The following is a 55352-nucleotide window of genomic DNA, read 5'->3' on the forward strand; positions in this document are numbered from 1 at the left end:
CACCGACAGCACGGGAGACAGCCTGGCCGGACGCTTCTGCATCGCGGGAAGACTGGCGGGCAATCTTTTCGGTCTGGGCAGCGTTATCGGCGTTCTGCTTGATGTTGGCGGCCATCTCTTCCATGGAGGCGGAGGCCTGTTCGGCAGCCGATGCCTGTTCGGTCGCGCCCTGCGACAGCTGTTCGGAGCTTGCCGAAAGTTCCTGGCTGCCGGAGGACACATTGTCCGAGGCAGACAGCGCATCGGAGACCACGCCGCGAAGGCGTTCGATCATCGTGTTGACGTAACCGAGCAGGTCGCCGATCTCATCCTTCGTGGTCACGGTTGCCATCCGCGTCAGATCGCCTTCGGCAACGGACTGGACCGCCGTGACAGCATTGCGCAGTCCGCGATTGATCGAGATGGCAATCCATACTGCAGCAGCGACCGCAATGATCAGGGCGGCAACTGCGACCGAGATCAGGATGAGTCGGGTCTGCTCATAGCTTGCAGCCGCCGCCAGCTTTGCCTCGTTCAGGCGGCTGGTTTCCAGCGAGATCACTTCCTCCAGCAGGCCGTCGATTTCCGTAACGGTTGCACGGTTTTCGGTCGAGGAAATCCTGTTGGCGGTGGCCATATCGCCTGCCAGGATGGCAGCACGTATCTGGTCATCCTGACGAAGATAATCGACCTTCATCGCCTTCAGCTTGTTCCAGTAAACCATGCCCTTCTCGGTGGCCTTGGAAACAACCTCGTCATAGGTGTTGGCGAATTCCTTGCGCAGGGCATCGATCCTGCTGGCATAGCCTTGAATGGCGGCTGCATCCGTGGCGAGCAACATGTTCTTTTGCTGACGCAACTGCTGCAGCTGCAGGAGGTTCAGTTGCTGCGCGAGCTTCAAGCGGGCAGCAGGGCCTTCTATCGTCTCCTCAAGTGTCGAATTAAGCCCGGCAAGACTGTAAATTGCGAGACCTGCCGTGGCGAGAAGCATGACGATTACCAGCGAGAAGGCGACGGTAAGTTTGGCTTTGATGGTAGCGCGCATGGTCGTGTTATCCTGATCCGGCTCAGTTTTGTTGCTGCGATGAGGCGTTGCCGCGATCTGGCTTGGCCGAGAAGATGGTGTAGAGGTTGGGGATGATGATGAATTCGCCGCCCCGTTTGACGAGGCAGTCGATAAAGTCCGGGCGCCAGCGCATGCCGACGCTTGGTGGCGGCTCACCGGCGGATTTGACCAGCGTGGTGACCTCGTGAACCTTGTCGGTGCGGATGCCGACCAGTGTGGGTTCCTCGTCCACGTCCAGCTTGATCACGATGATCCGGCTATCGATGGTCGGCTTGGTCGCCTCCATTCCAAACGCAAGCCGGATATCGGCCAGCGGAATGACCTTGCCGCGAAAATTGATGACGCTGGCAACGAAAGCCTTTGCCCCCGGAACGCTGGTTTCCGGCAGGAGATCTAGTATTTCCTGGACCTTCACGGCCTCGAGTGCAAACATTTCGCCGGCAATGTCGAAGGTGAGAACCTCAAGTTCCTCACTGTTGCCCCAAAGTTCTTCGGGAAGTTTTCGTGCTATCTGGTTCATCCTGCGGCACGCAATTGCGCCTCCTGTTGCTGACCGGCTGCAATCAGATGTCCGACGTCGAGGATCAGCGCGACGCCGCCATCGCCGAGGATGGTTGCGCCCGAGAAGGTCGCAACATCATGATGCAGCTTGGACATGCTTTTGATGACGGTCTGATGGTCCCCGATGATCTGGTCGACCACGAGACCCACACGCTCAGAGCCGGTGGAGATGACAACGACCTTCTGGAAAGGATCCGGCTTTGTCTGTGTTGAAAACAGATCCCTCAGCCGGATGAACGGCACCAGGCTGTCGCGAAGCGAGATGAAGCTGCGCCCGCGTGAACGCATATCGTCTTCCACCGAAAGTTCGAGGCACTCTTCCACCGCCGAGAGCGGAATGACGTAACGGCCGGATCCGACGCGGACCAGAAGCCCGTCGATGATGGCGAGGGTCAGCGGGATCGAGAGGGTGATCTCCGAGCCTTCTCCGGGGCGGCTGACCACGTTGATCGTGCCGCGAAGCGCGTCGATGGTCTTCTTCACCACATCCATGCCCACGCCGCGACCGGACAGGTTGGTCACCTGCTGCGCGGTCGAGAAGCCGGGCTGGAAGATGAGCTGCAGCAGGTCCTGATCGTTCAGCTGGGCATTGGGAGAAATGATGCCGGAGGCTTCAGCCTTGGCGCGCACGCGCTCCCGGTTGATGCCGCGACCGTCGTCGCGGATCGTGATGATGACCTCGCCGGCGGCCTGCCGCGCGGAAAGCATGATGCGGCCCACGGCGTTCTTGCCAGCGGCACGGCGTTCTTCCGGCGGTTCAAGGCCATGATCGCAGGAATTGCGGACCAGGTGCACCAGCGGGTCGACAAGCCTCTCAACCACGCTCTTGTCCACCTCGGTGGATTCGCCTTCGGTGATCAACTCGATGGATTTGCCGGTCTCGATCGCCAGGTCATGCACCAGTCGGCGGAAACGGCCGAACAGCTGCGTGACGGGAACCATGCGCAGAACCATCATCGTGTCGCGCAGCTCTCCGGAAAGTCGCTCGACATCTTCGGAGACGGCACGAAGCTGAAGGTCACCGCTGACGCCAGCCAGCTGGCTGAGGCGGGATTGCGCAATGACCAGTTCGCCGACACGGTCCATCAGTTCGTCCAGGCGCTCTGCCGGAACGCGAACATTTTCAGCAGCCTTTGCCTGCTTGCCATCCCCTGCCGCCTGGGGGCTGCGGGGGGAGGGCACTTCGGAAGCAGGTACTGGCGCAACCGCCTCTGCCGCAGGCTCCTCGGTCACAGGTGCAGCCAGAGGCGCTGCCTGTGCCGCGGTTTCGGCAGTGGTGTCACCGTCAATAATCTGAACATCAAGCTGCATCTCATCCATGACGAAGATGAACACGTCATCGATGGCGGAGCGGGGCTCGGTTGTCTTCAGATCGACCGTCCAGGCCAGATAAAGATCGTTCGGCACCAGGGCGTCGAGCGAGGGGATCTCGCTGCGGTCCGCGCTGATCGTGCATTCGCCCAGTTCGCGCAACTCGTCCAGAAGCGGAAGCGGGTTGGTGCCGTTTGCCATGGCATTGCGCGGCAGGCTGAAGGTCATGCGGTAATGCGTTGGCTTGGGCGCGCTCTTGGCCGCAGCCGGCGCCGGGGCGGATGCGCCGCCGGATCCCGCCAGTTCCACCGCCTTGCGCAGCGCCGTCAAAAGCCGCTCGCTGACGGCATCGTGGTTGCCGCCCGGCACTTCGATAAGCGCCCGCATGTGATCGAGTGCGTTCAGGACGGAACTCACCAGATCGTGCGTGGCTGGAACCACGCCTTTTCTCACCTGATCGAAGGCGGATTCGCAGTGATGGGTAAAGGCCGCCAGAGCCTCGAACCCGAACATCGCGCCGGACCCCTTGAGGGTGTGCAAGCCGCGGAAAACGGCATCGACCTGGTCCTTGTTGGCCAGGTCGTGATTCAGGTCCAGCAGGCCGGTTTCGATCTGCTCGAGAATCTCCGCAGCTTCTGTCCGGAAAACCGCAATCGGATCAGGAAAACTCATCTACCCAAGACCTTTTTGACAATCTTTACGAGGCTTTCCGGGTCGAAGGGCTTGGTCAGCCAACCGGTGGCGCCAGCAGCCTTCGCCTGACTTTTCAGTTCGTTGTCGGATTCCGTGGTCAGGAAGATGACCGGAACACCCATGAAAGCGGGCAGCTTGCGCAGCTCGCGGATCATGGTCAGGCCGTCCATGTTCGGCATGTTCAGGTCGGTCACAACCAGATCGAATTGACCTGAACGCATCTTGCCCAAACCGTCCATGCCATCCACCGCTTCGGTCACGGCATATCCCGCATTGGTCAATGCAACCCGCGTCGTCAGGCGCACGCTGGCGGAATCATCGACGGTGAGGATCTTGGCGCTCATGGTTATTCTCCGTTATGCATCCAGAAGTTGCTGTCTTCCGGTGTAGTGTTCGTCAGAAACCCGCCCCGTTCCAAAACACTCAGCAGTGAGCCGGACGCTGGTTTGGCGAGTTTCAGCTTCTTGCCGCAAGTAGATGCAAATATACGAGCCGACTCAATTAGTTGGACGGTACTTACATCTGCCTGATGATTGTCTGGAAATTCTATAATAATTGATGAATGGCTCTGCAGTGCATCAATTAGTTTTTCATGATGTTCAGAGGCTTTTCGAAGTCCCAAATCCTCGCCCAGCGACAGGCGCAAGGTCTCTTGCCCATTCAAATCCATCGAAACCCCGTGAGAAAGCGTCATTCAGCTGGCGTGACTGTGAGTTTCGATACTTAACAAGATGCTAAAATCTGATTGGTACTTCTTATCGGGAAAGATTTGTGGTTGTGTTTTTTTGTACAAGAATGGCGAAAATTTTAACCAAGAGTGGTATTTATCTAATATGTTGGCAACTCTTTAACGTCCCTTCGCAATTATGACAGTCCAAGAATGGGCAGGGTCAATACACGCTGCAAGTAAGGTGGCGCCTTGGCCCAATCCGAGTCAGTGATGGATGGAGAATAACTTGGCTTCTGCGAGTGCATTGAGGGTTCAGGCGCCCCATCCGCATGTATCGATCCATGCCGAGAAACTGGAAGAAGCGAGAAAGCGGATCGAGCAACGATTCCTGGATGGCGGCTCTGTTCTTCTGTCCGTGCTGGATATTCTCAACCGGATGGTGAATTCTCTGGATGCGCTGACAGGCTCTCTGGATGAGGGCGTCGCGACAGAAACCACCAATGAGCTGAGAGCAACGATTGCTGCGCTTTCCGGCCTGACGGATGCAGAAGCCACGCGCCAGGCAGGCTTTCAGGATATTTTCGAATCGGAGCGTATGCTGCGCCCGCATCTGGCCCAGATGCAGGAAACGCTGCGTTATCTGCGCACCTTTGCCGTAACGGCAAAAATTACCGGCGCCGGGATTCCCGACTTTGCCGGCTTTGCCGAGGAAATTCTCGAGCGCATCCAGCAGGGCAGCGAACAGGTCAATGGACTGGCCGATAAGCTGACCGAGCTTGGCAGGAATCTTGGTCCTCTGATGACCAAAGGAAGTGTCACCATCGAACGTTACGGGCAGATGATCCCGCAGATCGTTTCCAGCCTCGATGGCGGCGTGGAACAGATCCGCCATCACCGTCAGCGGCTGAACGAGCGCGCCGAGCAGGTGAAGACCATTGCGCGCGGGATTCAGCTGAAGCTCGGCTCCACCCTTTCGGCAATGCAGATCGGCGACATCACCCGCCAGCGCGTGGAACATTGTCAGTCATCCTTCACCGTCCTGGAAGAGTTCCTGACCTCTCCGGAGGCGGATTTTCTCGGCGCTGAAGAACGCCAGCGCCTGCGGGCTGTCGTAAAGCATCTCGTGTTCAGGCAGATGGAGGAGATCCGGCGCGATTTCCACCGCGAGACCTCGAAGATCATCGACACCATTTCCAGTTTCCGTGTGGAGCTTGGCGAGATCACTGCAATCCAGCAGGAAATGACCGGCGGGAATGACGAAGGTGGCGCAGGATCGCTTCACCATCTGGAAGAGGGCATCGAGCAGGCCCGCAAAGCCGTTCTCGAAATCGAGGCGGTGGCAGCGCAGGCATCGTCGATGACCCAGCATATGCTGACCACGATTGAAACACTGCTTGCCGATATCGGCGTCGTGCGTGTCATTCGTGGCGATATCCATTACATGGCTCTCAATACCAACCTGCGATGCGGCAAGCTGGGCGAAGAGGGCAAGGCCATCAATGTTGTGACCGCCGAGCTGCGATCATTCGCCGGTCATCTGGATGAGTCGGCGGAGCATATTCTGGCCCAGCTGAAGGTTCTGGAAACGGCTGCCAAGCGCTTGATTACGGATGCGCCGGCTGTGCTCGATGAACATACTCTGGATGAAAGGCTGGCGCGTGCTCTTCATCGCATCCAGGCGGCGGCTTCCTCCATGGATACGGATCTCGAGCAATTGGCGCAGGAGGGGCGCACCGGCGTGGCCGATATGAATGCCGCCATGCAGCGCCTCGACTTCCAAGCCGATCTCGGCGACATTCTGGAGCGTTGCGCCCAGGATCTTGCCTCTCACGACACGGTTGATCAAAGCGGCCTGGCGGCGGCTCTCGAGATTATCAGCCCGCGGATCAACAAGCTTTACACGATGGCCTCGGAGCGCGAACTGCATGCAGCAGTGCTGGGCACGGCGCCTCCGGAAGAAGCGCCACTGACCGTGCTTTCCGACGATGATCTGGATGCAGCCCTGTTCTGATGTCCGGCAAAAGCGCAGTCGCACGTTTGCCGAACGTGTCTGGGATCAATACTCAATCATCCACATGGTCGTGGCCGCCATTGCGGCCGGGACGCCAATAACCTTCAGAGGCTACCTGTTCACGCGATAGGCCCCGTTCGATCAGATGGTGCCGTTGCGCCCGAACATTGCTCGTTTCGCCAATGATCAGGGCCTGACCGCGTCCATCCGGCAAGGCAAAGGCCGAAAGCCTGTCCAGCATCACCGAACTCGGTCGGGCGGGTCCGCGATGCAGCCATTCGATGGCAACATTTTCCTTCGTCTCGAAAGACTGCTCCCAGCTGGCATCTTCCACCTCAATGAACGCGAAGGCGCGCGCCTGTGCGGGGAGGTTTTCAAGAATATGCAGGATTCCGGGAATGCAGGTTTCGTCGCCCGTCAGAAGATGCCAGTCGGCGTCCGGGTTGAACACGACGCGCCCGCGCGGTCCCTTCACCTCGACGGTATCGCCCGCCTTTGCGTGGCGCGCGAAGCTCGGGCCGAGCGAAACTCCGTGCAGCACGAAATCCACCGCAATCGTTCGCGCATTCGGATCAATGCTGCGGATCGTGTAATGGCGGCGACCGGGTTCGCCATCTGCCTGTGGCAGAAAGAAGACGATGTCCTGTCCCGGCTTGTAGGCAAACTGCTCGAAATTTTCCGTCGAGAAGAGAACGCGCCGCATCTTCGGATGGATGTCGAAGGCATCGACAACGGTCAGGTTCCAGGAGGGGAGATTGGGTTTGCGGCGTGGAGCCTCAACTGAAGCGGGGACGGGCTGATCCATCAAACGAACCTCTTTCGCGACTGAACTTGCTGTGGCGAAAGAGATAGCGGTTAAATCATGTCTATGAAAGTCATGTTTTGTTACGGATTGGTAAGCTCTGCCGTGAGCACCACTTCGTCATTCTCCCCGCAGGCAGATGCTGCGGGGAGAAAATAGTGTGTCACGCGTGACCGCTGTTCAGAACGCCGCTTGCTTCGCGCTCTTTTTCCTTGCGGTTATGCCGGATCGAGGACCAGAGGGACAGGCCGATGAGGCCTGCACCGCCAAGACCGGTAATGACTTCCGGAATATGGTAGAGCGTCTGCACATACATGATCACGGACAGGATCAGGATGGCGTAGAACGCGCCGTGTTCCAGGTAGCGGTATTCGGCAAGCGTGCCCTTTTCCACCAGCATGATCGTCATGGAGCGGACATACATGGCGCCGATACCAAGGCCGATGGCGATGATGAAGAGGTTCTGCGTCAAGGCAAAGGCGCCGATAACGCCATCGAAGGAGAAGCTCGCATCGAGCACTTCAAGATAGATGAAGGCTCCCAGACCGCCCTTTGCCGCCTCGCTCATGGTTTTCTGCGAGGCATCCAGTGCTCCGCCCAGAACCTCGACCAGAAGAAATGTCAGCAGGCCGTAGATTGCGGCATGAACGAAGGTCGATGCCTCTTCTTCCGGCAGGAACTGTGAGAAGACCATGATCAAAAGCAGCACGAAGGCAATTTCAACGCCTTTGATGGTTGCAAAGCGCGCAATGCGGCTCTCGATCACTTCTACCCAGTGCACATCCTTCTCATGGTTGAAGAAGAAAGTAAGGCCAACCATCATCAGGAAGGTGCCACCGAACGCCGCGATGGGCAGGTGAGCCTCATTCATGATGCGCGCATATTCCTCAGGCCTGGATGCGGCCAGAACGATCGCATCGATCGGACCGATTCCGGCCGCGATCACCACGATCAGCAGCGGAAAGACGATTCTCATCCCGAAGACGGCAATCAGGATGCCCCAGGTCAGGAAGCGCTGTTGCCAGACAGGGGTCATGTCCTTCAGCTTGTTGGCATTCACGATGGCATTGTCGAAGGAAAGGGAAATTTCCAGGACCGCCAGCACCGCGCAGATGAAGAATACGGTGAGCATGCCGCCGAGCGTGCCGGTGGACTGCCAGCCGAGAACGCCACCCAGCACAAGGCCGATTGCCGTCACGATGAAGGCCCAGCGGAAGTAACCGAGCGTAGAGCTTTGCGATGGGGTCTGGCTCATGCGTGAACCTCATCGGCTGTAACGGTCAGGAATACGGAAGAGATAAGGTGCACACGTGAGGATGCACCCGGAATTCGGATGATAAAGGGATACATGGCATGTAATCCGCCGGCTAAGATTGCAGGCGGTACCGACATCGCGAGAGCGCCGTAAAAACTCTCGCCAGAGGGGCCCGGCACCAAAGTTCAATCCCCGCCATCGGTTCGGTTCGGGGAGACTTCACTGAAAATGGAGAATTCTGCGCAAAGGTCAAGATCTCGTGAGCTGTATGTGATGTCTGGCCACCGGAATGCGCGCCAAACCTTGACCTTTGGCACAAGTCGATGCATGGAGCGGGCCTGCCGCGCCATTTGTCTCGGTCTGTGTTATGAAAAGACCATTGAGACCGGCCGAAGGAAAGAAAAACAACAATGAGCAAAGCTACATCTTCTGCGCCTTCGCAGCGCATGCTGCGCGTTGGTGAACAGGTTCGCGCCGCCATTACCCAGGTCTTGCAGCGGGGCGAAGTGCGTGACGATCTGATCGAGCGCACGGTAATCTCCGTGTCCGAAGTGCGCATGTCGCCAGACCTGAAGATTGCGACGGCCTATGTGACGCCTCTGGGTGTTACCGATCATGAGAAGGTCATCGAAGCGCTGAACCGTCACGCCCGGTTTATCCGTGGCCGTCTTGGCGGCGCGCTTCGCCAGATGAAATACATGCCGGAAGTGCGCTTCCGCGACGATACGAGCTTCGACAATTACAAGAAGATCGACGAATTGCTTCGGTCTCCGGAAGTCAGCCGCGATCTTTCTGAATCAACAGCTGACGACGACGACAAAGAATAGAGTATCCATGTCCAAACCCCGCAAACCGAAGGGCCGTCCGATTTCCGGCTGGCTCATTCTCGATAAGCCCGTCGATTTTGGCTCCACAGAAGCTGTTGGCAAGATCAAGTGGCTGTTCAACGCACAGAAGGCCGGACATGCTGGCACGCTCGACCCCCTGGCATCCGGCATGCTGCCGATTGCCTTGGGCGATGCGACGAAAACCGTTCCCTATGTGATGGATGGCCGCAAGATCTACGAATTCACGGTCACCTGGGGTGAAGAACGCGCCAGCGACGATCTGGAGGGCGAGGTCACCAATTCCTCGGAAAAGCGTCCGACGGAAGAGGAAATCCGCGCTCTTCTACCGAATTATACCGGTGTGATTTCGCAGGTTCCGCCGCAGTTCTCCGCCATCAAGATCGCCGGAGAGCGCGCCTACGATCTGGCGCGTGACGGCGAGACCGTGGGCATCCCCTCCCGTGAAGTGGAAATCCATCGGCTCACCCTCCTGAAAGTCGAGAGGGATCGTGCCTTTTTCGAAGTCGAATGCGGCAAGGGCACCTATGTGCGCTCGCTGGCGCGTGATTTCGGCCGCGATCTCGGCTGTTTTGGCCACATCTCCGGCCTTCGCCGCAGCTTTGTGGCGCCCTTTGCCGAAGATATGATGGTGCCTCTTGCCGAACTGACGGCTCTCGAAGCCATCGAGGATCGCGACGAGCGGCTGGCGGCACTGGATGCCTTTCTGGTCGATACCAGCGAGGCGCTCTCCGCTCTGCCGCAGATCCGCATCAGCGACGATCAGGCCCATCGCCTGCGCATGGGCAATCCGATCATTCTGCGTGGTCGGGATGCACCTGTGGCGGAACCGGAAGCGGTGGCGCTTGCCGGCGGCAAGCTGATTGCGATTGGCGAGATCGGCGAGGGCGAGTTTCGCCCGAAGCGCGTCTTTGCCTGATATGCCCATGATTTCCCCTGCCGCCGCCGGTTCGGCGGCAGGCGGTCAAAGTATCGCCTCTTCCCTTCCAGGCGCGAATGGAGTATAGGCGGCACCAACCGATACTGTTGTATCCGGTTTCATGGCCAAAGCTGGACGACATCCCGGCTTGTGGCGTCCCTTCATTCCTCACATCAGAAAGGATTGTCCGATGTCGATCACTGCAGAGCGCAAGGCTGCCCTCATCAAGGAATACGCAACCGTCGAAGGCGATACCGGTTCTCCGGAAGTCCAGGTTGCTGTCCTGACCGAGCGGATCAACAACCTGACCGAACACTTCAAGGGCCACAAGAAGGACAACCACTCCCGTCGTGGCCTTCTCAAGATGGTTTCGAGCCGCCGTTCGCTTCTCGACTACCTGAAGAAGAAGGACGAAGCTCGCTACACGAAGCTCATTTCGAGCCTCGGTATCCGTCGCTAAGACGTCATTCCGGCGGACAGCAGATGCGGTCCGCCGGTTTTACTTTCTGGCCTGATGGCCGGAAATTCCGAAGCCCGAACAGGGCGTTGAGGCAGACCCGGATCCGCCGGATCTGCCGATTGTAACCGATGACCTGTCATGGGGCAGGATTGCCGGATGCTTCGCCGGATTGCCGGTGCAAGGTGGGTGGGTAACCGCTCTCCTTCTGCGGGCGTCATATCCCGCATCACAGAAGCCTCCCGTTGTCTTGCCCGTGATCATGTCACACCAGGCGCTGGCTTAAACGCATCGTGGCATCCGTGAAGCGGAATGCCGAAGCTGCCGCGCAAGAAGGACACATCATGTTCAATACACATACCGTCGAAATCGAATGGGCAGGCCGCCCGCTGAAGCTGGAAACGGGCAAGGTTGCCCGCCAGGCAGACGGCGCTGTCATCGCCACCTATGGCGAGACCGTCGTTCTGGCGACTGTCGTTTCGGCCAAGGAGCCGAAGCCGGGTCAGGATTTCTTCCCGCTGACCGTCAACTATCAGGAAAAGACCTATGCCGCCGGCAAGATCCCGGGTGGCTATTTCAAGCGCGAAGGCCGTCCTTCCGAAAACGAAACGTTGGTTTCGCGCCTGATCGACCGTCCGATCCGCCCGCTCTTCCCGGAAGGCTACAAGAACGACACGCAGGTTGTCGTCACCGTCATCCAGCACGACCTTGAGAACAACCCGGACGTCCTGTCCATGGTTGCCACCTCGGCTGCCCTGACGCTCTCCGGCGTTCCCTTCATGGGCCCGGTCGGCGGCGCACGCGTTGGCTACATCAACGGCGAATATGTTCTGAACCCGCACCTCGACGAGATGGACGAATCCAGCCTCGATCTGGTTGTTGCCGGTACGCAGGACGCCGTTCTGATGGTCGAGTCCGAAGCCAAGGAACTGCCGGAAGATGTCATGCTCGGCGCCGTCATGTTCGGCCACAAGGGCTTCCAGCCGGTGATCGATGCCATCATCAAGCTGGCTGAAGTTGCCGCCAAGGAGCCGCGCGAATTCGAGCCGGAAGATCATTCCGCTCTCGAGGCAGAAATGCTTTCGATCGCCGAAACCGAACTGCGCGCTGCCTACAAGATCACGCAGAAGGCTGAGCGTTACGCTGCCGTCGATGCCGTGAAGGCCAAGGTGAAGGCGCACTTCCTGCCGGAAGACGGCGAAGCCAAGTATTCCCCGGAAGTGATTGGCGCTGTCTTCAAGCATTTGCAGGCCAAGATCGTTCGCTGGAACATTCTCGACACTAAGAGCCGCATCGATGGCCGCGATCTGGAAACCGTTCGTCCGATCATCTCGGAAGTCGGCATCCTGCCGCGCACGCACGGTTCTGCCCTCTTCACCCGTGGTGAAACCCAGGCGCTGGTCGTTGCCACGCTCGGCACTGGCGAAGACGAACAGTATGTCGACAGCCTGACGGGCATGTACAAGGAGCAGTTCATGCTCCACTACAACTTCCCGCCCTACTCGGTCGGCGAAACGGGCCGCATGGGCTCCCCGGGCCGCCGTGAAATCGGCCACGGCAAGCTGGCATGGCGCGCCATCCACCCGATGCTGCCGACGCCGGAACAGTTCCCCTACACGCTGCGCGTTGTCTCCGAAATCACCGAGTCCAACGGTTCGTCCTCCATGGCAACCGTGTGCGGCACTTCGCTGGCGCTGATGGATGCAGGCGTTCCGCTGGCAAAGCCGGTCGCCGGTATTGCCATGGGCCTGATCCTGGAAGGCGAGCGCTTTGCGGTTCTCTCCGACATCCTGGGTGACGAAGATCACCTCGGTGACATGGACTTCAAGGTCGCCGGTACGGAAGCGGGCATCACCTCGCTGCAGATGGACATCAAGATCGCCGGTATCACCGAAGAGATCATGAAGGTCGCTCTGAACCAGGCAAAGGGTGGCCGTAACCACATCCTCGGCGAAATGGCGAAGGCCATCACCGAAAGCCGCGGCCAGCTGGGCGAATTCGCACCGCGCATCGAAGTCATGAACATCCCGGTCGACAAGATCCGCGAAGTCATTGGCTCGGGCGGTAAGGTTATTCGCGAAATCGTCGAAAAGACGGGCGCGAAGATCAACATCGAAGATGACGGCACGGTCAAGATTGCCTCTGCATCCGGCAAGGAAATCGAAGCGGCCCGCAAGTGGATCCACTCCATCGTGGCAGAGCCGGAAGTCGGCGCGATCTACGAAGGTACGGTTGTGAAGACCGCCGATTTCGGCGCCTTCGTCAACTTCTTCGGCGCACGCGATGGCCTCGTTCACATCTCGCAGCTCGCTTCCGAACGCGTTGCCAAGACCTCGGATGTGGTCAAGGAAGGCGACAAGGTTTGGGTCAAGCTGATGGGCTTCGATGAGCGTGGCAAGGTTCGCCTGTCCATGAAGGTTGTCGATCAGGCCACCGGCCAGGAAATCAAGAAGGCTGAAGGCGGCGAAGCCGCAGAATAAGCCTCTCGCATTTCCATTCAGTACCGGGGCGCGGGAACTTTCCGCGCCCCTTTGCTATCCCAAAGCAGGTCCGAGCCAAAAGTGCGTAGCGGTTTTGCGTCCGGACCGCGTAAAAAACAAAGATAGAGAGCATATCCGGTGTTAACCTGAAATGCTCTAAGACCCGGAACCCAAACATGATCCGCGACGCCATCAAGACGCTTTTCCATCCCTTCGCCATCGGCACCCTACCGCTGCCTGCTGCTGGCAGCCGCGTTCTGTTTCTGGCCGCAGAGACCGGCCCACGCCTGCCGGAAGGGTTCGAGGCAGAGATACTGAACGTACAGCCGCTGCGCCCTCTCTTTCGCCCGCTCAGCCTCTCGGGAGCCAATGTCGTCCCTGAGGTCGAGGGTGAGGACTATGACAGCGCGCTGATCCTGCTGGGTAAGCACAAGGGCGATAACGAGAACAATCTTGCGGAAGCGCTGACGCGCGTGCGCGAAGGCGGAACGATTGTTCTGGCCGGCTCCAAGGAAGATGGCATTCAGCCTTTGCGCAAGCAGCTGGCCAATCTCGGCTTTGCCGTGGAGCATATGCCGAAATATCACGGCGTCGTTGCCTGGTTCTCCCGGCCTACGGATGTCTCGGCCGCGCTTGCCAAATTCGCCAAGCAGCCGCAGCTGATTGATGGGCAGTTCGAAACTGTTCCCGGCACCTTTTCGCATGACAGGATCGATGCGGGATCGGAACTGCTGGCCGGACGCCTGCCGCAGGATTTCGACGGCAATGCCGCCGATCTGGGGGCGGGCTGGGGTTATCTTTCGGTCATGCTCAAGCAGGCTTCCCCCCGCACCAACCGCATCGATCTCTTCGAAGCGGACCATCGTGCGCTGGAATTTGCCCGGAAGAACCTGGGCCGCAACTGCCCGGATCTGCAGGCTCGCTATTTCTGGCAGGATCTCGCCGCAGAGCCGATCAAGGAAAAATACGATCTCGTCATCATGAATCCCCCCTTCCACGAGGGACATGCGGCAGATCCGGCGCTTGGTCAGGCTTTCATCAAGGCTGCCTCCTCCGCGCTTCGCATCGGCGGCCAGCTGTTGATGGTGGCCAATCGTGGCCTGCCCTACGAGCAGACCTTGGCTACGGAATTCAAGGAAAGTGGCGAAGTGTGCCGCAATGCGCGCTTCAAGGTGCTCCACGCGCGCAAATAGGCCGCTGGAAAAGCCGTGAAATGGAAAAGCCCCGGATCGATGATCCGGGGCTTTTGTTATGGGAGAGCGCGTCCGGCAGGAACTGCGTCAGGACAGCACCAGAAGGGCTGAAGAAATCGAAGCCGCTTACTCGGCGTCTGCGTTGCGCAGGCGGTCGAGGTTCGGCAGCGAAGTGATGTTGTAGCCTGCGTCCACATAATGGATTTCGCCGGTCACGCCACGCGACAGATCCGACAGAAGGTAAAGGGCGGAGCCGCCAATATCTTCAATCGTTGCGGTGCGGCGCAGCGGCGAATTCTTCTGGTTCCACGAGTATATCGCGCGCGCATCCGAGATGCCAGCACCCGCCAGCGTGCGCACAGGACCCGCAGAGATCGCGTTGACGCGAATGCCCTTCGGACCGTAATCCGCAGCCAGATAACGAACGGAGGATTCAAGAGCGGCCTTGGCCACACCCATGACGTTATAGTTCGGGATCACCCGCACCGAGCCGCCATAGGTCAGCGTCAGCATCGCGCCATCTTCGCCCATCAGTTCGGCGGCGCGCTTTGCAATCTCGGTGAAGGAGAAACAGGAGATCACCATGGTCCGGCTGAAGTTTTCACGCGTGGTGTCCGCGTAGAGACCCTTCAGTTCGTTCTTGTCGGAAAAGCCGATTGCGTGAACAACGAAATCCAGCCCGCCCCAACGCTCCTTGATGGCGCTGAACGTGGCATCAACCGAGGCCAGATCCTCCACGTCGCAGGGCAGCACGAAATCCGAATTGACTTCGGCGGCCAGCGGCTTCACGCGGCGACCAAGCGCTTCACCCTGAAAGGTGAAAGCCAGTTCGGCGCCCTGAGCGTGAAGCGCCTTGGAAATGCCCCAGGCGATGGAGTGGTTGTTGGCGACCCCCATGATGAGGCCGCGCTTACCCTGCATGATTCCGCTCATCGACTTATCCATTGTAGCGCTGGAAGACGAGCGTGGCATTGGTGCCGCCAAACCCGAAGGAGTTGGAAAGGGCAATGTCCATCTTGGCGTTGTCAATGCGCTTGCGCACCACCGGCATATCGGCAAATTCCGGATCGATGTCCTGAATATGCGCGCTCTCGCCGATAAAGCCTGCCTGCATCATCAAAAGCGAGTAGATCGATTCCTGTACGCCTGCCGCTCCCAGGGAATGACCTGTCAGAGACTTGGTGGACTGGATATGCGGGATCTTGTCGCCGAAAATTTCGCGAATGGCGGCCATTTCCTTGGCGTCGCCAACCGGCGTGGAGGTGCCGTGGGTGTTGATGTAGTCCACCTCGCCCTGCACAGTGGCAAGCGCCTGACGCATGCAGCGGATTGCGCCTTCGCCCGAGGGGGCAACCATGTCGTAACCGTCGGAGGTTGCGCCATAGCCGACGATTTCCGCGTAGATCTTTGCGCCGCGGGCTTTCGCATGTTCGAGTTCTTCGAGAACCAGAACACCGGCGCCGCCGGCAATGACGAAGCCGTCACGGTTTGCATCATAGGCGCGCGAGGCGGAGGCAGGATTGTCGTTATACTTGGTCGACATCGCGCCCATGGCGTCGAAGAGGTCGGACATGGTCCAGTCGAGGTCTTCGTGACCGCCGGCGAACATCACGTCCTGCTTGCCCCACTGGATCATCTCGACGGCATTGCCGATGCAGTGCGAGGACGTCGCGCAGGCAGAAGAGATCGAGTAGTTCACGCCGTGGATCTTGAACCAGGTGGCAAGCGTGGCGGATGCCGTGGACGACATGGCCTTCGGCACGGCAAACGGGCCGATGCGCTTCGGGCTGTTGTTCTGGCGAACGATATCCGCGGCTTCCACGATCTGGCGTGTGGACGGTCCGCCGGACCCCATGATGATGCCGACACGCTCGTTCTGCGAATACTCGGCTTCTTCAAGTCCGGAATCCGCAATCGCCTGCTTCATCGCCACATGGTTCCAGGCTCCTCCGAGAGAGAGGAAGCGCATGGCGCGGCGGTCCACATGCTCGGTCGGGTCAAGCGTCGGCTTGCCCCACACCTGGCACTTGAAGCCGTGCTCGGCGAAATCGCTGGAGAAGGTGATACCGGATTTGGCATCGCGCAGAGAGGCGGCTACTTCCTCGGCATTATTGCCGATCGAGGAAACCACACCGAGACCGGTGACAACTACCCGTCGCATCTGATCTACCTTTACTTGTTTCCGTGACGTGCCTGAAACGATTTCAGGCAGTCTTGTCCTTTGAAAGGCCCACGCGCAAATCGGTGGCCTGATAGATTGTTTCGCCGTCTGCCTTCAGCCAGCCATCGGCTGTGCCGAGTACAAGGCGGCCCCGCATGACACGCTTGAAGTCGATACCGTATTCCAGGAGCTTGGTATGCGGGCGAACCATGCCCTTGAACTTCACTTCGCCGGTGGAAAGCGCCATGCCGCGGCCTTCCTCGCCCAGCCAGCCCAGGAAAAACCCGGTCAGCTGCCACATGCCATCCAGTCCGAGGCAACCCGGCATGATGGGGTTTCCTTCGAAATGGCAAGGGAAATACCAGTCGTCCGGCTTCACGTCGTACTCCGCGCGGATATAGCCCTTGTCAAAGGCGCCGCCGGTTTCCGAGATGTCCGTGATGCGATGAACCATCAGCATGGGCGGAAGCGGCAGTTGCGCGTTGCCCGGTCCGAAAAGCTCGCCATGGGCGCACTTCAAAATCTCTTCGTAGCTAAAGCTGGATTGTCTGGTGGTCATGAGGTCTGTCCGTTCCCCCTCGTCTTCGGTTCTAGCGTCTTTAAAGCAAGACCGGCGCAAAATGAAGCGTATGACGCCTTTTACCGCAGCGGCAGGCATTGAAACGCAAATGTTTGAGGTCGGCATATAGGAATGGAACCCGTCAAACCAGAGGTCATCTGTTCATTTTTTTGCATATCCACCCGTCTGCAGCGGTTGATGCCCCCAATACCTGCTATTGAAAGTGGCCTCCGCAAAAGTTATATCGAAAACTTGACTGTATCGGTCTTGATGGAGCAGGGCGAAAATGGCTGACGCCATTACGGATGTGGAAACCAGACTTCGGACTTGCGGCTTGCGTCCCACGCGGCAACGCATTGCACTGGCTGATCTTCTCTTTGCCAAGGGTGATCGTCATCTGACTGTCGAGGAACTGCACGAGGAAGCGGCTGCGGCGGGCGTGCCCGTTTCGCTGGCCACCGTCTACAACACGCTGCATCAGTTCACCGAAGCGGGCCTGATCCGTGTTCTCGCCGTCGAGAGCCAGAAGACCTATTTCGACACCAATGTTTCGGATCATCATCACTTCTTTGTGGAAGGTCGCAATGAAGTGCTCGATATTCCAGTGAGCAATATCGAGATCGGAAACCTGCCAGCGGCACCCGATGGCATGGAAATTTCCCATGTGGACGTCATCATTCGCCTGCGCGAAAAGAAGTCCTGAGGCGCTAGGCCCGTTGGCTTCCTCCGGCAGAAGTCCAGTTTGATCGCGTTCTATTTTCGCTTTTTCAGCGCTTCCTCCAGCGGCCGGCCTGGCCGTGCCTTGTAGCGTGGCAAGGTCCATCCGTAATGCAGGGCCCCGCCGCGAAGCGCGAAGGCGATCACAATGCCCGCAGCGGAACTGAGGCCGGTCGGCAGGTCCAGCAGTTCCACGGCCGTGAAGGCGCTGGCGCCAGCCAGGGCCGCGGTGACGTAGATTTCCGGCCTGAGCAGGATGGAGGGCTCATTGGCGATCAGGTCGCGCAGAATGCCGCCGAAGGTCGCGGTCATGGTGCCCGTCACCACTGCAATTGTCGGGGAGCCGGTGATTGCTAATCCCTTGGCCGCGCCCATGACCGTATAGGCAGAGAGCCCGATCGCATCCAGCCAGATCAGAAGGCGGTAGCGCCATTCCACCTGATGTGCGGTGAAGAAGGCAAATACCCCCACAACCACGCAGATCAGCAGATAGGTGGGGTTTGCCACCCAGAAGACCGGTGCTCCCAGTACCAGATCCCGCAATGTGCCGCCACCCACGCCTGTTGCGGCGGAGAAGAAAAGGAACCCGATGAGATCGAGCTGCTTGCGCGATGCCGCCAGTCCGCCTGTTGCGGCGAAGAGGGCCACGCCTGCATAATCCAGCATCATCAGCAAAGACATGGTTTCATTCTCCCCGCGTAAGCGTCACGCAAGTACCGTTTCGTTATAGAGATCATGCTATCCTTGCCGCAGCCTGTGGCTGACCTTGTAATCGCTCGATACCCGTCGGGGAAGATGACCGTGATGAAATGCCTGCTTATTGCCCTTCAATTGCTGGCGGCTTGCCTCATGCCCTTCGCCGTCAACGCGCAGCAGCAGCTCATCAGCGATCCGGAGATCTATGAAAAGGATTACTTCCGCAAGGAATGCCCGGGCGTGAGCTTCGACGACGGCTTTATCACCCGGCTCGACATCAATAATGATGGCATTATCGATGCCATTGCCAATCATGGCGCCATCACCTGCAACGGCCAGAAGGGCATGGGCTGCAACGAAGAGGGGTGCCCGCACAATTTTTACCTTCAGGTCAAGGAAGGCGGCTATTTCATGATGGCGACCGCCCAGATCTACGGCTACGATTTCATCAAGCGCTTCGGCAATATGGTCTTCGTTTTCAAAATGCACCCGCGCTATTGCGAGCGCAGCGAAAAGCCCGATTGCGAAATGACGGTTCGGGTCCGCGGCGCAAAGATGGTGACCATCTCCAAGAAGTAAGCGTAGTCAGATCCGGCCCGTGACACGATAGCCAAGCAGACCCAGCCATTCACGCACCGCTGTCGATGTGTTCTGCGCATTGAGCGAAGGCTGGGTGAAATCGAAACCGAGCTTCACATTGCCGCTGGTTCTGTAGTCCACCGGATAGGGCTGAACGGAGATACCTGCCTTGGCAAACAGCGCCATCGAGCGTGGCATGTGAAACGCCGAGGTGATCAGAAGACAATCGGTCAGCCCGGCATTTTGCAGCGCGGTCCGGGTGTAGAGAGTGTTCTCCCAGGTATTGCGCGACTGGTTTTCCTTGATGATGCGATCCGCGCCAATGCCAAACGTGTTGAAAAAGCGCTCCGTCACCTGCGCCTCGCCTTCATAGCGGCCACTCAGCGATCCGTCGCCGCCGGAGATCAAAAGCTTTGCCTGCGGATAGTGCTGCGCCAGGCGCAAGGCTTCCGTATAGCGGTCTGCAGCGGCGTTCCACTCAATGCCGCCGCGTCCACTCATGACCTCGTTTTCGGTCGCGCCGCCAAGAACGACAAGGCATGCAACCTTGTCCGGCAGTGAAGCGGGGCGGGATATCTCATTCTCCAGATGCTGCAGCAACACATTCCCGGTCGTGGTGTAGAGTGTCACGAAGAGAATGAGCGCCGACAGAAACATCGCCGTGAGCCCGGTTCGCCGGAATCTCCACAATGTCAGCAGAAAGGCGGCAAGGCCCAGAAGGCATGCCAGAGAAAGCGGCTGCACCAACAGCCAGAAGATCTTCGAGAGATAGAACATAGGCTCACTTGCTGCGCGTAATGGGGGAGGATTGGCGGTGCTTATAGCGGTGATGCAGCGTTCTGCGAATGAGCAGTGAGCAGAAAGCAATGGCAAGCGCCAGAAGAGCTGCAATAAACAATGCTTGATCGGGCAGGGCAGATCCGAGGATTGCACCGCTCAGCGCCCCCAGCAGCATGCCAAGCCAGGGCACGATCTGTATCCACCAGTCCAGCTTTCTCTCGCCCGTGAGAAACCGCCCGATGCCTCGCCCGAGTCTGGAGAGCGCGCCAGTGACATAGGTGAGGCCGATGGGCAGTCCTTCCACATGTTCGACGGCGGCATTTACCACGCCCATGGCCAGCACCACCAGCAGGAAGCGCAGAGTGCCGTAGGCCGGATCGGTTGTCATGGAGGCGAGCGCCAGAAGGATCGAAACCGTTGCCAGTACACCGAAGATCCGCCTGTGGACCCAATGCGCAACGACGATGCCGAGCGCGTTACCCAGAACGAAGATCAGGATGGCGAGCAGCAGAACCAGACCATGATGCCAGTCGCCGTCGGCCAGCGAAATTGCGGCTCGGGTGGTATTGCCGGTCATGAAGGACACGAAATCGCCGGAAAGCCGAAGTCCGATGGCATCTGTCATTCCGGCCAGAAACGAAATGGCCGCCACGAGAGCGACGCCGGTTCCGGCTCTCTGAGTCTGGATCAGTCGCCTGCGCCTTGCCCGTGTCATGTGCCGTGTCACCTCAGGACAATAGAGTTTTCACCAGCGGATGGTGGGGATCCATCAGGCCGTCGATCACCGAGAAATGATGCCTGTCCGGCTCCGCATAGGCACCCGTCTCGGCGCCAAGGCCCAGCCAGATATTCGCAAGCAGCGCGTTTTGCCGGATGAATTCCGCCCTCTCATTGCCGCCAACCCAGCAGAAGAGACGCTTTTGCGGCAGCGGGCGCATCAGCGCCGGGCTTTCTGCCATTGCCTCTTGCGCCGTCAGTCCGAGCTTTGCGTTGATGGTGGTCTCCACGAGAGGCCGCAGATCGTGAACGCCGGAAATGGAAACGACGGTGCGGATACGCTCCTGAACCGCTTGCGCCAGCGGAGAGCCTTCTGCAATCATGCGGCTGACGAGATGCCCTCCTGCGGAATGGCCGGCAAGATGCAGCGGGCCGTCGATTTCTCCGGCGGCATCCGCGATTGCCTGTCCAGCTTCCCGCACAATATCGCCGATGCGTGCCTCCGGGCATAGTGTGTAACTGGGCACGGCCACGGCAAAGCCGCTTTCGACGCTGCCGCGTGCCAGATGCGACCAGTAGCTTTTGTCGAGCGCCTGCCAGTAGCCGCCATGGATGAAAACGACCAGACCCTGCGGGCTGTCTGCGGGAAGGAAAAGATCGAACCGGTTGCGTGGCTTGTCGCCATAGACCAGATCAAGCTGCGCACGCCCAAGCGTCTGCATTTCCTCGCGATAGGCCCGCGCAGGCTCTTCCCAGGCAGCAGGCCATGTTTCGCCCTGCGCAATGTTCGCACCATTGGCATAGGCGTTGTTCCAGTCCTCGATGCGATGAAACAGCATGGCAATCTCCCCTTTGGGTGCTCACTTCATAGAACGGTGCGAACCCGCCACAATTCGGGAAACAGCTCCACTTCCAGCATTTTCTTCAGGTACTGGGTTCCCGAGGTGCCGCCGGTCCCCCGCTTGAAACCGATGACACGCTCTACCGTGGTCACATGGTTGAAGCGCCAGCGCCGGAAATAATCCTCGAAGTCGACCAGCTTTTCCGCCAGCTCATAAAGATCCCAGTATTGCCCCGGATTTGCATAGACGACGCGCCATGCTTCCAGAACCTCTTCGCTCTCCTGCCGCTTGTCACGCCAGTCCGTTCTTGCCGCTTCGGAGCCGATATCGAAGCCCTTGCGTGCGAGCAGACGAATCGCTTCGTCATAGAGGCTTGGCCGTGACAGGATGGCTTCCAGATGCTCCATCAGGTCCGGGCGATGCTGGTGCGGCCCCAGCATGGCCAGATTGCGGTTGCCCGCCAGAAACTCGATGGCGCGGTATTGATAGGATTGAAATCCGGAAGACTGGCCAAGTGCGTCGCGAAAATCGGTGTATTCGCTGGGTGTCATGGTGCGCAGCACATCCCAGGCGCTGTTCAGCTGTTCGAAGATGCGGGCTACGCGGGTCAGCATCTTGAAGGCCGGCTGCGGCTCGTCACGCTGGATTGCCTGAATTGCTGAGGTGATTTCGTGAATCGCCAGCTTCATCCAAAGCTCGGATGTCTGGTGCTGGATGATGAACAGCAATTCGTCATGGGCAGAGGAAAGAGGTTTCTGCGCCGAGAGAATCGGATCGAGCTGCAGGTAATCCGTATAGGACATGCGCTCGCGGAACGACATCTGCGCACCCTCTTCGGCGGGGTTATAGGTCTTTGTCGTCACGTCACGAGCGCCTTCTGCTTGAAGCGGGGTTCGTCCCACAGCCGGTTCGCAATGATGTCCTCCAGCACGTCCACCGCCTGAACCACATCCTGTTCATCGATATAGAGAGGGGTGAAGCCGAAACGGATCGCATCTGGTGCCCGGAAATCCCCGATGACGCCGCGCGAAATCAGCGCCTGCATGATGGCGTAGCCTTCCCCGTGGCGGAAGGAAACCTGGCTGCCGCGCCTTGTGCCCTCGCGGGGAGATGCGAGGGTGAGGCCGGGGCAGCGTGCTTCCACCTCGGCAATGAACAGGTCGCAAAGGGCGATGGATTTCGCCCGCACATCCGCCATGTCAACGCCTTCCCAGGCGTCAAGCGCGGCATCCAGCGCCGCCAGCGCAAGGATCGGCGGGGTTCCGACGCGCATCCGTTCGATGCCGTCCCCTGGCCGATAGGTAAGGTCGAAGGCGAATGGGCGCTCATGCCCCATCCAGCCGGACAGGGCGGGGCGGGCTTTTTCAGCCCATTTCGGCGCGACATAGATGAAGGCCGGGGCGCCGGGGCCGCCATTCAGATATTTGTAAGTGCAGCCCACGGCGAAATCGGCCTGCGCCCCGGCAAGATCGACGGGAATAGCGCCCGCCGAATGCGCCAGATCCCAGACGGTGAGGGCACCGGCGGCATGCGCCCTGGCGGTCAGCGCCTTCATGTCATGCAGGCGGCCAGTCCGGTAATCGACTTCCGTGAGCATCGTCACGGCCACGGTTTCATCGATGGCGGCTTCCACCTCTTCCGGCGCAACCACCTTCAGTTCATAGCCACGATCGAGCGATTGGATCAGGCCTTCGGCGATATAGAGATCGGAGGGAAAATTGCCGCTATCGGAGAGGATCACGCGCCGCTGCCCATCCTGCCCGGTTACCAGATCGATGGCGGATGCCAATGCCTGGTAAACCTTGATCGACAGCGTGTCGCCCATGATCACCGTCCCCGCCGGTGCGCCGATCAGCCTGCCGACACGATCGCCCACGCGGCGCGGCATCTGCATCCAGCCGCCATCGTTCCAGCCGCGAATCAGCATGTCGCCCCACTGGTCCTTCATGGTTTCCATCACGCGCTGCTGGGCGTTGACGGGAAGGGGGCCCAGTGAGTTGCCGTCCAGATAGATAACCCCGTCCGGCATGTGAAACAGGCTGCGAGTTTTGCTGAAATCCGTCATGATACCGCTCTAATTGAGTTCCCTCGGATGTTTAAACCTCTTGCTGATATGGCGCGAGCCCAGCAAGCCGAAACGCCACGGTAAATCAACAGCCTTTGTAATGCCGATGCGCTCACCGGCGACGGTCGCCACCGGATCATCCGCGAGGCTGAGGCTGAAGGGCGGCTGGTCCAGCGGTCTGCCATCCATGCTGCCGTCCAGCCCAAGCGCCTGCGCCACGCGGCCCGGCCCCGCGCATAGCAGAAGCGGCTCAGAGCGACCCCGCCGGGCAATCATGGTCTCAAGGCCGAGAAGCGGTTGAAGCGCGCGGATCAGCACCGCACTGCCCGGCAGACAGACGAAGTTCACACACCAGTGGATGCCATAGGAGCGGTAGATATAGACATGCGCGGGCGGGCCGAACATGGCGCGGTTGCGCGGGGTGATGCCCTTGAAGCTGTGAGAGGCGGGGTCGTCCGGCTCATAGGCTTCCGTTTCCGTAATGATGCCGCCCACGCCATCCACGGTGAAGGTGGCGCCGATCAGGTCGCGCGCAACGCCAACGGCGCTTCGGCTGAAGAAGGGAGTGAGGTCTGTCACGAACCGGCTCGTTATCGAAAGCAATCCTGGTTACCAAGCCTATTCCAGCCGGGGGAGAAAAGACACGTCTTCGGCGGGTGCGGCGATGCTTTGCGGCAAAGGAGAGCTGAAATGCAAAAAGCCTGCCGCGGGAGGAGGTGCGGCAGGCTTTTAAACTCGATCGGCAATTTGGGAGGAGGAGGAGATTGCCGATCCTATCTAGCGACGCTGGGAGGAGGAGTGCGTCGCTTCGATGATTTGTATATAGCCTGGGCTTTGGCTCAGAACAAGAAACCCTGCCGCATTGCAGCAATGCGCTCAGCGCAAAGCTTCGCAGAAAGCGACATTTAAATAGGCGGTAGCGGCGTGTTCATCTGTTCCGGGATGCGATATAGCGTGACCAACCGAGAAGACGAGGAAAAAATGACAACTATTCGATATCACGAGGGCGATCTTTCTGAAGTTGATGCAGCCCGCTACACGGATGCCATCGCCATTGATACCGAAACTCTCGGTCTTGTGCCGCGCCGCGACCGCCTTTGCGTCGTGCAGCTTTCGCCGGGGGATGGAAGCGCCGATGTCATTCGTATTGCAAAGGGCCAGAAACAGGCTCCGCGCCTCTGCGCGCTTTTGGAAGATTCGCAGCGCGAAAAGATCTTCCACTACGGACGTTTTGACATAGCAGTTCTGTACCACACCTTCGGCGTCACGACTCAGGGCGTGTTCTGCACCAAGATCGCCTCGCGCCTTTCCCGGACCTACACCGATCGTCACGGCTTGAAGGACAACCTCAAGGAATTGCTGGATGTGGATGTTTCCAAGGCACAGCAGCAATCCGACTGGGCGGCGGAAACGCTTTCCCAGGCCCAGTTGGAATATGCCGCGTCCGACGTTCTGCACCTGCATGCTCTGCGCGCCCGGCTAACGGAACGCCTGATCCGTGATGAACGCCTGGACATGGCCAAGGCCTGCTTCGCCTTCCTTCCGACCCGCGCAAAGCTGGATCTTCTGGGTTGGGAAGAAACGGATATCTTCGCCCATAGCTGAGCCGCTGCTTCCACCTCTGCCTCGCCGCTCCGCCGGCGAGGCTTTGTTTAGGCTTTGTTAACCATGATTGCCTAAACTGGGCTGCTAATCGGCACAGTGACGCCATGAGGCGCCGCAGGCGCGGCTTCAGTCGCCATCGGGGCAGCTACACCTTCGGGCCGGACTGTTGGACTTGTCCTAACGCAGCGAGGCATGCGCATGTTGCCGCCCCTCTCTTCTCCCTCCGGGCCCGCTCCTGCACTTGGCAATAGCTCTCCAGACGATACCAGCCAGAGCGCCGCCGTCGCTACGGCTGGTGCTGTCTCTGCAAGGCCGCTGGATGGTATGCGACCGCTTCCCGCAGGTCGCCCCGTTGAAAATCGTGTCGCCGTTCTGGAACTGTCGGGCCAGTGGCCGGCGGGTCGCGGCGTCTCGGGCTTTGCCGAGGTCATCGGCTCTCTGTTGAAGATCGAACGCCGGGCCGATGAGAGCCTTGGCGATTACATGACGCGCCTCGTCGCGGCCATTCGCACTCTCTCGCCTTCTGCCCAGAATGCCTTGCAGCAGGCCCTTACCCAGTGGATGAAGGGTCTGTCGATCGAACTCCTCCTCCGCGCCCTCAGCAATGGCGATGGGCCGGAAGCCACCCAGTTGGCGATGCGTCTGGAGACCGAGGGCAGGAATGCCGAGAGACTGGCAGGACGCGTGGCAACCTCCTATCGGCCGGATCTGGTGGAGGAGGACCAGGCCTCTGAAAATCTTTGGGCTCAAAAGCTGTCGCAAAACCAGTCGGCCTTCACCGGAAAACCATTGGCCCAGGCCGCAAAGGCAGCGCTCATCAAGATCGCCGAACAGCAGGCCACAGGGGGGGCGCCACAAGCGGCGTCACCCGTATCGCGAGAGCCGGTTTCAGCCTCCGCCCTCGCAGAGTCTGATCGGGCCACCCCCAATGGTCTGGAAAAAGCCGCCAAACCGGAGACCGTGGCAAAAGCGCCTTTGAGCGAGGCCAATGCCCGTAGAGCTTCCCCATCCCATCCGGAGCCGAAAGAGCAGGCGGCAGCCACGCCTGCGAGGGGGAAAATTCCGGCGGCAGCGCAGGCACCGCAGCGTGAGGGCGCGCAGCCAACGCAGCAGCCGCCGCTGCCAGTGTCGATCCCAGGCGGGGAGGCTATTGCTGCGCGGCTGGAATCTGTCGCTGCCCGGTCGGAAGCGTTGAACACGTCCGGGCAAAAAATGGCTTCTCTTCCATCCAAAAGCCAGATCGATCAGACGCCTGTTGTTCAGGCCTCGCCGTCCGGGGCGGTTCAGCAGGCTGCAAGCACCCACTTGGCGTCTCCCTCGGCCTCCCCCTCTGCCTCCCCCTCTGCCTCCCCCTCGGCGTCCATACCATCCTCTGTGCAAGCGCTGCCGGGTCATCCGACGCCAGAGCAGGTGCTGCCAATGGCGTCGGCCGCTGTTGAGGCGCAGACATTGCAAAATAGGCTATCTGCTTTGCTGGCAGATACGGTGCGGGAAGCCGAACGGCCCAATCAGCCTCAGCAGGATGCGACGGCGTCTGCGACCCCGGCCAAGCGGGATCAGGTGGCGGAAGCAGCGACGGAGCCGGTTCCCGCAGCGCCCCTGCCGGTGCCGCTTCCTCACGCCCTTTCAATCGCCCAGGCAAGGCTTGCGGATGATTCGATCTTTGCGGGGCTGGCTCAGGCGATGTTGCAAATGCGCGGTGCCATAAAGGAAGGCATTGCCCCTGCCTATGTTCCCTATCCCAGCAAGGGAGATGGCGGTGAGCAGGAGGATGAGCTTGTTCCTGCCGTGGATGGAGAAGACGAAGAGCGTCACCGCAAGGGCGGCTCCGGCCATCAGAGGGGCCAGGAGAGGGATCAGCCTGAAATGGCGCAGGAAAGCGAACCGGGCGAGGCCACGGAGGATCCGTCCGTCAGCGCCGCCGAGCAGCTTTATCAGCGACTCTCGGATTGGTGAAACGACAAGACATCGGCAACCAGAGCATTTCCGGTGAAAACGGAAACGGCTGAAATGCTCTCTCTTCCTCTTGATGCGGTCCGGACGCAAAAGCGCACAGCGCTTCTCCAAAATGCAAAAAGCCCGCCGGAACAAGCGTTCCGGCGGGCTTTTCAATTCAGTTCAACGAGGATTAGTCGTTGCTGCGGTTCTTCAGGGCAGCGCCCAGAATGTCGCCGAGCGATGCGCCAGAGTCGGACGAACCGAACTGAGCAACAGCTTCCTTCTCTTCTGCGATCTCGAGAGCCTTGATCGACAGCATGACCTTGCGGTCCTTCTTGGAGAAGTTGACGACGCGAGCATCGACAACCTGGCCAACGGAGAAGCGCTCAGGACGCTGCTCGTCGCGGTCGCGGGACAGATCGCCGCGGCGGATGAACGAGGTGATGTCTTCGTGGTTCACGAGCTTCACTTCGATGCCACCGTCGTTAACGCCGATGACTTCGCAGGAAACAACAGCGTTCTTGCGCAGTTCGCCGGAGGTTGCAGCTTCGCCAACGGTGTCGCGGCCGAGCTGCTTGATGCCGAGCGAGATACGCTCCTTCTCGACGTCAACATCCAGAACGACAGCCTTGACGACATCGCCCTTGTTGTACTCTTCGATGACCTGCTCGCCCGGACGGTTCCAGTCGAGGTCGGACAGGTGAACCATGCCGTCAACATCGCCTTCGAGGCCGATGAACAGACCGAATTCAGTCTTGTTCTTGACTTCGCCTTCGACTTCCGTGCCAGCCGGATGGCTGTAAGCGAATGCCTGCCACGGGTTCTCAAGCGTCTGCTTGAGGCCGAGCGAGATGCGACGCTTGGACGGATCGACTTCGAGAACGACCACGTCAACTTCCTGGCTGGTGGACAGGATCTTGCCGGGGTGAACGTTCTTCTTCGTCCAGGACATTTCGGAGATATGGATGAGGCCTTCGATGCCCGGCTCCAGCTCAACGAATGCACCGTAGTCGGTGATGTTGGTAACGGTACCGGAGATCTTCTTGCCAACCGGGTACTTGGCGGAGATGCCATCCCACGGATCGGACTCGAGCTGCTTCATGCCGAGCGAGATGCGGTGGGTTTCCTGGTTGATGCGGATGATCTGAACCTTGACCTGCTGGCCGATGTTCAGGATTTCCGACGGATGGTTCACACGGCGCCATGCCATGTCGGTGACGTGCAGCAGGCCGTCGATGCCGCCGAGGTCAACGAACGCACCGTAATCGGTGATGTTCTTGACGACGCCGTCAACAACCTGGCCTTCTTCGAGGTTCTGAACGATTTCAGAACGCTGCTCGGCACGGGATTCTTCCAGAACCGTACGGCGCGAAACCACGATGTTGCCGCGACGCTTGTCCATCTTGAGGATTTCGAAGGGCTGCGGGTTGTGCATCAGAGGCGTGACGTCGCGGATCGGGCGGATGTCCACCTGAGAACGCGGCAGGAAGGCAACAGCGCCGTCGAGGTCAACCGTGAAGCCGCCCTTGACCTGGTTGAAGATAACGCCTTCAACGCGCTCGCCAGCTTCGAACTTGGCTTCCAGCTTGATCCAGCTTTCTTCGCGGCGAGCCTTCTCGCGCGAAAGAACAGCTTCGCCGAGAGCGTTTTCGATACGCTCGACATAGACTTCGACTTCGTCGCCAACCTTGAGCGAGCCGTCTTTGCCCTTGGCGCCGAATTCCTTCAGCGGAACGCGACCTTCGACCTTGAGGCCGACGTCGATGACCGCAACATCCTTCTCGATTGCCGTAACCGTACCCTTGGCAACATAGCCTTCGGCAAGATCGTTAGAGGCAAAGGATTCTTCGAGGAGGGCTGCGAAATCCTCCCGCGTGGGGTTTGCTAGTACCATGAAATCTCCTGATCGTGCCGCTTTGGGCACGCGATGCGCCGGGGGTTCGTGTTGTTCATACCCAAAGATCAAGTCCGCCCTTCTCGTGGAGGGCAATCCGGCGCGGGGACCAGGTCTTCAAGCTATTCTGTCTGGTTTCGATGTGCCGGAAGGTCCGGCAGATCGTCAATTTCTGCTCAAGACAGCGTCGATGATACTCTTCGCCGCTTGGAATGCGGCCTCTATACTCATTTCCGATGTGTCAAGCAAGTGCGCATCTGCAGCCGGTTTCAGCGGGCTGTCGGCGCGTCCCATGTCGCGCTCGTCACGTTTCTTGACGTCTTCGAAAATGGCGTCGAAGTCAGCGGTTGCGCCATTTGCCAGAATTTCGTCGTAGCGCCGTCTTGCCCTGACCTCGGGGGAGGCGGTCACATACAGTTTCACCGGTGCCTGCGGGCAAACGACGGTTCCGATATCGCGTCCGTCGAGCACCGTTCCCGGTTCGCGCAGTGAAAATGCCCGTTGTGCCTCCACCAGCGCGCGGCGCACGGAGGGCATGACGGCGATCCTCGATGCCGCCTCACCGATATGGTGCTGCGCCAGCACGGAACGGTCCAGTCCGCCAAGGTCCACCTGGCGCGCCATCTTTTCCGCAACGGCCTCGTCGTCTAGCGGCAGGCCGGCATCCAGAAGGGCCTTTGCCGTCGCGCGATAGGTCAGCCCCGTGTCGAGGTGGAGGAAGCCGTAGGTGTCGGCAATTCTGCGCGACAAGGTGCCCTTGCCCGCTGCTGCCGGACCGTCAATGGCTATGGTCAAAGTCATGGCGCGTCTCCCGAGGATCTTGCGCGCCTGTTTAGACGAAACGCAAGCGGCTTTCCATCATGCTGGCGCTTCGAATGGGGGCTGCAAGTCCGATCGCCGCCGCTGCCTCTCCTTATTTGGGCGAAGCCATGAGTTTGGCGGCTTTCTCGGCCAAGTTTGCCTTTGACTTAAGGATTTACAAGCATTATGGGGACCGGCTAACAATTTTGAGCGTCGCGATTGCGGCAACGCCGAACTGATCGGCCATTCTCACGAGGCATCCACAGTGGCAAAAGCGGAACTTGGAACCAAGCGTACCGACCCGGATACGGGCAAGAAATTCTACGACCTGAATCGCGATCCGGTCGTTTCTCCTTACACCGGCAAGTCCTGGCCGCTCTCCTTCTTTGAAGAGAACACGGCTCAGATGAAAATGGAACAGGCTGAAGAAGAAGAAGTGGCCGAGGTCGATACGGAAAATCCGGATGTCGAGCTCGTCTCTCTCGAAGAGGGCGATGACGCGGCTGCTGGTGACGATCTGCCGGATATCGGCGATGACGACGTCGAGATCGACGGCGATGACGATGACACCTTCCTCGCAACCGACGAAGACGACGACGATGAAGACATGTCTGGCATCATCGGCGTAGGCGGCGACGAGGACGAAGTCTAAGCGTTTGATTTCAGGCCCGGACTAAAAAAATGTCCGGGCCGTCCATTTTCGGCTTGCACTCGGAAATTTCCGGAAGTAATAAGCCGCCACCCGAACGAAGCAGCGCTTCGAAACGGGTTCCCGGAACCGGTTAATGCCCGGTACCCTGATGGGGCTATAGCTCAGCTGGGAGAGCGCTTGCATGGCATGCAAGAGGTCAGCGGTTCGATCCCGCTTAGCTCCACCAAATCCTCTCAAAATATTTCGGAATAAAAAATCAGCTTGTCACCCGAGCGCACTGCTGCGTGCTCTCGGCTATCGCCTCGGCTCGCCACCGGGCGCATAGACGCTCTTGCGCGCAAAGCGGAATTTGTGGCCGCATTGGCAGCGCAGCATGTATTTGGACGGATCGCGTGAGGAAAACTCCGTCGAGAAACCCTTCGGCATTTCGTCGATCTCGAAGCCCGGATCTTTGCGGCGCGGGTCGTCATCCTCTGACACTTCGGCAAAGCCGGTGTGTCCGCATTGAGGGCATTCTAGTTTACGGGAATATCTGTCGCGCGCTGCCATGCTGCCCTACCTAGGTGCTGGCTTGGAGAATGGCAAGCGATTCGCGCCTAACCGTAAACATGACAATGCGTGTAAAGAATCTCGGCGTCAGGGGCACTAATTAGTTTACATTTTTTGTCATGTTTATTATCTCGTTGTGCAACGCGCGGTGGCGGCTCCTGATGAGGCATTGCTCCTGAAGCTGCTCTGCGCGCCCTATGCAGCCCGCCGGGAGACGTTCATGTCCAGCCATTTTTCCTTCATTGCAAATCTTCAGTCTTCGGTTTCGTGTGACTTGAGGCGCATTCTGGCCGCGACGGCCTGCCTGGCCATTCTCGCTTCACCCGTAGCAGCGCAAACGCAGGCACCTGCCTCCTCTCCGGCCATCGGGCAGGCGGGACAAACGCAGGTTCCAGCGCCAGAGCAAGGCAATGCCGGCGTCACCCCCTCCGTTGATCAGGCAGCGCCGTCGGTCGCGCCACAGTCCACACCCGCCGAGGCTACTGTTGCGGCCGAGGGCGCGAACCAGGCCCCCACGTCCCCCGCGCAGGAGGGTGCAGGCAATGCCTTGAGCCAGCTTCTGCCAGGCGCAGAGCGAAGCGACATTCCGCATAATCTTTCCCCCATGGGCATGTTCGTGGCGGCAGATTGGGTGGTGAAGAGCGTTATGATCGGGCTTGCTCTCGCCTCGCTGATGACCTGGACGATCTGGCTTGCGAAAACGCTGGAACTGATGGGCGCGCGTCGGCGCGCAAACCTCGTGATCCAGGCCATTCGCCAGTCCAAGAGCCTTGCTGATGCCCTTGTTCTCACCGAAAGGCGGCGTGGTCCTGCTGCCTATATGCTGAGTGAGGCGGCGCGTGAGCTGAAGCTTTCCGAAGGGGCGCTGGACCATGCAGAACACGCAGGCGTGAAGGAGCGTGTCGCTTCCGTGCTGGGCCGGATCGAAGCCTATGCCGGGCGTCGCATGATGCGTGGCACAGGCGCGCTCGCAACAATTGGCTCTGTTGGCCCCTTTGTCGGTCTTTTCGGCACGGTCTGGGGCATCATGAACTCGTTCATCGGCATTTCCGAATCGCAGACCACAAACCTTGCGGTGGTTGCGCCCGGCATTGCAGAGGCGCTTCTGGCCACGGCCATTGGTCTTGTCGCGGCCATTCCGGCGGTGGTGATCTATAATATCTTTGCCCGTTCGATTACGGGTTACCGGCAGCTGCTGGCCGATGCGGCGGCGGGGGTTGAGCGTCTGGTCAGCCGCGATCTGGATTTCCGCAAGGTTCCTCCGGGCGGTCGCATCAAGTCTTCTGTGTCGCTCGTTGCGGGGGAGTGAGGCATGGCGGGCGGAATTCGCGAAAACCATGGCGATGATCTTGCGGAAAATCACGAGATCAATGTCACGCCGTTTATCGATGTCATGCTCGTCTTGCTCATCATTTTCATGGTGGCGGCGCCGCTGGCAACGGTGGATGTGAACGTGGATCTTCCCGCGTCGACGGCAAAACCGGCCCAGAGGCCCGAGCAGCCGCTTTATCTCACCGTGAAAGAGGATTTGTCGCTCAATCTCGGCAACGATCCCGTGGCGCGTGAGCAATTGGCGCAGACGCTGGAGAGCCAGACGCAGGGGAACAAGGAAACGCGCATCTTCCTGCGAGCTGATAAGGCTGTCGATTACGGGCACTTCATGGAAGTGATGAATTTGCTGCGTGATGCCGGTTATTTGAAGATTGCGCTGGTGGGGCTGGAAACGGTCGGCGCTCAGCCGGCAGCCCCGCAGCCAGGGTCGCAGCCATGACATTCCACGCACAGCGCACCTGGCAAAGAAAAATCGGCGAAGCGGCGCTCTGGGCTGGCGCTTGCTCGGTCGTTCTGTGCACCCATCTTGCTGCGGCGGCTGTCCTTCTTCGACAGGACCCCGAAGAAGTGGGCGCACCGGAGGCTCCGGCGGCCATCATGATCGAAATGGCGCCCGAGCCGGAAGCGGCGGTAACGCAGGAGACAGTGATTTCCGAGCAGATGCAGGATCAGCAAGAGGTCAGGAACGAAGAGCCTCAGCCGGTTGAAGAAGTAGAGCCGGAGCCTGAGCCTGAGCCTCCGGTTGAGACGGCGGAAGCCGCGCCGGATGATATTCAGGAGCCGGTCACGCAGACCACGCAGACCATTCCCGATGAAGAGCTGCCGCCGCCGGATTTGCCCGCAGAGGAGCAGCTGGCCATGTTGCAGCATGTCGAAGTGCCGCTTCCCGTCATTCGCCCTCAACCGGAAGCGCCCAAGCCGGAGGCTCCGAAAGAGCCTGCACCGAAGAAGGTGGAGACGCGCAAGCCGAAGCCCCCTGCATCCAAGGCAGCCGTTCAGGCCAAGGTTGACGTTACCGAATCGACGCGCACCGCAGCGGCGGCCACGTCCAGTTCGGCGGGCATATCCTCCGTGTCTCCGGCCCGTTGGCAGAGCAAGCTCGCGGCGCATCTGGGGCGGCAACGCGGCAAATGCCCGGCCTCCGGCAAGGGCAGCACCGCCATGGTGACATTCCGCATTGATGCCAGCGGCAATCTCTCCGGTGTGTCTCTGGCGCGCTCCTCAGGCTACTCGGATTTCGATCAGTACATGGTCGATCTCGTTCGCCGCGCCTCGCCAGTGCCGCCACCGCCGGCTGGGCTTGGTAACAAGGTGACTGTTCCCCTGGGCTATCGAAACTGCTAAAGACCCGTCCTTTCAAAAGGTTGCTGCTTCGGCACCTTCGCCACTGGATACGGTTTTATGCATTTCCTCCTTCCCGAACTTGAGCAACGGCTCGCCGCCATCTTCGAATTTAATGGCGTTTTGCCGGAGGCGGCCGCGTCTGTGGCGAAGGGGCTTGTGGCTGCCGAAGCGGCAGGGCAGACGAGTCACGGCTTGCGGCGTGTGGTCGCCTATGTCTCGCAGGTTCGCACCGGCAAGGTGCGCGGCGAGGCAAAGGCGGTACTGTCGCGTCCTCGACCCTCGTTTCTCGCCATTGATGCGAACCATGGCTTTGCCTTTCCGGCATTGGATCTGGCCGTCGATTCGCTTGTTCCGCTTGTGCGGGAACAGGGCATTGCAGCCGCCGCGATCCACCGCTCGCACCATGCGGGCGTATTGGCGCTGACTGTGGAGCGTTTCGCAGAGCAGGGGCTAATGGCGATCATGTTCGCCAATGCGCCCGCCTCCATGGCGCCCTGGGGTGGCAAACGTCCCTTGTTTGGCACCAACCCAATCGCTTTTGCTCTGCCTGTTCCGAAGCAGGCCCCCATTGTCATCGATCTGGCGCTGTCGAAGGTCGCGCGCGGCAAGGTCATGGAAGCGCAACAGAGAGGCGCGCCCATTCCTGATGACTGGGCGCTGGATGAGCAGGGAAACCCCACAGCGGATGCGAATGCTGCCCTGCGCGGCACCATGGCGCCCGCTGGCGGTGCCAAGGGGGCTGCCCTCGCATTGATGGTCGAGGTTCTCTCTGCAAGCCTCACGGGAGCCCAGTATTCGTTCGAGGCAAGCTCGCTGTTCGACGATCGGGGAGGGCCGCCCGCGCTCGGCCATTTCATCATTGCGATTGATCCATCCGCTGCCGCAGGGCCGCAGGTGGAAAGCCGCATCGCCCTTCTGGCGGAAGAAATGGCGCGCGAGCCGGGTGTCCGGCTGCCGGGAAGGCGCGGTCAATCGGCACGCGCAAAGGCCGCACGCGAGGGCATTGAGATCGATGACAGCGTGATGCAGGCCATCGAGCGTCTCCAGCTGCGGAACTGACGCAAGCCCGTTTCGTCTTCTGCTCTTCTCAGGCTTTATTGAACCCATGCCTGACAGACGAGAACACGCCCAGCAAAGGTGTTGACGCAGTTTTGTCTGGCGCGGGCGAGTGTGCGTGCCAGCCGCAGAAAAGACGGCTGCGGAGCTTCGCCAAGCCAGTTCAGTGGTCTTCGCAGAGAAGGCCGCTGGCACAGAAGGCTATGGCGAAAGTCGCGAAGCCCTGTCTTGCGAGTCCTTGCTGGCAGTTGGGACCGTGTGGCGTCCCCTCCATTGCCCGTTGCAGGCTGCACGCCCTGTTTCGGCTGATAGAGCGTTTTCGTATTCCAACAGAAACACGATAACGCTCTCACTCTTTGTTTTTACGCATTTGCCAGAGAAAACCTCTACGCACCTTTCTCAGGTAAATGCTTTGGGGGTGCTGAAAGACCGCAGCAGGTGCGCCACAGGCGATAAACGCAAAACGCCGGGTCAAAGACCCGGCGTTCCGATTTCTGTTCTGTGCGCAGCTTAGAGCGTGCGCGTCACATGCTCCACGCGGAAGCATTCGATGACATCGCCTGCACGGATATCTTCGTAGTTTTCGAATGCCATACCGCACTCCTGGCCAACCGGCACTTCGGCAACTTCGTCCTTGAAGCGCTTGAGTGTCTTGAGCTTGCCTTCGTGGATAACAACGTTGTCGCGGATGAGGCGAACGCCTGCGCCACGCTCGACCTTGCCTTCCGTGATGCGGCAGCCTGCGACCTTGCCAACCTTCGTGATGTTGAACACCTCGAGGATCTCGGCATTGCCGAGGAAGGTTTCGCGACGCTCTGGCGAGAGAAGACCGGACATCGCTGCCTTCACGTCATCCACCAGATCGTAGATGATGTTGTAGTAGCGGATCTCGATGCCTTCGCGCTCTGCCAGCGAACGGGCCTGGGCATTGGCACGAACGTTGAAGCCGATGATCGCCGCATTGGATGCTTCCGCAAGCGAGATATCGGATTCGGTCACGCCACCAACGGCAGAGTGGACGATACGGGCGCGAACCTCGTCTGTACCAAGCTTGTCCAGGGCACCGGCAATGGCTTCGATCGAGCCTTGCACGTCGCCCTTGATGACCAGCGGGAACTCCTTCATGCCGGAGGTCTGCAGCTGGTTCATCATCTGCTCCAGCGAACCACGCGAACCGGACTGACGTGCAGCCGCCTTGTCGCGCGCCAGACGCTGGCGGTACTCGGAGATTTCGCGAGCGCGGCTTTCGTTCTCGACCACGGCGAACTTGTCACCTGCCGCCGGAGTACCGGAGAGACCGAGAACCTCGACCGGCATGGCCGGACCGGCTTCCTTGACGTGCTCACCCTTGTCGTTGACGAGGGCGCGAACACGGCCCCACTGATCGCCGGCAACGATGATCTGGCCGGGCTTCAGCGTGCCCTTCTGGATCAGAACGGTGGCGACTGCGCCGCGACCGCGATCCAGCTCGGCTTCGATGACGGTGCCTTCTGCGGTACGGTTCGGATTGGCCTTGAGATCAAGGATTTCCGCCTGCAGCAGAATGGCTTCCAGCAGCTTGTCGAGGTTGGTGCGGTTCTTGGCCGAAACTTCGACATCGAGAACTTCACCGCCCATGGATTCCACGAAGACCTCGTGCTGCAGAAGCTGCGTGCGCACCTTCTGCGGATCGGCCGTCGGCTTGTCCACCTTGTTGATGGCGACAATGATCGGAACATTGGCCGCCTTGGCGTGATTGATGGATTCAATCGTCTGCGGCATCACGCTGTCGTCAGCCGCAACCACCAGGATGGCAATGTCCGTTGCCTGCGCACCGCGAGCACGCATGGCCGTGAAGGCCGCGTGACCGGGGGTGTCGATGAAGGTGATCTTCTGACCATTCTGCTCGACCTGATAGGCACCGATGTGCTGCGTGATGCCACCGGCTTCACCGGCAACCACGTTGGCACTGCGGATGGCGTCGAGAAGCGAAGTCTTGCCGTGGTCGACGTGACCCATGATGGTCACGACCGGAGGACGTGAAACCATTTCGCCTTCTTCGTCCTTCACGTCGAAGATGCCTTCTTCAACATCAGATTCCGAAACGCGCTTCACGGTGTGGCCGAATTCGGTCGCGATGAGTTCTGCGAGGTCGGCGTCAATGACGTCGCCCGGCTTCATCATCTGGCCTTCCTTCATCAGGTACTTGATGACGTCCACGGCGCGCTCGGACATGCGCTGAGACAGTTCCTGAATGGTGATGGTTTCCGGCAGGATCACCTCACGCATGACCTTTTCGCGGGTCTCCTGCATCTGGCTGCGCCGGAACTTCTCCTGGCGGCGGCGCATGGAGGCGAGCGAACGGCCGCGCGGCGTCCCGTCGTCATCCACATTGGCGGTGGTCACGGTCAGCTTGCCACGGCGGCGATCGTCTTCCTTCGGACGTGCTGGAACCTTGGCAGGTGCCGGTGCGACAACCTTGCCACGGCTCGGGCCGCCACGGGCCGGACCGCGATCGTCGTCTTCGTCGAGAGCGCTCTTGCGGCTGCGCACGGGAACACCCGGCTGCGGCACGGGGGCAGCAGCGGCAGGCGAGGGGCGTGTTACAGATTGCGGGCGTCCTTCGGCGGCGCGTGGCGCCGGTGCGGGAGTTGCAGCCTGGGCGCGTTCTGCCGGTGCAGGAGCCGCCGGGGCATTTGCCTGAGCGATAGCGTCTGCCTCGGCCTTCGCCTTGGCTTCCGCTGCGAGACGCTCTTCTTCGGCCCGCTGTTCGGCAGCGCGACGTTCTTCCTCGATCTTGCGACGGGCTTCTTCTTCCGCGCGCTGCTTGGCTTCGATCACATCGCGTGCCTGCGCTTCTGCCAGAGCGCGACGCCGTGCGTCCATCTCATTGGCAGAGAGATCGTGCAGAACGGCGCCGCGCGGACGATCATTGCCGCGCTGTCCGGAAGACTGCGGGCGCTGACCCTGCTGCGGGCGGTTGTTCTGCTGGTTTGGCTGGTGAATACGCGGCTGCGGCGCAGGAGCAGCGGGGCGCTGCGGCTGCGGTTGCGGCGAGGCAGGGCGAGCCACTGGCTGTGGCGCTGCTGCTGCAACCGGCTGTTCCGCCGGGCGGGGCGCTGGCTGCGGCGCCGGTGTTGCCACCGGCGTGATCGGCTTTTCATCTTCCGGGCGGATGGGGCGGCGCTTGCGGGTTTCAACCACGACCGCCTTGCTGCGACCGCGACCGATATCCTGGCGCACGGTACCCTGGCTCATCCCTGACGGCTTCAGGGTGAGGGTCTTTTTTCCCGTTACGCTGAGTGTCTTGTCGTCTTTACTGTCGGTCATCCGTTCCTGTTCCTTCCGACAGGAACGGATGGAAACCATCAGTGCCTGTCGTTCAATACACGTCTTCCAATGCGGCAGCCGGCCTTGGCCGGTGACCGCGTCATGTGTCTGACCGGCCAGCGCCACCATCTGCTCCGGAAGGACCGCCATGGCGGTACGTTTCGAGCATGGTTGCGCGCTTCACTACACCCTCACCCGCCTGTCCGGCAAGCGCCGCGGCATGGATAAAAGCATTCTGGCCCATCAGTTCGTCCATTTCGGCCGTGGTGAACAGTCGGAAGGAGGGAATTTCCTCCTCTGCGTCCGTCCCCAGCCGCCAGGCCTTGCGGGCCTGGTCAATCTTTCTCACCCCGTCCGGGGCGGCATCGGCTGCGTGAAAAACGGCGATTGCCTCGCCGGTTCGCACCGCGTTATCCACCTTCATGGCGCCGGAGATGAACTGGCTGGCCTTGCGCGCCAAATTCATCATTCCCGCCAGGTCCTTGACCAGCAGCTGCTCGACAAGAGCAGCCAGTTCCGGCCCTGCCTTGGCGTCGCGCTTGAGGGCGCGGGCGAAAAGCTTGCGCTTCACGGCCTGTTCGACCAGCGCGCGTTCCGCCTTCACCCAGCATCCCCGGCCTGGAAGCTGCCGCTTCAGGTCGGGAACCACCTGTCCATCCGGACCCGCCACGAAGCGGATCAATTCCTGCGGATCGAAGGTCTGGCGGCTGACGATGCATGTGCGATCGTTCACCACCATCTCCTCGTCATTGCCGTCAGTGCCTGTGGCATCTGCCGCAGCCGTCATTGTTCGGCAGCGGCATCCGCCTCCTCGTCAGTGCCTTCTTCTTCCGCTTGAGCCTGCTCGCGAGCCAGGTCTTCCTCGGTGATCCAGCCTGCCAGAAGGCGAGCCTGAACGATCATGTTCTCGGCTTCGACGCGGGAAACGTCGAACTTCGAGAAGATGCCTTCGAACTTCTTTGTCTCGCCGTCCTTGCGCTCGGACCAGCCGATGAGATCGTCAGCGGCACAGCCAGCGAAATCTTCAACGGTCTTGATGCCGTCTTCACCAAGAGCCACCAGCATCTTGGCCGTCAGGCCATCAATCTGGCGCAGCTCGTCCTCAACGCCAAGTTCACGCCGCTTGGCATCCATTTCCGCTTCGATACGCTCGAGATATTCGCGGGCGCGGGTCTGAATTTCGTTGGCCGTGTCGTCGTCGAAGCCATCGATGGAGGCAATTTCGTCCAGCTCGACATAGGCCAGCTCTTCCACCTGGGCAAAGCCCTCGGACGCCAGCACCTGGCCAACCATTTCATCCACGTCCAGCGCGTCCATGAACAGGTTGGTGCGTTCGTTGAATTCCTTCTGGCGGCGCTCGGATTCTTCCTGCTCCGTCATGATGTCGATATCCCAGCCGGTGAGCTGCGATGCCAGGCGAACGTTCTGGCCGCGACGGCCGATGGCCAGCGACAACTGCTCATCCGGCACCACGACTTCGATGCGCTCTGCATCTTCGTCGAGAACGACCTTGGCAACTTCAGCCGGTTGCAGGGCGTTCACGATGAAGGAGGCCGGATCGGCAGACCACGGAATGATGTCGATCTTTTCGCCCTGCAATTCGCCGACGACGGCCTGAACGCGCGAACCGCGCATACCCACACAGGCGCCGACCGGATCGATGGAGCTGTCATTCGAGATGACTGCGATCTTGGCGCGGGAACCCGGATCGCGGGCAACCGACTTGATCTGGATGATGCCGTCGTAGATTTCCGGCACTTCCATGGTGAACAGCTTCACCATGAATTGCGGATGGGTGCGCGAGAGGAAAATCTGCGGACCGCGCTGTTCGCGGCGCACGTCGTAAACATAGGCGCGAACGCGGTCGCCATAGCGCATGTTTTCGCGCGGAATCATCTCGTCGCGACGGATGATGCCTTCGCCACGGCCGAGATCGACGATCACATTGCCGTATTCGACGCGCTTGACCGTGCCGTTGACGATTTCGCCGACGCGATCCTTGAATTCGTCATACTGACGGTCGCGCTCTGCTTCGCGAACCTTCTGCACGATAACCTGCTTTGCGGACTGGGCCGCGATACGACCGAAATCCATCGGCGGCAGGGGGTCGGCAATGAAATCGCCGATCTTTGCATCGGGGTTGCGGTCACGCGCCAGGAGCAGCGGGATCTGCGTGTTGTAATCTTCAGCCTGTTCAACCACTTCCAGAAGACGCTGAAGGCGAATTTCACCGGTCTTGGAATTGATGTCGGCGCGAATGTTGCTTTCCGTGCCGTAACGCGAGCGTGCGGCCTTCTGGATAGCATCGGCCATGGCGGCCAGCACGATTTCGCGGTCGATGACCTTTTCGCGCGCCACTGCATCTGCGATTTGCAGAAGTTCAAGCCGGTTCGCACTCACTGCCATTGTCGTCGGTCTCCGTCGATCGATTTGTCTGCGCCTTGGCCCATCGGGGGCCGAGGTCTTGAAACTCGGTAACTCAGTCTTCGTCAGCGTCGTTCTGGTTCGCGGCCTCTGCCTTTGCCAGCTTGTCTGCACGCAAGGCATCGCGGATCAGATCGTCCGTCAAAATCAGCTTCGCTTCCGCAAGTGCGGAATAGGGAATGATCACCCGCGGCTCTTCGCCGTAACCGATCTGATCACGCTCCAGCGTGAAGCCTTCCTCATTGGTCTCGGCAATCTTGCCGCGGAAGCGCTTGCGACCGTCCAGCAGAACGGATGTCTCGCATTTCACCAAATGGCCGGTCCAGCGTGCAAAATCTGACTTTCGCACCATTGGCCGGTCGATACCAGGCGAGGACACTTCCAGATGATACGCCTTATCGACGGGATCTTCCACATCGAGAACAGGCGAAACAGCCATGGAAACCGCTTCGCAATCCTCCACGGTCATGGTCCCGTCATTGCGTTCACACATGATCTGGAGGGTCAAGCCGTTCTGATTCAGGAGGCGGACACGCACGAGGCGATAATCCATCGCGTCGAGAGTGGGCTCAATGATTTCAGCGATCCTGAGATCGAGGCCGGTCTCGACAATGAGACGCGGTTCCTTCGGGCTATCCTGCATATGGTCTTCCGGCGCTCTTCGCACAAGGGCGAGGGATTTCGGGGCGATTACTTCGCTTGCCCTGATCGCCTAACAAAAAAGAGCGGGTCCTGCCGGGCCCACTCTTCATCTGACGATCAAGAATTTGAACTTCTTATAACCCGTTAACCCCGCAATTGCAAGGCTTGCGCGAGAGGCGGATGAAACCGCTCATATTGGAGCTTGTTCGGGCGCGCCACAGGTCTAAGTTAGGGTGTGTTACGAATGACTGCATGAGGTTCACCTTGCCCGAGCGCATCTCATCCTTTGCGCCCTTCCGCCACCAGACCTTCCGGGAAATCTGGATTGCCAGCATCTTCTCCAATTTCGGGGGATTGATCCAGGCGGTCGGCGCAGCATGGATGATGACGGCCATCTCGAGTTCGGAAAACATGGTGGCGCTGGTGCAGGCGTCCACCGCTCTGCCCATCATGCTGTTCTCTTTGCTGGCAGGGGCGCTGGCGGATAATTACAATCGCCGCACCATCCTGATCTCCGCCCAGTTCTTCATGCTGGCCGTCTCCATCCTGCTGGCTGTTTTCGCCTGGGCTGGTCTGCTCACGCCCTGGCTGCTGCTCGGCTTCACCTTCCTGATTGGCTGCGGAACGGCCATGAACAATCCGTCCTGGCAGGCATCCGTGGGCGATATCGTGCCGCGTCCAGTTCTGCCTGCCGCCGTCAGCCTCAACAGCGTGGGCTTCAACATTACGCGCAGTGTCGGCCCGGCCATTGGCGGCATCATCGTGGCTTCGCTGGGGGCGGCTGCGGCCTTCGCCGTCAATGCCATGAGCTATATTGCCCTCATTTTCGCCCTGTCACGGTGGAAGCCGACTGTGCCGGAAAACAAGCTTCCCCGTGAAACGCTGGGTCGCGCCCTCTCTGCGGGCTTCGGCTATGTGGCCATGTCGCCCAAGCTTGTGATTGTTCTGTTTCGCTCCGCCCTCTTCGGCCTGTCCGCCAGCGCCATTCTGGCGCTTCTGCCGCTTGTGGCGCGTGATCTGGTGGTCGGCGGTCCCTTGACCTACGGCCTTATGCTGGGTGCTTTCGGTGTGGGCGCGGTTGGTGGGGCGCTGATGAATGCAAGGCTTCGCGAAAGGTTCAGCACCGAAAACATTGCCCGCTTCGCCTTCCTGGGGTTTGGTGTCAGTGCCGTTACGGCGGCGCTGTCCTCCTCCATGTGGCTCACCTGTGCTGTTTTGTTGATTCCCGGTGCCTGCTGGGTTCTGGCGCTGTCGCTGTTCAATACCACGGTGCAGCTTTCCACGCCGCGCTGGGTGGTTGGCCGCGCGCTTTCCTTTTACCAAACGGCAACTTTTGGCGGCATTGCGTTGGGCAGTTGGATCTGGGGTATGATTGCGGAGGATTTTGGCGTGGCCTATGCCCTGCTGGTTGCCAGCCTTGCGATGGTGATTGGTGCGCTCGTCGGCTTCCGGCTGGCGCTGCCCTCCATGGAAGAGCTCAATCTCGATCCGGCCAACACATTTCGCGAACCGTCGCTGCGGCTGGATCTGAAGGCACGAAGCGGCCCCATCGTTGTCATGGTGGATTATGTCATCCGGGAGGAAAACGTAGCGGCTTTCCTCACACTGATGCATGAGCGGCGGCGTGTTCGTATCCGTGATGGTGCGCGTCAGTGGGCCTTGATGCGCGATCTGGAAAACCCGGATATCTGGACAGAAACCTACCACACAGCCACCTGGGCCGATTATGTGCGCCACAACCAGCGGCGTACCAAGGGCGATGCGGAAATCTGGGCGGCGATCCGCGCCCTGCATGCCGGGCCGGAGGGGCCGCGCGTTCACCGCATGATTGAGCGTCAGGCCATCCCTCCGCGTGATGATATCTTCCACAAAGCAGCGCTAGATCTGCACTGAGTCTTACAGCGAGGAGCCGCCGCATGATTGTGTTCCGCCGTGCCGAAGAAAGCGATCTGCCCTCCATCATCGCCATGCTGGCGGATGATGCCCTGGGCCGCACCCGGGAAGTGGTGTCCGATCCGGTGGATCGGCGGTATGTGGAGGCGTTCGAGGACATTTCTGATGACAAGAATCAGTACCTCGCCGTCGCAGCAACCCAGAGAGGCGAGGTTGTCGGGTGCTTGCAGATCAGCTTCCTGCCGGGCCTTTCCCGTCTCGGCCTCTGGCGCGGACAGATTGAGAGCGTGCGAGTGGCCTCAAGCCATCGGGGGCAGGGGCTGGGAAAGCAGATGATTCTCTGGGCCATCGAGCAATGCCGCGCGCATGGGTGCGGCACCGTTCAGCTGACCTCTGACAACAGGCGGGTCGATGCCCACCGCTTCTACGAAAGCCTTGGCTTCGAGAAGAGCCATGCGGGCTTCAAGCTCGCCCTGTGAGGCCAGCCACGCCGTTCAGCGAAGTCTGGCCTTCAGGCTTTCGTCCGGGAAGCAGGTTGGGGAAAGCCCGTTTTTCGCCTGCCAGTCGCCAATGCTGCGGCGGGTCTTGAAGCCTGCCAGCCCGTCCGCCTTGCCCACATCATAACCCTTGGCTTGCAGCGTCTTCTGCATGGCCAGCACATCGGATCGCAACATCTTGCCCACCGCGCCCCACGAGCCCTGGAAGGCACCTGCGCCATAGGCGATGCGATCCGAGAGATTGCCGATGAACAAGGCGTAGAGGTCGGAATTATTGTATTCCTTCAGCACGTAGAAGTTCGGTGTCACGATGAAGTGCGGCCCGTGGCGCCCTGCCGGCACCAGCATCATGCCATCCACCCTGGCTTCCTGGGAGGGAAAGCTCTTGCCATTGACGCGGGAGATGCCGAGCGATGCCCATTGCGAGATCGGTCTGGCGAGATCCGGCCCTTCCTGCGCACAGGACACATTGGCAGGAATGGTGACTTCGAAGCCCCAATCCCGGTCTCGCTGCCAGCCTTTCAGAACAAGATAGTGTGCTATGGATGCCAGCGTGTCCGGCACGGAATTCCAGATGTCAGCCTTGCCATCGCCATCGAAATCCACGGCATATTTCGCATAGCTGGATGGCATGAACTGAGGCTGGCCGAGAGCCCCGGCCCAGGAGCCGCGCATTCTCTCTGGCGTAATGTCGCCGTGCTGGATGATGCGCAGCGCATCGATCAATTCCTTGCGGAACATCTCCTTGCGTGTGGACATGAAGGCTTTTGTCGCCAGAACGTCGAGTGCCTCATAGGGCAGCTTGGCGCGGCCATAGCCGGATTCGCGGCCCCATATGGCCACCACAATTGAACCCGGCACACCGTAAGCCTGCTCCACCTTGCGCAAAGTTGCTGCATGGGTTTGGGCAAGCGATCGTCCTGTGGCTGCCAGCCCCTGCAATCTTTGCTCGGAGAAATAGGAGCCGGGAGAGGAAAATTCTGCCTGGCTCTGGTCCTGTGCCTTCGGCGGTGCAGTGCCCGGCGGAACGAGGTCCGGCAAATCCCATTTCAATGAAATGCCGTTCAATGCGCGCTGTGCCGTTTGCGCAGAAACGCCTGCCTGCCCTGCTTCTGGTATGATCTCCTTCGTCAACCAGTTGCGGAATTGGTTCTCCACCTCAGCTTTGGATGGCGCCGCGAGTGACGAGCCTGCCATCAGGCAGGAAAACAGAATTGCACCAGCTATCAGGCCACGTCGAAGCATTAGATTCTCCTGCTATAGAGTGGTTCTCGCGCGCAGAGCCGCCGTCAACGTGCCCTCATCAAGGTAATCCAGCTCGCCGCCCACCGGCACGCCGTGGGCAAGGCGGGTAATCTTCACTGGCAGGTCCGAGAGACGATCGGTGATGAAATGGGCCGTCGCCTGACCTTCGACCGTGGCATTCACCGCCAGAATGATCTCACGAATGCCGCCTTCGCTCACCCGGTCAATCAGGCTTTTGATGTTGAGATCATCCGGTCCCACGCCATCCAGAGGGGAGAGCGTACCGCCGAGAACATGATAGGCCGCATTCATGGCGCCCGCCCGTTCCAAAGCCCAGAGATCGGCGACGTCTTCCACCACGATGATGACGGACTGGTCACGACGGTCGTCGGTGCAAACCGTGCAAGGGTCGCTGGTATCCACATTGCCGCAGCGGGAACAGACTTTCACCTTGTCGTAAGCCTCGCCCAGAGCAAGGCTCAGCGGCCCCATCAATTGCTCGCGCTTCTTGATGAGGTGAAGTGCTGCACGGCGGGCTGAACGGGGGCCAAGCCCCGGCACCTTCGCAAGCAACTGGATGAGTTTTTCGATTTCCGGACCGGTAACACGTTTTGCCATGAGGCGCTTTTAGACGATAAGAGTGGGCAACGGAATCCGAACTTTGGGACCTTCTCGATGAAAGTCAGCGCAATTTGCCTTGGTAGGCCCGAACGTTTGCCCGGCAAGAGCTACAAGACCGGCATCAACAAGCAGCCGGTAAGCTATCCGGTCCATGTGGATGAAAACGGGCTGGTGGGTGATTCGATCTGCAATCGAAAATACCACGGCGGCCATGAGCAGGCGGTCTATCTGGAAGGGGGCAAGACCCTTTCCTGGTGGGCACAAGAGCTTCAGCGGGAGATAGCGCCGGGCCTGTTCGGAGAAAATCTGGTCATTGACGGATTGGAGAATGGTGACGTTTGTGCCGGAGACCGTTTCGTCTTTGCCGGAGGCGTGGTTCTTGAGGTAACCTCGCCCCGCGTGCCTTGCAGCACTTTCGCCGCGCATATGCAGGATCCCCTGATGGTAAAGCGGTACACGGCAGCCGCTCGCCCCGGCATCTATTGCCGCGTTCTGACAGGCGGGACCTTCTGCGCCGGGGAGGACGTTCTGTTCGAGCCCCATGTGGGGGAACGGGTGCGGATTGCGGATGTGATGGTTTTCCAGCCAAAACGCATGACGCCGGAACAGAGAGAGCGATATCTGCGTGCGCCTCTCCATGCCGGCATGCTGTCCCAGCTCAAGGAGCCGATATGAAAAAGGGCCGCTACCGCGACCCTTGAGATTGTTCAGAACGGCAGCTTCATGCCGGGTGGCAGCGGCAGGCCAGCGGTGACTTCCGCCATTTTCGCCTGTGCCTGGGCTTCGCCCTTGTCCTTGGCATCCTTATGCGCGGCAACGATCAGGTCTTCCAGGATTTCCACCTCGTCTTCCTTGAACAGCGAAGGGTCAATCTTCACACCGCGCATCTCGCCCTTGCCGTTCAGCATAACGGTAACGAGGCCGCCGCCAGCCTTGCCTTCGATTTCAAGGGCAGCGATATCCGCCTGCACCTTTTCCATCTTGGCCTGCATTTCCTTGACCTTGCCCATCATGCCCATGATGTCGCGCATGTGCCTGCTCCTTTTCGTAATCGTTATCAGATGTCCAGATCGTCGCCGGGCAGGATGTCGCCTTCCTCGGTTTCGATCACTGCGGGAGGTTGAATGTCCTCCGCCTCATCCTCCGCCGTCACCTTGATGCGGACGTCGGTAATCTTGGCGCCGGGAAACTGGGCGAGGATGGCGGCAACATCCGGATCGGCGCGGGCATCGGTCAGCCGCGCTTCGCGTGCTTCGCTTTCCACTTCCGCCAGCGTTTTCTGCCCCGGCTCGCGGCTGAGGATCACCATCCAGCGGATTTCGGTCCATTCCTCAAGCCGCTTCTGCAAATCCCCGACAATGGTCTTCGGCGCTTCGGGCGGGAGGTTGATTTCAAGGCGGCCCGGCTCCATGCGCACCAGACGCACATAGGTGCGAAGCAGGGCCTTCAACTTCGGATCGCGGTTGGCGGTGCACAGTTCGGCGATATCCGAAAGCGAATTGATGGCAATCTTCGGCGCCGGTGCCTCGGCTCTCGGCTTGCTTTCCACCTGGCCCAGGATGGCAGGCGAGGCCTGCGGGGAGGGAACGGCCTGAAGGCGCGCCGTGGGCTGGCCGCTCGGCATCGGCGATCCGGCAGTCTCGACAGCTCTCGCCGTTGCACCGCCTGCGCCATTGAAGCTGGCGCGCGCACCGCCTCCATTGCCGGAAGGCATGGCAGAGCCGGGGCTCGGGCCGCCATTGGCGAGCATCTCGGAAACGCGGCGTGCGGCATCTTCCGGCGAAGGCAGGTGGGCCGCGTGTGCAAGACGGATCAGCACCATTTCCGCAGCGCCCGCCGGACGCGAAGAGTTCTCCGCTTCCGGAATGCCCTTGAGCAGCATCTGCCACATGCGCGATAGCGTCGTCACCGCCACCGAGCTCGAGAAGTCAGCACCGCGATTGCGCTCCACTTCACTCAGCGAAGGGTCGTCCGCCGCATCGGGAATGTATTTGATGCGCGTCACCAGATGGGTGAAATCGGCCAGATCCGTCAAAACAACAACCGGGTTTGCGCCCGCTTCGTATTGCGCGGTGAATTCCTTCAGCGCTGCCGCCACATCGCCTTTGACGATGTGATCGAACAGATCGACAATCCGCGCGCGATCGGCCAGTCCCAGCATGCTGCGAACGGTTTCCACCTCCACCCGTCCACCGCCATGGGCAATGGCCTGATCGAGGAGGGAGAGGCCATCGCGGGCAGAGCCTTCCGCGGCACGCGCGACCATGGAGAGCGCCTCAGGATCGAAGCTGACCTCTTCCTTGCCGAGAATGGTGGAGAAAAGCCCCACCAGATCCGCAGCGCTGATGCGGCGCAGATCGAAGCGCTGGCAGCGCGACAAAACCGTGATCGGAACCTTGCGGATTTCCGTGGTGGCGAAGATGAACTTCACATGTTCCGGCGGCTCTTCCAGCGTCTTCAACAGACCGTTGAAGGCCTGTGTGGAAAGCATGTGCACTTCGTCGATGATGTAGACTTTGTAGCGCGCCGAGACCGGGCGGTAACGCACCTGCTCGATAATCTCGCGAATATCGTCGATACCGGTATGCGAGGCGGCGTCCATCTCGATCACATCGACATGGCGGCCTTCCATGATGGCCTGGCAATGTTCGCCGGGAACGCGCAGATCAATGGTCGGCCTGTCGATGTCGGGTGTCTTGTAATTCAGCGCGCGGGCAAGAATACGCGCCGTGGTGGTTTTGCCCACGCCGCGAACGCCCGTCAGCATATAGGCCTGCGCAATGCGCCCGGTCTCGAAAGCGTTCGTCAGCGTGCGCACCATCGGCTCCTGGCCGACCATGAGGTCGGAGAAGTCCTTCGGGCGATATTTGCGCGCCAGAACGCGGTAGCCGGTTTGTCCTGAAGTCGTCGGCCCGGTGTCGCTCATAAAGTGCCGCCAGCCTGTCTTGGGCCAATCGATCCCCGGCTGAAGCTTTCAAGCAGACCGGAGGCTGACCGAAACGTCGAAAATAAGGTGGGAGGCTGGCACGGCGACCCGTGCCGGGCTCGTTAGGGCTGCTTCCTTCCGGACCTGACCCGGTTGGCGAGTGGCTCGTCCACCACCAACCTCCCGAGGCACATATCGTCGTTTCCCAAACCAAATGCAAGCCAAGCCGTCAAAAAACTGCTAGCAAGTTTGCGTAATCAGGAGATGATCGTGACTGAATTCGTGCTGGATGCCCGACTGGAAAAGGATTCCGAGCTGGTGACACACCTGGGCCTGTGTCAATTGCGGCTGATGAAGGATGCACGCTGGCCCTGGCTGATGCTGGTGCCGCAACGCGCCGATATGGTGGAAAGCTTTGAACTTGCGCCACTCGATCAGGCCATGCTGACCTTCGAGACCAATCTGGTGGCGACGGCGCTGAAGACTGTCACCAAGGCCAGGAAGATCAATATCGGCGCCATTGGCAATGTCGTCTCCCAGCTTCACGTGCATGTGGTGGCCAGGCATGAGGGCGACGAGAACTGGCCGAGGCCCATCTGGGGGCATGGTTTGGCCACGCCCTGGAATGAAGACGAAAAGAAGTCCTTTCTTCAATCGCTCTCCAAAGAGCTTTCCGCATGACAATCTCCCTTTTCGACACGCAGGCACCGCATGAGGAGCCGAGTCGGTTGACGGCCTTTTCCGGCAATCGCCTGAACCGGGATACCGAACATCGCCTCGCCGATGCCCTGGAACGCGCCTTGTCGGTTGCAGGTGCCCACCGCATCGCCATCTCGGGCAACCGGATCGTCCTGAAGCAGAAGGTCGCGGGTTTCGATCCGCTGTTTGCTGCCGCCGAATTGCAGGATCTGCAGCCGGATTATGCGAATGCGGTTCTTCTCGGCCACACGCAAGACGGGGAGCCGCGTCTCGTCGTTCCGGTTCTCAAAGCGGGGGAGGAGCTGGAAGCGCTCTACACGCTGACCGATGCCCGAAGCGCGTTTCGCGATGGGCTGCTCGATGAAGCCATGCTGGGGGCCCTGGCACAGGGCTTGAGCCTTCTGGCGTGGAATGCGGCCAATCGTTTCTGCGGCAAATGTGGCACGCCTTCGCACAGCGAGCTTGGCGGCTACAAGCGAATCTGTCCGAATTGCGGGCATATGATGTTTCCGCGCACCGATCCGGTCGTCATCATGCTGACGGTGGATGTGCAGCGCGATCTTGCTCTGCTCGGTCGCGGGCATCATTTTGCTGCGGGCATGTATTCCACGCTTGCAGGCTTCGTGGAGCCGGGAGAGACGATTGAGGATGCCGTTCGCCGTGAAACGCTGGAGGAATCCGGCATTCGCACGGGTCGTGTCCGCTACCATGCCTCGCAGCCCTGGCCCATGCCACATTCCCTGATGATTGGCTGCTATGCCGAGGCTCTCGATTGCGAAATCAGCCGGGATGAGCAGGAGCTGGCCGATTGCCGGTGGTTTACCCGCCAAGAGGTGGCGTCCATGCTGGAGGCAGACCCAAGCGGCGAAGGCCCCTTCGCCCCGCCGCAAGGTGCCATTGCGCACCGGCTGATGCGCGATTGGGTGGAGTGGAAGCGCTAACCTCTACTCCATTCTCAAGAACATCACGCAGCGCTCAGCGTGCCGCGCATCGGGTGGCCGCGATAGACGCCGAGAATGCGGACCTTCTCGGAGAAGAAACGCAATTCTTCCAGTGCACGGCGCACCGGCGCATCATCGGGGTGCCCCTGAATGTCGGCATAGAACTGGGTGGCGATGAATTTGCCGCCGATCTGGTAGCTCTCCAGCTTGGTCATGTTGATGCCGTTGGTGGCGAAACCGCCGAGCGCCTTGTAGAGCGCGGCTGGAATATTGCGCACGTTGAACACGAAGGTGGTCACCAGAACATCCTGCTCATCGCGCCGTGCGGTCCAGTGTTCATCGCGTGAAAGCACAACGAAGCGCGTCACGTTATGCTCTGAATCCTCGACATTTTCCTGAAGGATCTCGAGGCCGTAGAGGCTGGCTGCCAGACGCGGAGCAAGCGCTGCCATGCTCCGGTCTCCCTTTTCGGAGACCAGTTTCGCCGCGCCCGCCGTATCCCCGGCAACGACAGCCTTCCAGCCGTTCGATCGAATGATCTTGCGGCACTGGCCGAGCGCGTGGATATGGCTGTGAACAGTGCGGATATCGTCCTGTTTCACGCCGGGCAGAACCATCAGCTGAAAGCGGATCGGCATGAAATATTCGCCAACGATGTGCAGCCTGGATTCCGGCAGCAGATGGTGAATATCGGCAACGCGTCCGGCCAGCGTGTTTTCGATGGGGATCATGGCCAGATCCGCGTCGCCGCTTTCCAGCGCCACGAAGGCATCCTCGAATGTCGGGCAGGGCAGCGGCTCCATGGTCGGAAACATGTCCCGGCAAGCCATGTCGGAATTTGCGCCGAAATCGCCCTGGAAGGCGATGCGATTGGTGGTCTGAACCATAAACTCTGTCCGATTGTTATAATGAGCGGCTGGCGAGGATCGCTCGAGCCTTTTCAAGGTCTTCGGGAGTATCGACACCGAGGGGGATGGAGTCAACGATCTCGACATCGATGCGCATTCCGGCTTCAAGGGCACGAAGCTGCTCCAGGCGCTCCCGCGTTTCCAGCACGGAAGGCCCAAGCGAAACGAAGCGTTCCAGCGCCGCGCGCCGATAGGTGTAAAGCCCGATATGGTGATAGAGCGGGCCGGGGCCAGTCGGAGCCGTCGCGCGGGTAAAGTAAAGTGCTTTCAACCGCGTATCGGAAAGGGGCGAACCGACAACCTTGACGATGTTCGGGTTTGCCTTGTCCGCCTCGTTGTCGATTTCCACCGTCAGTGTGGCAATATCCACGGCAGGATTTTCCATAGGGCGCAAGGAGGCGTGAACGGCATCGACCTCGATGGTCGGCAGATCGCCCTGAACATTCACCACGTATTCTACCTTGCCGTCCGGGTCTGCAGCCGCGACCGCTTCAAAGATGCGATCGGAGCCCGACTGATGATCCTGCCGGGTCATGACGGCCTCAAATCCCGCTCCCTTGACGACATCCAGCACGCGCTGGTCATCCACTGCAACGATCACGCGGCCAACATCGGCCTCTCTTGCGCGATGGGCAACCTGCACGATCATCGGCAGTCCGTTCAGGTCAGCCAATGGCTTGCCCGGAAGGCGCGTCGAGGCCATTCGAGCCGGGATGAGAACGAGCGTCTGGTTGAAGGCCGGATTGCGCATGAATTTCTCTTCGTATATGCCGCGTTCAGAGTGAAGACTTAGGGAGGCAATTGGTCTCAGGGGGCGCGGATGTGATTCAGGTTGCACCGTTCTCGCAAAAGACATAGCTTCCCGATGAATTCAAGGTGGGACACCTGTGATTCCGGCGGGTGGGCCGGCGGGTGGGAAGGAGCTTTTCGCGGATGAATGCCTATACAAACATGGCTGTGGGGGCCTTGCTTGGCACTGTCTTCGTCATGATGTCAGTTTCGATTGCCTCGGAAGGGCTTTTCCATTCGGAAACGCCTGAAAAACCGGGCTTCGTGATTGCAGCTGAGGAAGCGCCGAGCGCTGGTGGTGAAGCGGCCGCTCCGGCAGCTGTTCCGATTGCACAATTGCTGGCCACGGCAGATGCCAAGGCGGGCGAAACCGTTTTCAAGAAGTGTCAGGCCTGTCATAGCGGAGAGAAGGGCGGACCGAACAAGGTCGGTCCTGATCTCTGGGCCATCGTAAACCGCCCGATTGCTGGTCATGAGGGCTTCAGTTACTCAGCAGCCCTCAAGGATTTCTCCAAGGGCGGCTCGGTAACGTGGGATTATGAGCATCTGAACCACTTTCTGGCCGCACCGAAGGCTTATGTTCCGGGAACGGCCATGGGCTTTGCCGGTGTGAAGAAAGATGACGAGCGTGCGAACCTGATCGCCTATCTGCGGAGCCTGGCTGATGAGCCTGCACCGCTGCCAGATCCGGCTGCGGCACCGGCAGCTGCACCGACGAACTAGAGCATTTCCAGGAAAAGCGTGCTGCGGTTTTGCGCGCTTTGCCAGCCGATTGAATAACCTGAAAAGGCCCGGTTTATCCGGGCCTTTTTGCATGGTGCCGGCTCAACTGAGCAGCCAGGCCCAGAAGCTGACGGTAAAGACACCGAGAAGCGTCGTCATGCTGATGACCGAGGCGGCCAGTCCGCTGCCGGAGCGAAAGCGGGTGGCGATGATCCAGGCATTGATGCCGGTCGGCACGGATGAGGTCAGCACCATGGCTGCGGCCCAGGCCTTTGGCAGGCCAACCAGATGGGCAACCAGATAGACGGCGGCCGGCAAAAGCATCAGCTTGAGCGCAGACAGCACAAAGGCCAGGCCGATCTGCCCACGCAGCGGATATTTTGTCAGCGTCATGCCAAGCGAAAGAAGTGCGGCTCCTGCCGTGATGCTGGCGATCTGGTCCACCACGCTTTTCAGAATGACCGGCAGATGGCCGAAGCCTGACAGGTTGAAGGCAATACCGACAACCAAAGCAATGACAAGCGGGTTGCGGCTGAGATTGCTGCCCACTTGTTTGAGCACAGCAAGAAGGCTGCGTCGCCCTCCACCATCAACCTTCGCACTCGCATGTTCCATCAGCACCGTGCCGACAATCATCATCAGCGGCAGGTGGATGGCCAGCAGAATTGAAATCGCGAGAATGCCGTCGGTCCCGACGGAGCGTCCGACGAGTGGCAGGCCGATAAATACGTTATTGGCAAAAGCGCCGGACATGCCTGCAATCACGCCAATCTTGGCGTCGCGGCCAAACAGCTTTGTCGCAACCAGATGGCCGGCGGCCCAGGTCACTGCAACCCCGCCGAAATAGGCAATCCAAAGCATGAAGGGCGAGGCGCCGCCAAATTCCGCTTCTGCCAGGGTGCGGAAGATGAGGGCAGGCAGGGCAACCTTGAAAACGAATTCCGCAATGGCATCGCCCGCTTCGGAGGTCATCACGCCCGTACGGGCAATCGTCCAGCCGATGAGGATCAAGAGAAAGACGGGGGCGACATTGATGAAGACTGCAGACAAGGAGAGATGCTTTCAGGCGTCAAACACAGACCGGGGACACATCCGGTCTACTTCATTCATGCCATTCGCACAAATGAAGCTTGCAGCCATACCGAGCATGACCTGAAAGAAGGGGGACCGGAACCGCTTCGCGTCAGTGCATCCGTGAACAACGAAGCGATCCGATGAGGCAAGCTATATCCCGCACAGGTGACAGAGGCATGACAGGCTGAGAAATAGCCAGAATTCAGCCTTTTCATCGGCAACGAAATTCTTCATACAGGGCCGACGAAAGCCAAGGAGCACGGCACCTTTCATGAGCAAGTTCGACGTTCTGACCATCGGTAATGCCATCGTGGACATTCTTGCACGGTGCGAGGACAATTTCCTGACCGAGAACGGCATCATCAAGAGCGCCATGAACCTGATTGACGCAGAGCGCGCCGAGCGGCTTTATTCGCTCATGGGTCCAGCCCATGAAGCCTCCGGTGGCAGTGCCGGCAACACGGCGGCAGGCGTTGCAAGTTTTGGAGCGCGTGCTGCCTATTTCGGCAAGGTCGCCGAAGACGAGCTTGGCAAGATCTTCCGCCACGACATCCGGGCGCAGGGCGTGCATTTCGAAACCAAGCCGCAGGGAAAATTCCCCCCCACTGCGCGGTCCATGATTTTTGTCACGCCCGATAGCGAGCGTTCGATGAACACTTATCTGGGGGCCTGCGTCGATCTGGGGCCGGAAGATATCGAGCCGGATGTCGTGGCCGAAGCCAAGGTCACCTATTTCGAGGGTTATCTCTGGGATCCGCCGCGCGCCAAGGAGGCGATCCGCGAATGTGCCCGTATCGCCCATGAGAATGGCCGCGAAGTGTCGATGACCCTCTCGGACTCCTTCTGTGTCGACCGGTACCGCGATGAATTTCTCGATCTGATGCGATCCGGCACGGTCGATATTGTCTTTGCCAACAAGCAGGAAGCGCTGGCGCTCTACGAGACGGATGATTTCGAACTGGCTCTGTCCAGCATCGCCAAGGATTGCAAGCTGGCGGCTGTCACCATGAGTGAGGAAGGTGCGATCATTCTGCGCGGACAGGAGCGCGTGAAGGTGGATGCCATCGCCATCGAGCGTCTGGTGGATACCACGGGCGCTGGCGATCTCTTCGCGTCCGGTTTCCTGTTTGGCTACACGGCCGGTCGTTCGCTGGAAGATTGCGGCAAGCTGGGCTGCCTGGCGGCTGGCATCGTGATCCAGCAATTGGGACCGCGCCCCATGCTTTCGCTGAAGGACGCCGGCATCGAGGCGGGCCTTATTTAAAGGCCTCGCCGGGATAGGCACCCCAGATCTCACCCTGTGAGACCCAGCCTTCCACATTGCCTGCCTGTGCCTTGCACCAGTCGCCGTTGCATTCCTTGATGCGCATGATCACGCCCGGCTCCAGCTTGGCAACGGTCTGTGCGGAACTTTGCGGCTCACGGCGCATGTTGACGAAGACATCCTTGCCTTTGCCGCGCATCCAGGGTGCGGCAACAGCCGTGCGCTCGCCAGACAGCAGGGCCTGGTTAACCCAGCCTTCGGTGCCCTCGGCGTCTCTCACGCGCCGCCAGTTTTCATATTCCTGAATGATCTCCATGGGCAGGCCCTCACGGGTATACATCCAGGAGACCGCATAGTCGGTGCTGGGACCGATGCGGATGTTGACGCGGCGCGATTTCAGGCTGACGAAACGCGGAAGAGGCAAGCCGCTTGCACCCTTGGCTGTGCCTTGCGCCTGAACCGGGTAGTCCTCGGTGACGGCGCTCATGGATGTGACCACTAGAGCCAATATTCCCGCAAGGCAGGACGTTTGAAGGAAACGGCGCATATATGTACTCTCGAGATCCTCAGATGTTCGCGAAGACGAACCACTCGCTACAGGAGGTTTGGCGGGCTATCGAAACGCCGTGCGAGGTTTTATTTGTCTTCCCCGCCGGGTCTGGTAGAAATCGCCTGATCCGCCGAATGTCGCCTATCTTGGTTAACGACCTCTGAACGCGTTTCCGAAGGATGCTCATGACTGCCAGAAAGAAACCCAAGGTCTACATTACCCGCAAGCTGCCCGATGCGGTGGAAACGCGCATGCGCGAGCTTTTCGAGGCTGAGCTGAACATCGATGATCGGCCGCGCACACAGGCAGAGCTTCTGG

At 59.8% G+C, this 55352-nt stretch carries 55 protein-coding genes, 1 tRNA gene and 1 other RNA gene (1 of these 57 running past the window's edge); 24 read left to right on the plus strand and 33 right to left on the minus strand.

All coding sequences use genetic code 11. The features are described from left to right. From ACFSE1_RS03340 to ACFSE1_RS03360, 5 genes are all read right to left on the minus strand, one after another. On the minus strand, positions 1-1024 hold a 1024-nt coding region (locus ACFSE1_RS03340), incomplete at its 3' end, for a methyl-accepting chemotaxis protein (RefSeq protein WP_377396592.1). Between the two features lie 22 nt (positions 1025-1046). Continuing rightward, entirely contained in the window at positions 1047-1565 is a 519-nt protein-coding gene (locus ACFSE1_RS03345) for a chemotaxis protein CheW (RefSeq protein WP_377396594.1), read from the minus strand. Next, complete coding sequence (locus tag ACFSE1_RS03350; RefSeq protein WP_377396596.1) at positions 1562-3589, minus strand: chemotaxis protein CheA; 2028 nt, start codon at positions 3587-3589, stop codon at positions 1562-1564. Before ACFSE1_RS03350 ends, ACFSE1_RS03345 begins: the two co-directional genes overlap by 4 nt. Next, on the minus strand, positions 3586-3954 hold the full coding sequence (locus ACFSE1_RS03355) for a response regulator (RefSeq protein ID WP_377396598.1): 369 nt from the start codon (positions 3952-3954) through the stop codon (positions 3586-3588). The genes ACFSE1_RS03350 and ACFSE1_RS03355 overlap by 4 nt, the downstream gene beginning before the upstream one ends. A gap of 2 nt (positions 3955-3956) precedes the next feature. Then, positions 3957-4280: a hypothetical protein gene (locus tag ACFSE1_RS03360; protein WP_377396600.1), complete on the minus strand. Its 324-nt coding sequence runs from the start codon at positions 4278-4280 to the stop codon at positions 3957-3959. A gap of 286 nt (positions 4281-4566) precedes the next feature. Here ACFSE1_RS03360 and ACFSE1_RS03365 point away from each other — a divergent pair, with 286 nt between their 5' ends. After that, complete coding sequence (locus tag ACFSE1_RS03365) at positions 4567-6291, plus strand: chemotaxis protein (RefSeq protein ID WP_377396602.1); 1725 nt, start codon at positions 4567-4569, stop codon at positions 6289-6291. 52 nt (positions 6292-6343) lie between these two features. Here the strand turns inward: ACFSE1_RS03365 and ACFSE1_RS03370 are convergent, their stop codons facing one another. Both ACFSE1_RS03370 and ACFSE1_RS03375 read right to left on the minus strand, forming a co-directional pair. Next, the gene (locus ACFSE1_RS03370) at positions 6344-7096 is read right to left on the minus strand and encodes a siderophore-interacting protein (RefSeq protein ID WP_377396604.1); all 753 of its coding nucleotides are present in this window, start codon (positions 7094-7096) and stop codon (positions 6344-6346) included. Positions 7097-7256: 160 nt separating this feature from the next. After that, positions 7257-8348: a DUF475 domain-containing protein gene (locus ACFSE1_RS03375; protein WP_377396606.1), complete on the minus strand. Its 1092-nt coding sequence runs from the start codon at positions 8346-8348 to the stop codon at positions 7257-7259. Between the two features lie 410 nt (positions 8349-8758). On the opposite strand from ACFSE1_RS03375, the gene rbfA reads away from it, so the two are divergent. From rbfA to ACFSE1_RS03400, 5 genes are all read left to right on the plus strand, one after another. After that, a complete protein-coding gene (gene rbfA / locus ACFSE1_RS03380; RefSeq protein ID WP_377396608.1) occupies positions 8759-9175 on the plus strand; it encodes a 30S ribosome-binding factor RbfA in 417 nt (138 codons plus the stop codon). 7 nt (positions 9176-9182) lie between these two features. After that, positions 9183-10112 carry a tRNA pseudouridine(55) synthase TruB gene (gene truB / locus ACFSE1_RS03385; protein WP_377396610.1) on the plus strand — a complete coding sequence of 310 codons (930 nt, stop codon included), beginning with the start codon at positions 9183-9185 and terminating at the stop codon, positions 10110-10112. A 190-nt stretch (positions 10113-10302) separates the two neighbouring features. After that, positions 10303-10572 (plus strand): 30S ribosomal protein S15, encoded by a 270-nt coding sequence (gene rpsO / locus ACFSE1_RS03390; RefSeq protein WP_377396612.1) that lies wholly within the window; start codon positions 10303-10305, stop codon positions 10570-10572. Between the two features lie 341 nt (positions 10573-10913). Further along, positions 10914-13049, plus strand: a complete 2136-nt coding sequence (gene pnp / locus ACFSE1_RS03395; RefSeq protein WP_377396614.1) for a polyribonucleotide nucleotidyltransferase — start codon at positions 10914-10916, stop codon at positions 13047-13049. Positions 13050-13225: 176 nt separating this feature from the next. Then, complete coding sequence (locus tag ACFSE1_RS03400) at positions 13226-14242, plus strand: class I SAM-dependent methyltransferase (protein WP_377396616.1); 1017 nt, start codon at positions 13226-13228, stop codon at positions 14240-14242. Between the two features lie 126 nt (positions 14243-14368). Here ACFSE1_RS03400 and fabI read toward each other — a convergent pair whose 3' ends face one another. From fabI to fabA, 3 genes are read right to left on the minus strand one after another with little or no spacing between them, the layout of a single operon-like run. Next, positions 14369-15175 carry an enoyl-ACP reductase FabI gene (fabI, locus tag ACFSE1_RS03405; RefSeq protein WP_377396618.1) on the minus strand — a complete coding sequence of 269 codons (807 nt, stop codon included), beginning with the start codon at positions 15173-15175 and terminating at the stop codon, positions 14369-14371. Between the two features lie 4 nt (positions 15176-15179). Beyond that, a complete protein-coding gene (gene fabB / locus ACFSE1_RS03410; protein WP_377396620.1) occupies positions 15180-16403 on the minus strand; it encodes a beta-ketoacyl-ACP synthase I in 1224 nt (407 codons plus the stop codon). Between the two features lie 43 nt (positions 16404-16446). After that, positions 16447-16962, minus strand: coding sequence for a 3-hydroxyacyl-[acyl-carrier-protein] dehydratase FabA (fabA, locus tag ACFSE1_RS03415; RefSeq protein ID WP_377396622.1), 516 nt, complete (start codon positions 16960-16962; stop codon positions 16447-16449). Between the two features lie 286 nt (positions 16963-17248). Here fabA and irrA point away from each other — a divergent pair, with 286 nt between their 5' ends. Then, a complete protein-coding gene (irrA, locus tag ACFSE1_RS03420; protein WP_377396624.1) occupies positions 17249-17665 on the plus strand; it encodes an iron response transcriptional regulator IrrA in 417 nt (138 codons plus the stop codon). Between the two features lie 50 nt (positions 17666-17715). Here the strand turns inward: irrA and ACFSE1_RS03425 are convergent, their stop codons facing one another. Continuing rightward, positions 17716-18360 carry a trimeric intracellular cation channel family protein gene (locus ACFSE1_RS03425; protein WP_377396626.1) on the minus strand — a complete coding sequence of 215 codons (645 nt, stop codon included), beginning with the start codon at positions 18358-18360 and terminating at the stop codon, positions 17716-17718. Positions 18361-18483: 123 nt separating this feature from the next. Between ACFSE1_RS03425 and ACFSE1_RS03430 the strand changes: the two genes are divergently transcribed. Continuing rightward, positions 18484-18954: a hypothetical protein gene (locus ACFSE1_RS03430; RefSeq protein ID WP_377396628.1), complete on the plus strand. Its 471-nt coding sequence runs from the start codon at positions 18484-18486 to the stop codon at positions 18952-18954. Positions 18955-18960: 6 nt separating this feature from the next. On the opposite strand, the gene ACFSE1_RS03435 is transcribed toward ACFSE1_RS03430, so the two are convergent. The 6 genes from ACFSE1_RS03435 to ACFSE1_RS03460 are packed head-to-tail and all read right to left on the minus strand — an operon-like array spanning position 18961 to position 23937. Then, positions 18961-19731, minus strand: a complete 771-nt coding sequence (locus ACFSE1_RS03435; RefSeq protein ID WP_377396630.1) for a YdcF family protein — start codon at positions 19729-19731, stop codon at positions 18961-18963. Positions 19732-19735: 4 nt separating this feature from the next. Next, positions 19736-20449, minus strand: coding sequence for a YoaK family protein (locus ACFSE1_RS03440; protein ID WP_377396632.1), 714 nt, complete (start codon positions 20447-20449; stop codon positions 19736-19738). 13 nt (positions 20450-20462) lie between these two features. Beyond that, entirely contained in the window at positions 20463-21290 is an 828-nt protein-coding gene (locus tag ACFSE1_RS03445; protein WP_377396634.1) for an alpha/beta hydrolase, read from the minus strand. 26 nt (positions 21291-21316) lie between these two features. Next, on the minus strand, positions 21317-22114 hold the full coding sequence (kynA, locus tag ACFSE1_RS03450) for a tryptophan 2,3-dioxygenase (protein ID WP_377397210.1): 798 nt from the start codon (positions 22112-22114) through the stop codon (positions 21317-21319). A gap of 38 nt (positions 22115-22152) precedes the next feature. Next, positions 22153-23358 carry a kynureninase gene (gene kynU, locus ACFSE1_RS03455; protein WP_377396636.1) on the minus strand — a complete coding sequence of 402 codons (1206 nt, stop codon included), beginning with the start codon at positions 23356-23358 and terminating at the stop codon, positions 22153-22155. Between the two features lie 9 nt (positions 23359-23367). Then, entirely contained in the window at positions 23368-23937 is a 570-nt protein-coding gene (locus ACFSE1_RS03460; RefSeq protein ID WP_377396638.1) for a DNA-3-methyladenine glycosylase, read from the minus strand. Between the two features lie 402 nt (positions 23938-24339). Between ACFSE1_RS03460 and ACFSE1_RS03465 the strand changes: the two genes are divergently transcribed. Next, complete coding sequence (locus ACFSE1_RS03465) at positions 24340-24963, plus strand: ribonuclease D (RefSeq protein WP_377396640.1); 624 nt, start codon at positions 24340-24342, stop codon at positions 24961-24963. A 192-nt stretch (positions 24964-25155) separates the two neighbouring features. Further along, on the plus strand, positions 25156-26919 hold the full coding sequence (locus tag ACFSE1_RS03470) for a hypothetical protein (protein ID WP_377396642.1): 1764 nt from the start codon (positions 25156-25158) through the stop codon (positions 26917-26919). Between the two features lie 172 nt (positions 26920-27091). Here the strand turns inward: ACFSE1_RS03470 and rpsA are convergent, their stop codons facing one another. After that, positions 27092-28795 carry a 30S ribosomal protein S1 gene (gene rpsA / locus ACFSE1_RS03475; RefSeq protein ID WP_377396644.1) on the minus strand — a complete coding sequence of 568 codons (1704 nt, stop codon included), beginning with the start codon at positions 28793-28795 and terminating at the stop codon, positions 27092-27094. A gap of 165 nt (positions 28796-28960) precedes the next feature. Next, positions 28961-29596: a (d)CMP kinase gene (gene cmk / locus ACFSE1_RS03480; RefSeq protein WP_377396646.1), complete on the minus strand. Its 636-nt coding sequence runs from the start codon at positions 29594-29596 to the stop codon at positions 28961-28963. 265 nt (positions 29597-29861) lie between these two features. Here cmk and ACFSE1_RS03485 point away from each other — a divergent pair, with 265 nt between their 5' ends. After that, positions 29862-30248: a TIGR02300 family protein gene (locus ACFSE1_RS03485; protein WP_377396648.1), complete on the plus strand. Its 387-nt coding sequence runs from the start codon at positions 29862-29864 to the stop codon at positions 30246-30248. A gap of 150 nt (positions 30249-30398) precedes the next feature. Continuing rightward, positions 30399-30474 (plus strand) — tRNA-Ala (locus ACFSE1_RS03490). 68 nt (positions 30475-30542) lie between these two features. On the opposite strand, the gene ACFSE1_RS03495 is transcribed toward ACFSE1_RS03490, so the two are convergent. After that, positions 30543-30797, minus strand: a complete 255-nt coding sequence (locus tag ACFSE1_RS03495; protein WP_377396650.1) for a hypothetical protein — start codon at positions 30795-30797, stop codon at positions 30543-30545. Between the two features lie 220 nt (positions 30798-31017). Here ACFSE1_RS03495 and exbB point away from each other — a divergent pair, with 220 nt between their 5' ends. Genes exbB through ACFSE1_RS03515 form a run of 4 tightly spaced genes read left to right on the plus strand, consistent with a single transcriptional unit; the run spans position 31018 to position 34532 of the window. Next, complete coding sequence (exbB, locus tag ACFSE1_RS03500) at positions 31018-32106, plus strand: tonB-system energizer ExbB (RefSeq protein ID WP_377396652.1); 1089 nt, start codon at positions 31018-31020, stop codon at positions 32104-32106. A 3-nt stretch (positions 32107-32109) separates the two neighbouring features. Continuing rightward, the gene (exbD, locus tag ACFSE1_RS03505; protein ID WP_377396654.1) at positions 32110-32568 is read left to right on the plus strand and encodes a TonB system transport protein ExbD; all 459 of its coding nucleotides are present in this window, start codon (positions 32110-32112) and stop codon (positions 32566-32568) included. Next, the gene (locus ACFSE1_RS03510; RefSeq protein WP_377396657.1) at positions 32565-33473 is read left to right on the plus strand and encodes an energy transducer TonB family protein; all 909 of its coding nucleotides are present in this window, start codon (positions 32565-32567) and stop codon (positions 33471-33473) included. The genes exbD and ACFSE1_RS03510 overlap by 4 nt, the downstream gene beginning before the upstream one ends. 57 nt (positions 33474-33530) lie before the next feature. Then, positions 33531-34532, plus strand: a complete 1002-nt coding sequence (locus tag ACFSE1_RS03515; RefSeq protein ID WP_377396659.1) for an Ldh family oxidoreductase — start codon at positions 33531-33533, stop codon at positions 34530-34532. Positions 34533-35039: 507 nt separating this feature from the next. Here ACFSE1_RS03515 and infB read toward each other — a convergent pair. From infB to rimP, 4 genes are all read right to left on the minus strand, one after another. Next, on the minus strand, positions 35040-37838 hold the full coding sequence (gene infB, locus ACFSE1_RS03520; protein WP_377397213.1) for a translation initiation factor IF-2: 2799 nt from the start codon (positions 37836-37838) through the stop codon (positions 35040-35042). Between the two features lie 100 nt (positions 37839-37938). Continuing rightward, a complete protein-coding gene (locus ACFSE1_RS03525) occupies positions 37939-38625 on the minus strand; it encodes an RNA-binding protein (RefSeq protein ID WP_377396661.1) in 687 nt (228 codons plus the stop codon). Further along, positions 38622-40244 (minus strand): transcription termination factor NusA, encoded by a 1623-nt coding sequence (gene nusA / locus ACFSE1_RS03530; protein ID WP_377396663.1) that lies wholly within the window; start codon positions 40242-40244, stop codon positions 38622-38624. Before nusA ends, ACFSE1_RS03525 begins: the two co-directional genes overlap by 4 nt. A gap of 73 nt (positions 40245-40317) precedes the next feature. After that, positions 40318-40905 (minus strand): ribosome maturation factor RimP, encoded by a 588-nt coding sequence (gene rimP, locus ACFSE1_RS03535; protein WP_377396665.1) that lies wholly within the window; start codon positions 40903-40905, stop codon positions 40318-40320. A gap of 251 nt (positions 40906-41156) precedes the next feature. Here rimP and ACFSE1_RS03540 point away from each other — a divergent pair, with 251 nt between their 5' ends. Together ACFSE1_RS03540 and ACFSE1_RS03545 are read left to right on the plus strand one after the other, a co-directional pair. After that, positions 41157-42797 carry an MFS transporter gene (locus ACFSE1_RS03540; protein ID WP_377396667.1) on the plus strand — a complete coding sequence of 547 codons (1641 nt, stop codon included), beginning with the start codon at positions 41157-41159 and terminating at the stop codon, positions 42795-42797. 23 nt (positions 42798-42820) lie between these two features. Continuing rightward, complete coding sequence (locus ACFSE1_RS03545; protein ID WP_377396669.1) at positions 42821-43276, plus strand: GNAT family N-acetyltransferase; 456 nt, start codon at positions 42821-42823, stop codon at positions 43274-43276. Positions 43277-43291: 15 nt separating this feature from the next. Here the strand turns inward: ACFSE1_RS03545 and ACFSE1_RS03550 are convergent, their stop codons facing one another. Together ACFSE1_RS03550 and recR are read right to left on the minus strand one after the other, a co-directional pair. Further along, entirely contained in the window at positions 43292-44491 is a 1200-nt protein-coding gene (locus ACFSE1_RS03550) for a lytic murein transglycosylase (protein WP_377397216.1), read from the minus strand. 60 nt (positions 44492-44551) lie between these two features. Next, entirely contained in the window at positions 44552-45157 is a 606-nt protein-coding gene (gene recR / locus ACFSE1_RS03555; protein WP_377396671.1) for a recombination mediator RecR, read from the minus strand. A gap of 57 nt (positions 45158-45214) precedes the next feature. On the opposite strand from recR, the gene ACFSE1_RS03560 reads away from it, so the two are divergent. Next, the gene (locus ACFSE1_RS03560; RefSeq protein ID WP_377396673.1) at positions 45215-45835 is read left to right on the plus strand and encodes an MOSC domain-containing protein; all 621 of its coding nucleotides are present in this window, start codon (positions 45215-45217) and stop codon (positions 45833-45835) included. Positions 45836-45867: 32 nt separating this feature from the next. Here the strand turns inward: ACFSE1_RS03560 and ACFSE1_RS03565 are convergent, their stop codons facing one another. From ACFSE1_RS03565 to ffs, 3 genes are all read right to left on the minus strand, one after another. Beyond that, positions 45868-46191, minus strand: a complete 324-nt coding sequence (locus tag ACFSE1_RS03565; RefSeq protein WP_377396675.1) for a YbaB/EbfC family nucleoid-associated protein — start codon at positions 46189-46191, stop codon at positions 45868-45870. 26 nt (positions 46192-46217) lie between these two features. After that, the gene (locus ACFSE1_RS03570; RefSeq protein WP_377396677.1) at positions 46218-48086 is read right to left on the minus strand and encodes a DNA polymerase III subunit gamma/tau; all 1869 of its coding nucleotides are present in this window, start codon (positions 48084-48086) and stop codon (positions 46218-46220) included. A gap of 87 nt (positions 48087-48173) precedes the next feature. Further along, positions 48174-48270, minus strand: an RNA gene (gene ffs / locus ACFSE1_RS03575) — signal recognition particle sRNA small type. 80 nt (positions 48271-48350) lie between these two features. Between ffs and ACFSE1_RS03580 the strand changes: the two genes are divergently transcribed. Both ACFSE1_RS03580 and nudC read left to right on the plus strand, forming a co-directional pair. Continuing rightward, positions 48351-48767 (plus strand): HIT domain-containing protein, encoded by a 417-nt coding sequence (locus tag ACFSE1_RS03580; protein WP_377396679.1) that lies wholly within the window; start codon positions 48351-48353, stop codon positions 48765-48767. Further along, a complete protein-coding gene (gene nudC, locus ACFSE1_RS03585; protein ID WP_377396681.1) occupies positions 48764-49726 on the plus strand; it encodes an NAD(+) diphosphatase in 963 nt (320 codons plus the stop codon). Before ACFSE1_RS03580 ends, nudC begins: the two co-directional genes overlap by 4 nt. A gap of 23 nt (positions 49727-49749) precedes the next feature. On the opposite strand, the gene ACFSE1_RS03590 is transcribed toward nudC, so the two are convergent. Then, positions 49750-50613, minus strand: a complete 864-nt coding sequence (locus ACFSE1_RS03590; RefSeq protein ID WP_377396683.1) for a prephenate dehydratase — start codon at positions 50611-50613, stop codon at positions 49750-49752. Positions 50614-50629: 16 nt separating this feature from the next. Then, positions 50630-51385 carry a 3-deoxy-manno-octulosonate cytidylyltransferase gene (locus ACFSE1_RS03595; protein ID WP_377396685.1) on the minus strand — a complete coding sequence of 252 codons (756 nt, stop codon included), beginning with the start codon at positions 51383-51385 and terminating at the stop codon, positions 50630-50632. Between the two features lie 182 nt (positions 51386-51567). Between ACFSE1_RS03595 and ACFSE1_RS03600 the strand changes: the two genes are divergently transcribed. Next, a complete protein-coding gene (locus ACFSE1_RS03600) occupies positions 51568-52146 on the plus strand; it encodes a c-type cytochrome (protein ID WP_377396687.1) in 579 nt (192 codons plus the stop codon). A 102-nt stretch (positions 52147-52248) separates the two neighbouring features. Here the strand turns inward: ACFSE1_RS03600 and ACFSE1_RS03605 are convergent, their stop codons facing one another. Then, positions 52249-53196, minus strand: a complete 948-nt coding sequence (locus ACFSE1_RS03605; protein WP_377396689.1) for an AEC family transporter — start codon at positions 53194-53196, stop codon at positions 52249-52251. A 295-nt stretch (positions 53197-53491) separates the two neighbouring features. On the opposite strand from ACFSE1_RS03605, the gene ACFSE1_RS03610 reads away from it, so the two are divergent. Further along, positions 53492-54484, plus strand: coding sequence for an adenosine kinase (locus tag ACFSE1_RS03610; protein WP_377396691.1), 993 nt, complete (start codon positions 53492-53494; stop codon positions 54482-54484). Here ACFSE1_RS03610 and ACFSE1_RS03615 read toward each other — a convergent pair. Then, complete coding sequence (locus ACFSE1_RS03615) at positions 54477-55031, minus strand: SH3 domain-containing protein (RefSeq protein ID WP_377396693.1); 555 nt, start codon at positions 55029-55031, stop codon at positions 54477-54479. The genes ACFSE1_RS03610 and ACFSE1_RS03615 overlap by 8 nt on opposite strands. A gap of 188 nt (positions 55032-55219) precedes the next feature. On the opposite strand from ACFSE1_RS03615, the gene ACFSE1_RS03620 reads away from it, so the two are divergent. Further along, positions 55220-55352, plus strand: the 5' end (the start) of a protein-coding gene (locus ACFSE1_RS03620) for a 2-hydroxyacid dehydrogenase (protein ID WP_377396695.1). It continues 872 nt past the right edge of the window; 133 of the gene's 1005 nt are visible here — the first part of the coding sequence; its start codon is at positions 55220-55222; its stop codon lies beyond the right edge, outside the window.

The organism is Affinirhizobium helianthi (genome assembly GCF_042680945.1).
GTDB lineage: Bacteria > Pseudomonadota > Alphaproteobacteria > Rhizobiales > Rhizobiaceae > Neorhizobium > Neorhizobium helianthi.

Excerpts from the sequence above, each read along its gene's own strand:
- ACFSE1_RS03345 (WP_377396594.1), bottom strand. The coding sequence starts at position 1,565 with ATGAACCAGATAGCACGAAAACTTCCCGAAGAACTTTGGGGCAACAGT.
- ACFSE1_RS03350 (WP_377396596.1), bottom strand. The coding sequence starts at position 3,589 with ATGAGTTTTCCTGATCCGATTGCGGTTTTCCGGACAGAAGCTGCGGAG.
- ACFSE1_RS03355 (WP_377396598.1), bottom strand. The coding sequence starts at position 3,954 with ATGAGCGCCAAGATCCTCACCGTCGATGATTCCGCCAGCGTGCGCCTG.
- ACFSE1_RS03360 (WP_377396600.1), bottom strand. The coding sequence starts at position 4,280 with ATGGATTTGAATGGGCAAGAGACCTTGCGCCTGTCGCTGGGCGAGGAT.
- ACFSE1_RS03370 (WP_377396604.1), bottom strand. The coding sequence starts at position 7,096 with ATGGATCAGCCCGTCCCCGCTTCAGTTGAGGCTCCACGCCGCAAACCC.
- ACFSE1_RS03375 (WP_377396606.1), bottom strand. The coding sequence starts at position 8,348 with ATGAGCCAGACCCCATCGCAAAGCTCTACGCTCGGTTACTTCCGCTGG.
- rbfA (WP_377396608.1), top strand. The coding sequence starts at position 8,759 with ATGAGCAAAGCTACATCTTCTGCGCCTTCGCAGCGCATGCTGCGCGTT.
- truB (WP_377396610.1), top strand. The coding sequence starts at position 9,183 with ATGTCCAAACCCCGCAAACCGAAGGGCCGTCCGATTTCCGGCTGGCTC.
- rpsO (WP_377396612.1), top strand. The coding sequence starts at position 10,303 with ATGTCGATCACTGCAGAGCGCAAGGCTGCCCTCATCAAGGAATACGCA.
- pnp (WP_377396614.1), top strand. The coding sequence starts at position 10,914 with ATGTTCAATACACATACCGTCGAAATCGAATGGGCAGGCCGCCCGCTG.
- ACFSE1_RS03400 (WP_377396616.1), top strand. The coding sequence starts at position 13,226 with ATGATCCGCGACGCCATCAAGACGCTTTTCCATCCCTTCGCCATCGGC.
- fabI (WP_377396618.1), bottom strand. The coding sequence starts at position 15,175 with ATGAGCGGAATCATGCAGGGTAAGCGCGGCCTCATCATGGGGGTCGCC.
- fabB (WP_377396620.1), bottom strand. The coding sequence starts at position 16,403 with ATGCGACGGGTAGTTGTCACCGGTCTCGGTGTGGTTTCCTCGATCGGC.
- fabA (WP_377396622.1), bottom strand. The coding sequence starts at position 16,962 with ATGACCACCAGACAATCCAGCTTTAGCTACGAAGAGATTTTGAAGTGC.
- irrA (WP_377396624.1), top strand. The coding sequence starts at position 17,249 with ATGGCTGACGCCATTACGGATGTGGAAACCAGACTTCGGACTTGCGGC.
- ACFSE1_RS03425 (WP_377396626.1), bottom strand. The coding sequence starts at position 18,360 with ATGTCTTTGCTGATGATGCTGGATTATGCAGGCGTGGCCCTCTTCGCC.
- ACFSE1_RS03430 (WP_377396628.1), top strand. The coding sequence starts at position 18,484 with ATGAAATGCCTGCTTATTGCCCTTCAATTGCTGGCGGCTTGCCTCATG.
- ACFSE1_RS03435 (WP_377396630.1), bottom strand. The coding sequence starts at position 19,731 with ATGTTCTATCTCTCGAAGATCTTCTGGCTGTTGGTGCAGCCGCTTTCT.
- ACFSE1_RS03440 (WP_377396632.1), bottom strand. The coding sequence starts at position 20,449 with ATGACACGGGCAAGGCGCAGGCGACTGATCCAGACTCAGAGAGCCGGA.
- ACFSE1_RS03445 (WP_377396634.1), bottom strand. The coding sequence starts at position 21,290 with ATGCTGTTTCATCGCATCGAGGACTGGAACAACGCCTATGCCAATGGT.
- kynA (WP_377397210.1), bottom strand. The coding sequence starts at position 22,114 with ATGTCGTTCCGCGAGCGCATGTCCTATACGGATTACCTGCAGCTCGAT.
- kynU (WP_377396636.1), bottom strand. The coding sequence starts at position 23,358 with ATGACGGATTTCAGCAAAACTCGCAGCCTGTTTCACATGCCGGACGGG.
- ACFSE1_RS03465 (WP_377396640.1), top strand. The coding sequence starts at position 24,340 with ATGACAACTATTCGATATCACGAGGGCGATCTTTCTGAAGTTGATGCA.
- ACFSE1_RS03470 (WP_377396642.1), top strand. The coding sequence starts at position 25,156 with ATGCGCATGTTGCCGCCCCTCTCTTCTCCCTCCGGGCCCGCTCCTGCA.
- rpsA (WP_377396644.1), bottom strand. The coding sequence starts at position 28,795 with ATGGTACTAGCAAACCCCACGCGGGAGGATTTCGCAGCCCTCCTCGAA.
- cmk (WP_377396646.1), bottom strand. The coding sequence starts at position 29,596 with ATGACTTTGACCATAGCCATTGACGGTCCGGCAGCAGCGGGCAAGGGC.
- ACFSE1_RS03495 (WP_377396650.1), bottom strand. The coding sequence starts at position 30,797 with ATGGCAGCGCGCGACAGATATTCCCGTAAACTAGAATGCCCTCAATGC.
- exbB (WP_377396652.1), top strand. The coding sequence starts at position 31,018 with ATGTCCAGCCATTTTTCCTTCATTGCAAATCTTCAGTCTTCGGTTTCG.
- exbD (WP_377396654.1), top strand. The coding sequence starts at position 32,110 with ATGGCGGGCGGAATTCGCGAAAACCATGGCGATGATCTTGCGGAAAAT.
- ACFSE1_RS03510 (WP_377396657.1), top strand. The coding sequence starts at position 32,565 with ATGACATTCCACGCACAGCGCACCTGGCAAAGAAAAATCGGCGAAGCG.
- ACFSE1_RS03515 (WP_377396659.1), top strand. The coding sequence starts at position 33,531 with ATGCATTTCCTCCTTCCCGAACTTGAGCAACGGCTCGCCGCCATCTTC.
- infB (WP_377397213.1), bottom strand. The coding sequence starts at position 37,838 with ATGACCGACAGTAAAGACGACAAGACACTCAGCGTAACGGGAAAAAAG.
- ACFSE1_RS03525 (WP_377396661.1), bottom strand. The coding sequence starts at position 38,625 with ATGACGGCTGCGGCAGATGCCACAGGCACTGACGGCAATGACGAGGAG.
- nusA (WP_377396663.1), bottom strand. The coding sequence starts at position 40,244 with ATGGCAGTGAGTGCGAACCGGCTTGAACTTCTGCAAATCGCAGATGCA.
- rimP (WP_377396665.1), bottom strand. The coding sequence starts at position 40,905 with ATGCAGGATAGCCCGAAGGAACCGCGTCTCATTGTCGAGACCGGCCTC.
- ACFSE1_RS03540 (WP_377396667.1), top strand. The coding sequence starts at position 41,157 with ATGAGGTTCACCTTGCCCGAGCGCATCTCATCCTTTGCGCCCTTCCGC.
- ACFSE1_RS03545 (WP_377396669.1), top strand. The coding sequence starts at position 42,821 with ATGATTGTGTTCCGCCGTGCCGAAGAAAGCGATCTGCCCTCCATCATC.
- ACFSE1_RS03550 (WP_377397216.1), bottom strand. The coding sequence starts at position 44,491 with ATGGCAGGCTCGTCACTCGCGGCGCCATCCAAAGCTGAGGTGGAGAAC.
- recR (WP_377396671.1), bottom strand. The coding sequence starts at position 45,157 with ATGGCAAAACGTGTTACCGGTCCGGAAATCGAAAAACTCATCCAGTTG.
- ACFSE1_RS03560 (WP_377396673.1), top strand. The coding sequence starts at position 45,215 with ATGAAAGTCAGCGCAATTTGCCTTGGTAGGCCCGAACGTTTGCCCGGC.
- ACFSE1_RS03565 (WP_377396675.1), bottom strand. The coding sequence starts at position 46,191 with ATGCGCGACATCATGGGCATGATGGGCAAGGTCAAGGAAATGCAGGCC.
- ACFSE1_RS03570 (WP_377396677.1), bottom strand. The coding sequence starts at position 48,086 with ATGAGCGACACCGGGCCGACGACTTCAGGACAAACCGGCTACCGCGTT.
- ACFSE1_RS03580 (WP_377396679.1), top strand. The coding sequence starts at position 48,351 with ATGATCGTGACTGAATTCGTGCTGGATGCCCGACTGGAAAAGGATTCC.
- nudC (WP_377396681.1), top strand. The coding sequence starts at position 48,764 with ATGACAATCTCCCTTTTCGACACGCAGGCACCGCATGAGGAGCCGAGT.
- ACFSE1_RS03590 (WP_377396683.1), bottom strand. The coding sequence starts at position 50,613 with ATGGTTCAGACCACCAATCGCATCGCCTTCCAGGGCGATTTCGGCGCA.
- ACFSE1_RS03595 (WP_377396685.1), bottom strand. The coding sequence starts at position 51,385 with ATGCGCAATCCGGCCTTCAACCAGACGCTCGTTCTCATCCCGGCTCGA.
- ACFSE1_RS03600 (WP_377396687.1), top strand. The coding sequence starts at position 51,568 with ATGAATGCCTATACAAACATGGCTGTGGGGGCCTTGCTTGGCACTGTC.
- ACFSE1_RS03610 (WP_377396691.1), top strand. The coding sequence starts at position 53,492 with ATGAGCAAGTTCGACGTTCTGACCATCGGTAATGCCATCGTGGACATT.
- ACFSE1_RS03615 (WP_377396693.1), bottom strand. The coding sequence starts at position 55,031 with ATGCGCCGTTTCCTTCAAACGTCCTGCCTTGCGGGAATATTGGCTCTA.